Here is a 57671-nt window from a genome sequence, read left to right as displayed (position 1 = left end):
CGGCCACTTGCTTGCTGCTCAGGGCTGCCACCTGGCCGGAGGTCAGGGCCACCACGGCATCGGTGGAGAGCGCACCTACCTGGGCCGAGCTCAGCGCGGCGATCTGGTTGGTGTTGAGGGCCTGCACGTCGTCGCTGGTCATGGTCGAGACCTGGCCGGTCGTCAGCGCAGCGACCTGCTGGGTGCTCAGGGCCTTGATCTGGCCGCTGGTCAGCGCGTTCAGGTCGTCACTGGAGAGGTTGCTCACCTGGCCGGTGGTCAGGGCAGCGACCTGCTGGGTGCTCAGCGCGGCGATCTGGTTGGAGTCCAGGGCGTCCAGCTGGGCGGAGGTCAGGGACTGCAGCGCGTTGGTGGTGATCGCCTTCACGTCGGCGGATTCCAGCGCAGCGATCTGGTCGGTGCCCAGGCCGGCGACCTGCCTGGAGCTCAGAGCGGCCACTTGCGAGGAGCTCAGCGCCACGATCGAGTCGGTGCTCAGGGCGCCGATCTGGGCGGAGCTCAGGGCGGCCACCTGGTTGGTCGCCAGGGCGGCCACGTCGGCCGACTCCATGGTGTTGACCTGGCCGGTCGTCAGGGCGGCAACCTGCGCGGTGCCCAGGGCCTTGATCTGGCCGCTGGTCAGGGCGTTGAGGTCATCGCTCGTCAGGCTGGCGACCTGGCCGGTGCTCAGCGAAGAGACCTGCACGGTGCTCAGGGCCTGCACCTGGTCGGAGCCCAGGGCATTGAGCTGGTCGCTGGTGAGCGAACGCAGGGCGGCGGTGTTCAGGGCCTTCAGGTCACCGGTTTCGATGGCGGCGATCTGGTCGGTCGTCAGGCCGGCGACCTGCTTGCTGGTCAGCGAGCCGATCTGGCCGGAGCTCAGGGCCACGATCGAGTCGGTGCTCAGGGCGCCGACCTGGCCGGAGCCCAGGGCTTGCAGCTGGTTGGTGGTCAGGGCTGCCACGTCCTCGCTGGTCATGGTGGCGACCTGGCCGGTGGACAGGGCCGCCACTTGGGCGGTGCTCAGGGCCTTGATCTGGGCGCTGGTCAGGGCGTTCAGGTCATCGCTGGAGAGCGTGGAGACCTGGCCGGTGGTCAGGGAGGCGACCTGCGCCGTGCTCAGCGCGGCGATCTGGTCGGAACCCAGGGCATCCAGCTGGCTGCTGTCCAGGGCGCGCAGGGCGGTGGTGGACAGGGCCTTGATGTCGCCGGTTTCGATGGCGGCGATCTGGTCCGTGCTCAGGCCGGCGGCCTGCTTGCTGGTGAGGGCACCGACCTGGGTGGAGGTCAGCGCAGCGACGTTCTCGGTGGAGAGCGCACCGATCTGGGTCGAGCTGAAGGCAGCGACCTGGCCGGTGGTCAGGGCCTGCACATCGGCGCTTTCCATGCCTTGGATCTGGTCGGTCGTCAGCGCGGCGATCTGGGCGGTGCCCAGGGCGCGGATCTGGGCGCTGCCCAGGGCGTTCAGGTCTTCCGTGGCCAGAGCCACCACCTGGGCCGTGCTCAGGGCGGCGACCTGGGCGGTCGTCAGGGCGGCGACCTGGTCGGAGGTCAGGGCACCGATCTGGTCGGTGGTCAGGGCGCGCAGGGCTTGCGTGCTCAGGGCCTTCACGTCCACCGTTTCGATGGCGCCGACCTGGTCGGTCGTCAGGCCACCCACTTGCTTGGTGTTCAGCGGGGCGATCTGGGCGGAGCTCAGCGCGGCGATGTTTTCCGTGGCCAGGGCACCGACCTGGGCAGAGCTCAGGGCAGCGATCTGGTTGGTGCTCAGGGCCTGCACATCCTCGCTGGTCAGGGTGCTGACCTGGGCGGTGGTCAGCGCGGCGACCTGGGCGGTGGAGAGCGACTTGATCTGGCCGCTGGTGAGGGCGTTCAGGTCATCGCTGCTCAGGTTGGCCACCTGGCCGGTGCTCAGCGCGGCGACCTGGCCGGTCGTCAGCGCCGCCACCTGGGTGGAGTTCAGGGCGTCCAGCTGGCTGCTGTCCAGCGAGCGGATGACGCCGGTGGTCAGGGCCTTCAGGTCACCGGTTTCGATGGCGGCCACCTGGTCGGTGGTCAGGCCGGCAGCCTGCTTGCTGCTCAGCGCAGCCACCTGGCTGGAGCTCAGGGCGACGATGTTGTCCGTGGCCAGCGCGGCCACCTGGGCCGAGCTCAGGGCCTGCACCTGGGCGGTGGTCAGGGCCTGCACGTCCTCGCTGGTCATGTGCGAGATCTGGTCGGTGGTCAGGGCGGCAATCTGGGCGGTACCCAGGGCGCGGATCTGGCCGCTGCCCAGGGCATTCAGGTCGTCGCTGGACATGGCGGCCACCTGGCCGGTGGTCAGCGCGGCCACCTGGCCGGTGGTCAGGGCGGCGACCTGGTCAGAGCCCAGGGCGTCGAACTGGTCGGTGGTCAGCGAGCGGATGGCGCCGGTGGAGAGGGCGCGCAGGTCGCCGGTCTCGATGGCGGCCACCTGGTCGGTGGTCAGGCCGGCGATCTGCTTGGTGCTCAGCGCAGCCACCTGGCCGGAGCTGAGGGCGGCGATGTTTTCCGTGGAGAGCGCACCCATCTGGGCGGAGCTCAGCGCGGAGATCTGGCCGGTGGTCAGCGCCTGCACATCGGCGCTTTCCATGCCGTGGACCTGGTCAGTCGTCAGGGCGGCGACCTGGGCGGTACCCAGGGCACGGATCTGGGCGCTGCCCAGGGCGTTCAGGTCGTCCGTGGCCATGGCGGCCACCTGGCCGGTGGTCAGCGCAGCGACCTGGCCGGTCGTCAGAGCGCCCACCTGGTCGGAGGTCAGGGCGTCGAACTGGGCGGTGGTCAGCGAACGGATGGCGGCGGTAGAGAGCGCGCGCAGGTCACCCGACTCGATGGCGGCCATCTGGTCGGTGGTCAGGCCGGCGATCTGCTTGGTGCTCAGGCTCGCGACCTGGGCAGACGACAGGGCGACCACGTTTTCAGTGGTCAGCGCGCCCACCTGGGACGAGCTCAGGGCCTGCACCTGGGCGGTGTTCAGGGCCTGGACGTCGGCGCTCTCCATGCCGTGGACCTGGTCGGTCGTCAGGGCGGCGACCTGGGCGGTGCCCAGGGCGCGGATCTGGCCGGTACCCAGGGCGTTCAGGTCGTCGGTGGACATGGCGGCGACCTGGCCGGTCGTCAGCGCAGCGACTTGCTGGGTGGTCAGTGCGCCCACCTGGTCGGAATTCAGGGCGTCGAACTGGGCCGTGGTCAACGAACGCAGGGCGTTGGTCGACATGGCGCGCAGGTCACCGGATTCGATCGCGGCGACCTGGTCGGTGGAAAGGCCTTGCAGCTGCTTGCTGGTCAGCGAGGCCACCTGGCCCGAGGTCAGGGCGACGATGGCGTCGGTGGACAGGGCTGCGACCTGGGCCGAGCTCAGGGCATTGATCTGGCCCGTGGTCAGCGCCTGGACGTCGGCGCTTTCCATGCCGGCGACCTGGTCGGTCGACAGGGCGGCGATCTGGGCGGTGCCCAGGGCGCGGATCTGGGTGCTGTTCAGCGCATTGAGCTCGTCGGTGGAGAGCACCTGCACTTGTGCGGTGGTCAGCGAGCCGACCTGGGCCGAGGTCATGGCGGCGACCTGGTCGGAACCCAGGGCCTGGACCTGGTCGGTCGTCAGCGAATGCAGGGTGGCCGTGGAGATCGCCTTGATGTCGTCAGAGCTGATGGCGGCGATCTGGTCGGAACTCAGGCCCTTGACCTGGGTGGAGGTCAGGGCGCCGATCTGCGCGGAGCTCATCGCCTCGATGGAGTCCGAGGTCAGGGCGCTCAGTTGGCCGGAACTCAGGGCACGCACCTGCGCGGTGGACAGGGCCTGCACATCGACGCTGTCCAGACCGCTGATCTGGTCGGTGCTCAGTGCGGCGATCTGCTGCGTGGTGATGGCGCGGATCTGGTTGGTGTCCAGGGCGGCGATGTCGTCGCTGCTCAGCTGGCGGATCTGGCCGGTGGTCAGCGCGCCGATCTGTTGCGTGGTCAGCGCGGCGACCTGGCTGGAATTCAGGGCAGCCACCTGGTCGGTGCCCAGGGCATGGACGGCGGCGGTGCTCAGGGCCTTGACGGCGTCCGAGGTCAGCGCGGCGGTCTGGTCCGAGTTCAGGGCAGCGGCCTGGGTGCTGGAGATGGCGGCAGCCTGCTGCGTGCTCAGGGCGGCCACGCCTTCGGTCGAGATGGCCGAGACCTGCGAGGAGCTCAGGGCCTTGATCTGGTCTGTCTTCAGGGCCTGCAGGTCGTCGGAAGCGAGCGAGCTGATCAGGCTGGTGGTGATGGCGGCCACCTGCGACGAGCTCAACGAGCGGATCTGGTCGGAGCCCAGGGCGTTCAGGTCATCGGATTCGAGGCCACGCACCTGTTGGGTGGTCAGCGAGCCGACCTGCTTGGTGGTGAGTGCGCCGAACTGGTCCGAACCCAGCGAATTCAGCTGCTCGCTTGTGAAGGTGCGGACGGCGGCCGTGGTCAGCGCGCGCAGATCTTCGGATTCGATGGCGGCGATGTTCGAAGTCGTGAAAAACGACACAGACTTCGTGCCCAGCGAAGCGAACTGATCCGTGGTCAGGGCCTGGAATTGTTCGGTGGTGAACGCCGCCCAGTCTTCACTGGTTAGGCGTGCGAGCGTCGTGGACGTCAGCGCCTGGATCTGGTCGGTGGACAGGTTGGTAATCAGCGATGCCATCTTGGAAGCTCCGTGGACTATGGGCGGTGCGCCCATAGGCGCTCGTTGTCGAACTCAAACTGCAGGGGTAGGTCGAGCGACCGGCTCCCGTCATTCGGTTTTCGGACACGAATTGACAAACTTGAGCCAGCCCGGAAATGGTATGGCTCATGTCTTTACGTTGAAGCAAACAAAAGGGGGAAGAGTCGGCCTCACTTCACGCTTCCGGATGGCGCGTAAAGCCCCATGGATGCGGGGGTGCAGATGCTTGCCAAAGCAAGCATCCATCGGGGTTGCGAGGCGATGGGGCGGATGGGTCAGCGCCGGCGTCCGCGCGGCGTGACGAATGTCTCATGTCGTCGAGACATATTTAGATAGATAAACAAACCCTTGTTTTGTGTAGTCCCCGACATGCGGGGGTGGGCCGGTTTGGGTTTATCGGGTGTGGTGGCCGGTGGCTTTGAGGCCTTGATCGAAATGCAGCCGCATCAAGCGCGCGACAGTTTCTGGCTCGCGTTGCAACAAAGCGTGAAGAATGTCTCGGTGTTCCTGCAGCGAGTCCTGCAAACGGCCCTGCATGAACAGGGAATGGTGGCGGTTGAGCTTCATCACCCGGCGCAGATCCGTGATGAATTGCATACGCCAGCGGTTGCCGTCCAACTCGATGATGCGCAGATGGAAGCGTTCGTTGGCCGCGAAGAATTGTTCGCGCTCCGGCAGTGCGGCTTCCAGCGCGTCGTGAAGCGCCTGCAGTTCCGCCAGTTCGGCATCGCTGGCATAGCGGGCCACCTGGGCTGCGGCGTCGCTCTCCAGCAGCGAGAGCAGTTGGTAGGCCTCCCGCACGTCCCGTTCCGACATTTCGGTCACGTAGGCGCCGCGGCGCACCCGCATGGTGACCAGGCCTTCGCTGGCCAGCACCTTCAGCGCTTCCCGCAGGGGCGTACGGCTGATGCCCAGCTCCGCACACAGCTTGAGTTCGTCAATCCAGCTGCCGGGCTCCAGCTCGCGCGCGAAGATCTGCTGGCGCAGGCGTTCGGCCACCTCCTCATACAAGGCACGGGGTGCCAGCGGGGCTGACATCGGCGAGGGGATGGACGACATAGGGATGGCACTCACTTTCGCGTCAGAGTGTAGTCAAATACTGAATTCATAATTATGAATAAGCAGGGCGCTATGATCGTCTTCGCCTGCAGGAGATAAGTTTCATGTCCGATGAATCCCGCGAGTTCAAGAACGTCAGCCTGGATCAGTGGCGCAAGGCTGCCGCCAAGTCGGCGCCCGAAGGCAACGTGGACGCCTTGAACTGGCACACGCCGGAGGGGCTGATCGTCAAGCCGCTCTACACGGCGGAGGATCTGCAAGGGCTGCCGCACGCCAACACGCTGCCGGGCTTTGAGCCCTTCCTGCGTGGCCCTCAGGCCACCATGTATGCGGTGCGGCCGTGGACCATCCGCCAATACGCCGGTTTTTCCACCGCGGAAGAAAGCAATGCCTTCTACCGCAAGGCACTGGCGGCGGGCGGTCAGGGGGTGTCGGTGGCTTTCGACCTGGCCACGCACCGGGGATATGACTCCGACCACCCCCGCGTGACCGGGGACGTGGGCAAGGCCGGGGTGGCCATCGATTCCGTGGAGGACATGAAGATCCTCTTCGACGGCATCCCGCTGGACCGGGTCTCCGTTTCCATGACCATGAACGGCGCCGTGCTGCCGGTGCTGGCGGGTTATGTCGTGGCGGCGGAGGAGCAGGGCGTCTCGCAGGACCAGCTCAGCGGCACCATCCAGAACGACATCCTCAAGGAGTTCATGGTCCGCAACACCTATATCTACCCGCCGGAGCCGTCGATGCGCATCATCGGCGACATCATCGAGTACACGGCCCGCTCGATGCCGAAGTTCAACTCGATCTCCATCAGCGGCTATCACATGCAGGAGGCGGGAGCCAACCAGGCGCTGGAGCTGGCCTTCACGCTGGCGGATGGCAAGGAGTATGTGAAGACCGCCATTGCCAAGGGCATGGACGTGGATGACTTCGCCGGACGGCTCTCGTTCTTCTGGGCCGTGGGCATGAACTTCTATCTGGAGATCGCCAAGATGCGGGCGGCGCGCCTGCTCTGGTGCCGGATCATGAAGGGGTTTGATGCCAAGAACCCCAAGAGCCTGATGCTGCGCACGCACAGCCAGACTTCCGGCTGGAGCCTGACCGAGCAGGACCCCTACAACAACGTGGTGCGCACCACCATCGAGGCGATGGCGGCGGTGTTTGGGGGCACCCAGTCCCTGCACACCAACTCGCTGGACGAGGCGATCGCGCTGCCCACCGAGTTCAGTTCCCGTATTGCGCGCAACACGCAGCTCATCATTCAGGAAGAGACCCACATCACCAGCGTGATCGACCCCTGGGCCGGCAGCTACATGATGGAGTCGCTCACGCAGGACATGGCGGACAAGGCCTGGGCCCTGATCCAGGAGGTGGATGCCATGGGCGGCATGACCAAGGCGGTGGATTCCGGCTGGGCCAAGCTCAAGATCGAGGCCAGCGCGGCAGAGAAGCAGGCCCGCATTGACGCTGGCAAGGATGTGATCGTCGGGGTCAACAAATACCGGCTGGGCAAGGAAGACCCGGTGGAGATCCTGGAGGTGGACAACGTCAAGGTGCGGGACAGCCAGATCGCCCGGCTGCAGCAGATCCGCGCCACGCGGGACGCCACCGCCGTGACGGCCGCGCTTCAGGCGCTCACCGAGGCCGCGCACAGCGGCCAGGGCAACCTGCTGGCGCTGAGCATCCAGGCGGTGCGGCTGCGTGCCACGGTGGGAGAGATTTCGGATGCGCTGGAGTCGGTGTTTGGCCGCCACCGCGCCGATACGCAGAAGGTCAGCGGCGTCTATGCGGCGGCCTACGACTCCGCCGAGGGTTGGGAGCGCCTGCAGCAGGAGATCGCCACGTTTGCCGAGGTGCAGGGCCGCCGGCCGCGGGTGATGATCGCCAAGCTGGGCCAGGACGGGCACGACCGGGGCGCCAAGGTGGTGGCCACCGCCTATGCGGACCTGGGTTTTGACGTCGACATGGGCCCGCTGTTCCAGACACCCGAAGAATGCGCCCGCCAGGCCATCGAGAACGACGTGCACGCCGTGGGCGTCTCCACACTCGCGGCCGGGCACAAGACGCTGGTGCCGGCCATCATCCAGGCGCTGCGTGAGCAGGGCGCGGACGACATCATCGTGTTTGTCGGTGGGGTGATCCCGGCGCAGGACTACGACTTCCTCTACGAAGCCGGCGTGAAGGGCATCTACGGGCCGGGCACGCCCATCCCGGCGAGTGCCAAGGATGTGCTGGAGCAGATCCGCCAATCGGTGGCAACGGCTTGATGCCCGCCACACACCGTGACCTTCAACCCTGACGTTCCCGCCTGATGCACAAGGATGTTGAAGTCATGTCTGCGGCCGTGGCGGCCCTGGCCGATGCCCTGGCCGGCGAGCCCGGGCCGCGCCAGCGCCGCGCCATGGCCAAGGCCATCACGCTGATGGAATCCACGCGTGTGGACCATCGCGCGCAGGCGGACGCCTTGCTCACCGAGCTTTTGCCGCGCACCGGCCAGTCCTTCCGCCTGGGCATCTCCGGGGTGCCGGGGGTGGGCAAGAGCACCTTCATCGAGGCACTGGGGCTGGCCCTGATCCAGCAGGGGCACCGCGTGGCGGTGCTGGCGGTGGACCCGTCCAGCAGCATTTCCGGCGGTTCCATCCTGGGGGACAAGACCCGCATGGAGCGCCTCTCCATGGACGAGCGCGCCTACATCCGGCCCAGCCCCGCCAGTGGCACCCTCGGCGGCGTGGCGGAGAAGACGCGCGAAGCGATGCTGGTCTGCGAGGCGGCGGGCTTTGACGTGATCATTGTGGAGACGGTGGGTGTGGGCCAGAGCGAAACCGCCGTGGCTGGCATGACCGACATGTATTGCCTGCTGCAACTGCCCAACGCCGGCGACGACCTTCAGGCCATCAAGAAGGGCGTGATGGAGCTGGCGGACCTGGTGGTGATCAACAAGACCGACCTGGACGAGGCCGCGGCCACACGGGCGCAGGCGCACATCACATCGTCACTGCGGTTGTACGGGATGCACCGGCGCCCTGATCCGCCGGGCCACCATGGCCCCGGCCCGGGTGGCAACGAAGGCCAGGGAAACGCCTCCAACGCGCCGGCTCTTGCAGCTTTGCAAGGCGCAAACGCGCAGCGGTTCTGGCAACCCCGGGTCATGCGGCTGTCGGCGCTGAAAGCCCAGGGCATCGACGAATTCTGGTCCGCCGTGACCGAATTCAAGACCTTGCAGCAATCCAACGGCGGCCTGGATCACAAGCGCCGCCAGCAGTCCCTGGCCTGGATGTGGGAGCGCATCCAGGCGGGGCTCAAACAGCAGTTTTCTTCAGCGCCCGCCGTCCGGCAGGCGATGGACGACACCTTGACGCGCGTGCTGGAAGGCCGGCTTGCAGCTTCGACTGCGGCGCGCCAGCTGTTGGCACGATTCTCCGGAGACCCATCAGATGAATGACATTCGACAGTTGCTCGAGAACAAGCGCGAGCAGGCCCGCCAAGGCGGTGGCGAGCGCCGGATTGCGGCTCAGCACGCCAAGGGCAAGCTGACCGCGCGGGAGCGGCTGGACCTGCTCTTTGACGACGGCACGTTTGAAGAATGGGACATGTTCGTGGAGCACCGCTGCGTGGACTTCGGCATGGCCGACCAGCGCATTCCGGGCGATGGTGTGGTGACCGGCTACGGCATGATCAATGGGCGGCTGGCCTTTGCCTTCAGCCAGGACTTCACCGTCTTCGGTGGTGCGCTCTCCGAGGCCCATGCGGAGAAGATCTGCAAGGTAATGGACCAGGCGATGAAGGTGGGGGCACCCGTCATTGGCCTGAATGATTCCGGCGGCGCCCGCATCCAGGAAGGCGTGGCCTCCCTGGGCGGTTATGCCGACGTGTTCCAGCGCAACGTGATGGCCTCGGGCGTGATTCCGCAGATCAGCATGATCATGGGCCCGTGCGCGGGCGGCGCGGTGTATTCCCCGGCCATGACCGACTTCATCTTCATGGTGAAGGACTCCAGCTACATGTTTGTCACCGGCCCCGAGGTGGTGAAGACGGTGACCCACGAGGAAGTGACGGCCGAGGAACTCGGCGGCGCGGCGACCCATACCAGCCGCAGTGGCGTGGCGGACCTGGCGCTGGAGAATGACGTCGAAGCCATCCTGATGCTGCGGCGCTTCTTCAACTATCTGCCGCTGAACAACCGCGAGAAGGCGCCGTGCCGGCCCAGCGGGGACCCGGGCAGCCGGTTGGACCTGTCGCTGGACACGCTGGTGCCCGACAACCCCAACAAGCCCTACGACATGAAGGAGCTGATCCTGAAGGTGGTGGATGACGGCGATTTCTTCGAGCTGCAACCGGAGAACGCGAAGAACATCATCACCGGCTTCGGGCGCCTGGAGGGGCAGACCGTGGGCATCGTGGCCAACCAGCCGCTGGTGCTGGCGGGCTGCCTGGACATCCGCAGCAGCATCAAGGCCGCCCGTTTCGTGCGCTTCTGCGATGCCTTCAATATCCCGGTGATCACCTTCGTGGACGTGCCGGGCTTCATGCCGGGCACCAGCCAGGAGTACGGCGGCATCATCAAGCACGGGGCCAAGCTGCTCTATGCCTATGCGGAATGCACGGTACCCAAGGTGACGGTGATCACCCGCAAGGCCTACGGCGGCGCTTATGACGTGATGAGCTCCAAGCACCTGCGCGGTGATGTGAACTTTGCCTGGCCGAATGCGGAGATCGCGGTGATGGGGGCCAAGGGCGCGGTGGAGATCATCTTCCGCGAGGACAAGAACGACCCGGTCAAGCTGGCCGCGCGGGAAGCGGAATACAAGGCGCGGTTTGCCAACCCGTTCGTGGCGGGTGCGCGGGGCTTCATCGATGACGTGATCCAGCCGCATGAGACGCGCAAGCGCATCTGCCGCTCGCTCGTGATGTTGAAGGACAAGCAACTGGAGAATCCGTGGCGCAAGCACGGCAATATTCCTCTATGAGCCGCCATCTCTACCGTGAACAGGACCTGCGGGCACGCAGTGTCCTTGCATCAAGCAACGCCCGCGGATCCGGCTTTGCCGGGCCGCTGGGTGGCGCCCCTTGGGGGCAGGAGCGAAGCGACTGGGGGGCTCATGTTTAAAAAAATCCTGATTGCAAACCGGGGCGAGATTGCTTGCCGCGTGATCCAGACGGCACGGCGCATGGGCATTGCGACCGTGGCGGTGTACTCCGAAGCGGACAAGGAAGCCCGCCACGTGAGCCTGGCCGATGAGGCGGTGCTGCTGGGGCCAGCGCCCTCGCGGGCGTCCTACCTGGTGGCCGACAAGATCATTGCGGCGGCGAAGCAGACCGGCGCGGAAGCGATCCACCCGGGTTATGGCTTCCTGTCCGAGAACGAAGAGTTTTCGCGTCGCGTGGAAGAGGAAGGGCTGGTCTTCATCGGCCCCAAGCACTATTCCATTGCAGCCATGGGCGACAAGATCGCCTCCAAGAAGCTGGCCGGCGAGGCGCGGGTCAACACCATCCCAGGCCACAACGAGCCCATCGAATCTGCTGAGGAGGCGGTCAGCATCGCGCAGCGGGTGGGCTATCCGGTGATGATCAAGGCCAGTGCGGGTGGTGGCGGCAAGGGCTTGCGGGTGGCGTTCAACGACAAGGAATGCTTAGAGGGCTTCACGAGTTGCCGCAACGAGGCGCGCAACAGCTTCGGTGACGACCGTGTATTCATGGAGAAGTTTGTCGAGGAGCCGCGCCATATCGAGATCCAGGTGCTCGGCGACAGCCAGGGCCACGTGGTCTACCTCTGGGAGCGGGAGTGCTCCATCCAGCGCCGGCATCAGAAGGTGATCGAGGAGGCCCCATCTCCCTTCATCAGCGACGCCACGCGCCGCGCCATGGGTGAACAGGCGGTCGCGTTGGCGAAGGCGGTGAAGTACCAGAGCGCCGGCACGGTGGAGTTTGTGGTCGGCAAGGACCAGAGTTTCTACTTCCTGGAGATGAACACCCGGCTGCAGGTGGAGCACCCGGTGACCGAATGCATCACCGGCCTGGACCTGGTGGAGCAGATGATCCGCGTGGCGGCGGGGGAGCCGCTGTCCTTCCGGCAGGAGGAGATCCAGCGTGAAGGCTGGGCCATCGAGTGCCGCATCAACGCCGAGGACCCGTTTCGCAACTTCCTGCCTTCCACGGGCCGGCTGGTGAAGTATCAGCCGCCGGAGACCTCGATGGTGGCGGCGCAGCCGGAGCGCTTTGGCGTGCGGGTCGACACTGGTGTGTACGAGGGCGGCGAGATCCCGATGTTCTACGACTCGATGATCGCCAAGCTGATCGTGCACGGAAAGGACCGGGCCGAGGCCATCGCGAAGATGCGCGAGGCGCTGAACGGGTTTGTGATCCGGGGCATCTCCAGCAACATCCCGTTCCAGTCGGCGCTGCTGGCGCATCCGGACTTCCAGGCGGGGCAATTCAACACCGGCTTCATCGCGCAGCACTACGCGGGCGGCTTCCATGCGGAGGATGTCCCGCATGAGGATCCGGGCTTCCTGGTGGCCCTGGCGGGCTTCATCCGGCGAAAGGCGCGTGAACGGGAAGCCGGCATCAGCGGCCAGTTGCCGGGGCACGAGGTCAAGGTGGAGCACGACTACGTGGCGGTGGTGAATGAAGGGGAAGGGCGGTTCAGCCGCTACCCGCTCACCATCACCGAGTATGTGGGCAGCCTGGGGGAGGCGCTGGTGACCATCGGCGGGCTGGGCGGCGTGGGCGGAACACACGCGGTGAGTTCCTATCGCATCGTGAGCCAGTCCCGCCTGAACGACATCTGCATCAGCGGCACGGTGAATGGGCGAGCGTTTTCGGCCCAGGCCGATCGCGGCACACCGAGAGCGCCGCTGGCCTACCGCATCCAGCACAACGGGCGGGCCATCGAGGTGACGGTACTGTCGCCGCGCGCGGCGGAGTTGCAGCAGGTGATGCCCTACAAGGCGCCGCCCGACACCAGCAAGCAATTGCTTTCACCGATGCCAGGCTTGCTGGTGCATATCGCGGTGCAGCCCGGGCAGATGGTGCAGGCCGGTGAACGGCTGGCGGTAATCGAGGCCATGAAGATGGAGAACATCCTCACGGCCAGCCAGGACGTGACGGTGGCGGAGGTGCTGGCCGCGACGGGCGAAAGCCTGGCGGTCGATCAGCCCATCCTGCGGTTTGAGTGAGGAGCGGGCGATGAGCGTCAAACCCTATCGGATCCTGGGTATCCAGCAGATTGCCATCGGCGGGCCGGACAAGCAGGCCTTGCGCAGGCTGTGGGTGGATGTGCTGGGGCTGACGGTGACCGGGCAGTTCGTGTCCGAGCGCGAGAACGTGGACGAGGACATCTGCACCATCGGGGCTGGGCCGCACCGGGTGGAGGTGGACTTGATGCAGCCGCTGGACCCGGAGAAAAAACCGGCCGTGCATGCAACGCCACTGAATCACGTCGGACTGTGGGTGGACGACCTGGTGAAGGCGGTGGACTGGATGGCCGCCAACGGCGTCCGCTTCGCGCCGGGCGGGATACGCAAGGGTGCAGCCGGGTACGACATCTGCTTCATTCACCCGAAGAGCAATGACGAGTTTCCGATTGGGGGCGAAGGGGTGCTGATTGAGTTGGTGCAGGCGCCGGCGGATGTGATTGCGGCGTTGGGGTGAGAGGTTTTTAATGAATCCGTACCTGTTCCACGAGCGCCCAGCGGCCCTGCGCGCGCCGGTAGGTCTGGCGCTCCCGCACCTCGCGTTCAGGCTTTGCTGCGTCGCTGAACATTGCCACCAGGATCACGTTGGAAGCATCCGGGGATGACCAGCTTTCTGCCGCCATGAAAGGCATCGGGCGACGCTTGGCCAGAGGGTCGATCTTCGCCATGGCGGCTCCACGCATTTCCGGTGGAAGCAGCAAAGGCGCGCTCGATGCCCAGTTCAGTTTCTGCTCGGCTTCCTGACGGTCCAGTCGCGAATCGACCAGGACACGCATTGTCCGCAGGATGTCGGCCTGGGCTTCTTCAGCGCGCTGCCGCACCACGGGGTCTTTAATGGCACCAGTGTTCAGGCGCAGTTCCATTTTCGACACATAGCTCGCCGGGTAGTCCGATGAGTACATCAGGCATCCGGACGCACTGATCGCCACGCAGAGGGCTGCGAGCAAGCGCGCAACGCTGGTCAGGGACACGGGAAAGGTCTGGGAAGACACGAGCTGCTTCATTGATCTCCTCTCATGCGCCATTCACCCCAAGAGCAATGACGAGTTTTTAACGAAACCGGCTGAGCCGCAATCCCGCCGCCGCATCCCCGGTGGAATCGGCCTCCGGCTGCACCAGCGCCACGGCTTGGGCATGCAGGGCGGGCAGCAGGCGCAGGCACAACGCCAACTGTGCCTGGACCAGCCGGAGGGCCTCGGGGCCCGGTGCGGTCAAGGCGTCGACCAGGCCGTGCGTTAGCGGGAGATCTTCTGCGGCGCGGGGTGGTTGCACTTCCAAAGCACTCGCGATCCCATCCAGGGTGGTCAACAGTGTACTGACGGCCCGGGCAGCGGCGCCATCGTCCGGCAGGGTCAAACGCTGGTTGCGGTGGGCACCCAAGGCCGAAAGGTAGTTGAGCAAGGTGTGTGACAGCACCAGGAAGCGCATGCCCTGCGGCGCCAACCGGCGTGCATGTCCGGGCTCCAGCCGCATCGCCGCCATCGCTCGCGACAAGGCGGCATCCGCAATGTGCGCATTCCGCCGCGCAAGCCGGTAGGCCAGGTGATCCTGTTTGCCGGTCTGGTACTGCGCGACGATCTCCCTCAGATATTGCGCCTGGCTGCGCGCCGCCTGTGCAGCCAACCGGTGGAGCTGGTGTGACTGCCAGCTTGGCAATATCAGCCACACCGCCAGGCCGGCGATCACGCTCCCGGCCACCGTGTCCAGCAGGCGCGGCAGGATCAGGCCATACCCGTCCCCCGCCTGGTTGAAGGACAGCAGGACCAGCGAGGTGATGGCGGCCGTGGCCAGGGTGTAGCGGGTATGGCGGGTGGCGAAGAACAGCACCCCGGCCGCGACCGTGAAGCCGGCTTGCAACAGCAGATCCGGAAACAGCCGCAGCAGCGCCCATCCCACCACCAGCCCCAGCACGGTGCCAGCCACGCGCTGCGCCAGTCGCGTCAGCGTCGCGCCATATTGCGGTTGGCAGACAAAAACGATGGTCAGCAGGATCCAGAAGCCGTGGCTGTCGCCAGTGCTCAGCATCACCCCATAACCGACCGTCAACGCCACGGCCAGGCGCAGTGCGTGGCGCAGCAGCGGTGCGCGCCAGTTCAGTTGTGCACGCAGGCGTTGCCAGGCTTCGGCCAGGCTGCGCGGGTCACGGTCCAGCAAGCTCGTGTCCGCCCGCGGCTCGGGGGGCTGCAGGGCGGAGGACAAGGCGTGGTCGAGGGCGCCCAGATTGGCCGCCAGACCATGCAGCGCGGCCAACGCGCGTTCCCGACCGTCGCCGCGCGGGCCAGCGGTGTGTTCGATGTGACGCAAGGCCTCCTGCAAGTCCTCGATCGCGTGGGCGGTGGTGCCGTGGCGTTCCCAAGGCGGCTGGCGCCGGATGCGGCGGGCCAGGCTGCGGCAGTCGCGGCCCAGCAGGGCCAGCAGGCGCTGGCAGCGGTACAGCACATCACTGTGGAAGAAATGCTGTGCGAGCACGTCATAGTGCTCGTGGGAGGAACTGGTGCGCTCGTGAACATCCTGGGCGACCAGGTAGGCCTGCAGGGCTTCACGCAACCAGGCCGGTGGCGGCCCCAGCCCGCTGCGGCTGAACAGGGCCTCCTTGCAACGGCTCAACGCCTCCACGACGCGACCATTCTGCAATGCCAGGGCCACGCGACGGCCTTCAAGATCGGCGCCGCGCACCGGTTCCAGCAGGCCGGATTTGAGCCGCAGGTACTCCCCCATACTTTCGTAGAGGCTGGCCAGGTGCTGACGCACAGGCGGCGTGGGGAGCACCGCAGCCCAGATCACCGAGATCAATCCGTACCAGGCGGCGCCCAGCAGCAGCATCGAAACAGCCTCGATGGCGTGCGGCTGCGAGGACAGGGATGCATAAACCGCGAGCACCAGGGTGGCGAACGCCATGGCACGGTAGCGCTCGCCCAGGGCACCCAGCAGGGTCAGGCCGATGGCGGCCACCGCCAGCAGCACCCCCAGCAGCAGCGGATGGCCCAGGCTCGCCTGCACCGCAAGCGCCATCATGGCGAAGCACAACAGGGTGATCACCTGCACGCGCAGGCGGCCCCGCCAGCTGTCGTCGGTTTCGGCCAGGGCACTGGCAATGACGCCCAGCAGCAACGGCAGCACGGCCGACATCTGCCCGGCCCACCAGCAGCCGGCCATCACGCAGGCCAGCGCCAGCAGCGCCCGCAAGCTGCCCGACACCGCTTCGCGCTGCCACAGCTGGTAGCTGAACTGCCACCATCCCCGCACTTCACCCGTACTCAACACCGTCCAACCTCCTTGGCCAACCGGCACACAGGAAGCAAGTATCAAGCCATTTGTGCCGCCCCTTCCAGGAAGGTTGGGGCGGCGGTGCGGGGTTTTCGCGCTTGTGGCTCAGGCCGCCGGCAGCAATTGGGCAAAGCGCAGCAGGTCCTCGATGTGCACTTGCGTTGGGTCTTTCAATGGGATCGCCGGAATCCAGGCGGGTGAGGCCAGCACGTTGCCTGGCGCCAGGCGGACCAACTGATGCAGGACATCCGCCACGATGGCGCTGCCCACGGGGCCGAGGTGGCCCTTGTCCGCCGGCACCAGCGAGGCCTCGGCGAGCACGTAGTACCAAAGCGGCGTCTGCCAGTCGAAGCCCCCTGCGATCAGGGCGGCGCCTTGGGCGGGGCTGCCGTCGTGGGCAATATCGCGCAGTTTTTGCGGAGTCAAGGGGTCGAATATCGGCCCGAGCTTCGCCTGCACGGCCTGCGCCACGGCCTGGCCGGTCGGCAGGCCAAGCAGCAGGCCGCGAACCAGGTTGCGCAAGGCCAGGTTGTTGACGTCGGCCCCACCGATCACGCCCTGGTGCTGCGGCAGCTTCGAGAGCTGGTCTGCCAGCAGCGTGTCCATCTGCTTGGTGACGTTGTCGGCCGGCGTGCCGTCGGCATGATCGACCCACCGTGACCAGTCGATGATCCAGTTCTGCGGCAGGGTGGCCACGCCCCGGTTCTGGCCCGAAAACGCGGTGAAGGTGAACAGCTGCTCCAGCGTGCCGATGGGCTTGCCGTCTCGCCCCGAGAACTCCGAGTTGTAGTCGTAGGCGTTGCGCACCATCGAGTGGCCGAACCGGAAGGCCGCGCCTGCGAATTCGAGCGGCATGTAGGGGTCGGCCGGGTCGGGTTGGTAGAACAGGCCCTGGGGTTGGGCCAGAACCTGTTTGACGATGGCCGGGTCGCAGACGGTGGGTAGAAAGTCGTCCAGCACGATGCGTTGGTACAAACGCTTCAGCTCAAGGTCGGCATCTTCTGGCGCGAGGCCAAGCTTTCGCACCAGCAACCGATGCGAGCGCAGAAACGCCACATGCAGTTGGGCGACCACCAGGTTCTCGTCGTTGCGTGGGTCGCCGATCCGTGCCCGCCGGTCGGTCTCTTCGTTCTGGGAGGGGGGTAGCCGAGGCAGGTCGTGCAGCTCGACCAGATCGGGGTCTTCGTTGAACGGGAGGGTCGGGCGGGGTGGGCCAGCGGTCACGGTGCCGACTCTCAGGCTGCCATCGGCTTCGCGAGGCGTGCCGTCGAGCACGCTGTCCAGGTTCAACATCGGGCTGCGCCGGTCAACCAGCTTGGTGTGCTCGGCCGCGTCCAGCGGTGCCACATGGCGGTGCGCGCTGGCCGCATGGAACGCGGCTTCCATGTTCGACGCCAGGATCTTGTCGGCAGTCTCGGTCTTGGTGATGTCGTGGTCGATGAACTGGCCGAGGTAGGTGTAGATGGCGGCGATTCGGGTATTGCGTTCTCCACGGGCCTGCGCTGCGGACTCGGTCATCGACAGGCCCAGGGTTGCGAGCTGACCCGCGAGTGCGTTGGTATCGGCCAGGCCGGGCAGGCCAGCAAACATACGGCCGAATCTGAACATCTGTTCCCCGGCCGGGGGGGGCGGTTTGGCAAGCTCCCTGCGAGCGTAGGGGCAGCCCCCGACGGCGGCATAGGCGAGGCGGGTGGCGAGCGGCAACGCGTCAACGTCGCCATGGGTGCTGGCTTTCATGCGGATCTCCTGGGAAAGGGGATCGCATTCTTCGTACGGAGTACAAGCGACCGCATCCCGAGGGTTATGGAGGCCGCGAAAGTTTCTAGGGGGGTGGGGGTGCCCCCTGCGCCGTCAGTTCTTCAACGCTGCTGACAGTTCCGCCAACCGCGCGAACTCAGCCCGGTGACCATACCGGTCTTCACCGCGCGCGTCACGCGCCAGCGGCACAAACTGAGCTGGCCCGTAGTCGCCGATCAGCGTCGTGCCGCGCAGCCACTGCCCCCAGGCCGCCACCGCCACCGCAAAACGAGTGTCGGCATCCTGGCTCGCCACGGCTGGCAGCGAGGCAGGCCGTGCCACCGGCAGCTCCGTCAACTCGCTGGTGGCCTGGCCCGGATACTTGTAGCGCAGCTTCACCCACGCCAGTTCGTTAGTCTTGGTCGCATCCGCCGCAGGCTTCTCCGTCGGCTTTGAATCCGTGCCGTACCGCAACGGATCCACGCTGCCCTTGGCCCCCTTGGGCACGAACTCATACAACGCCGTGACCTGATGGCCGGCGCCGATGTCGCCCGCATCCACCTTGTCGTTGTTGAAGTCTTCACGCTTGAGGGCGTGCAGTTCATACCCAATCAGCCGGTATTCCTCCACCGTCGCCGGGTTGAACTCAACCTGCAGTTTCAGGTCCTGCGCGATGGTTGCCAGGGTGGAGGTCATTTCATTGACCAGTACCTTGTGCGCTTCCTGCAGCGAATCCAGATAGTGATAGCTGCCGTTGCCCACATCGGCCAGGCGCTTCATCAGGGCCTCGTTGTAGTTGGAATCACCCACGCCCAAGGTGGTCAGGCTCACGCCCGACTTGCGCTGTTCTTCAACCAGGGCCTTCAGGATCAACGGATCCGTCACTCCGATGTTGAGGTCGCCATCGGTGGCCAGCAGCACCCGGTTGATGCCCTCCGGGATCAGCGATTCACGCGCCTGGGCATAAGCCAGCCGGATGCCGCCTTCGCCGTAAGTGCCACCGCCCGCGCGCAGGTTGTCGATGGCCAGGTTGATGCGCTCCTTCTGTTCCCCCGAGGTGGGCGGCAGCACCACGCGTGAACCACTCGCATAGGTGACCAAGCCCACCTTGTCCTGCGGGCGCAACTGGGCGGTGAGCAGTTTCAGCGCCGATTGCACCAGGGGCAACCGATCCTGCGGCCCCATGGAACCGGACACGTCCACCAGGAAGACCAGATTGGCCGGCGGCAGGCTGGCCTTGGCGGCGTCCTTGCCCTTGATGGTGATGCGGATCAGCCCTCGGTCCGGGTTCCACGGCGCAGCCAGCACCTGGGCGCGGACCTTGAACGGGTCGCGAGCATCCGGCGCCGGACCAGTGGCGTCAAAGCCGAAGTAGTTCACCAGTTCCTCCACCCGGACAGCGTCCTTGGGTGGCAACTGACCACGGTTGATGAAGCGGCGGACGTTGGCATAGCTGCCGGTGTCCACGCTGGCGCTGAAGGTCGAGACCGGCTGCTCGGCCACGCGCTGCCAGGGGTTGTCCTTGTAGGATTCGTATTGCGCCGTGGTGGCCGGGGTGGGCTGCGGCGTCATCTCCGGCGTCATGTGCGGCGGCAGAATCCGTCTGGCAGCACTGCCTTGGACGCTGACCAATGGTCGGGCATCCGCCGGTGCCTGCCGCATTTCGGCGACGGGCGGCGGCGCGTTGACGGGGGAGGGTTGGGGTGATGGGGTGTCCCGCGCCTGGATCGGCGGCGTGACGCTGAGCGCGTTGCCGGTACAGCCGTTCAGAAGGGCGGCTCCCGCAGCCATCAGGGCCAGCAACAGCGGCCGTGCTGCTGCGCGGCGTGGCGCGGCTGCCCACCGCAGGGCGTTGCGCCCAACAAATGTCCTCATGCTCGATCACTCCCTTGAACTCGGCCCGTGGCCGGATGGTGTCCTCAAGCGCCTTTCGCCGCAGGCGTTCCCGCAACGAGAGGCGAGCATCACCGCAGTGGTGGTTGACCGTGGCTGGCCCCGCGCCCTGCTGAACTTGCACAGGAAACGGGGCGCCAGATCGTGGTGAGCGGTGCGCATGTTGCACAACGCATCACGGCGGACGGGGTTGACCGGGGGCCGGTTCGTGTCTTCCCGCTCTGGCTGAGGGTTCCAGGTGATGTAAACTCGCTCGCTTCACCGAATTTCCGACGCTGCTCGAAGCTCGTTTGGATGAGGCCGGGCCAGACACCTTGTGTTGACGCCCGGGGCTCATCACAGCTGGCGAGTTGTGACTTCGGGTGGGTGTCAGTTCATTTCATTACCGGAGCCAACATGGGCAACAAGATCATCACCGAGGCCGATCGTCGCGCCACTCCCCGTCCCGTTTCGCCCAAGGGCGTGACCGTCACCTCCGTGCGTGGCCAAAAGTCCAGCCTGGAGCGTGGTTCGCATACCCGCAGCAAGAAGAACCCGGGCAAGCGCCCCCATTCGGGTTGATTTGACGGGTTCCGGGAAGGCCGTCTTCATGACGTGAGCCGCCCGGCAAGACCGCACAGCAGGCCCATGCCATCCGGCAGGGCCTGTTTTCTTTTAGGCTTCCGACACGGCGGCCAGTGCCGCTCCCCACCATCCCTTTTGCTCGATCAATCGCCATGATCCGCATCAACGAACTCCGCCTGCCTCTCAACCACCCGGAAGAGGCGCTGCGCCCCGCCATCGTGTCCCGACTCGGGATCAAGGATGCGCAGCTCACCGGTTTCACCGTCTTCAAACGCAGCTACGACGCGCGCAAGAAGAGCGCCATGGTGCTGATCTACAGCGTCGACTGCGAGCTGGAAAATGAAGCGGCGGTGCTGAAGCGGCTGGAGGGAGATGGGCACATCAAGCCGTCTCCGGACACCTCTTATCAGTTCGTGGGCCATGCGCCAGCGGATTTTTATGCTTCGGAACGTCCTCGGCCGGTGGTGGTGGGTTTTGGGCCTTGTGGCATTTTTGCGGCGCTGATCCTGGCACAAATGGGCCTGCGTCCCATCGTGCTGGAGCGCGGCAAGGAAGTGCGTGAGCGCACCAAGGACACCTGGGGCCTGTGGCGGCAGAGCGAGCTCAACCCGGAATCCAACGTGCAGTTTGGCGAGGGTGGGGCGGGCACGTTCTCGGACGGCAAGCTCTACAGCCAGATTTCCGACCCTCGTTTCCTGACCCGCAAGGTGCTCACGGAGTTCGTCAAGGCGGGCGCGCCGGAGGAGATCCTGTATGTGAGCAAGCCTCACATCGGTACCTTCCGGCTGGTGAGCATGGTCATCAAGATCCGCGCGGAAATCGAGCGGCTGGGTGGCGAGATCCGCTTCCAGCAGAAGGTGGCGGACGTGCTGATCGAGCCGGGCGCCGATGGCGAGCGCCGGGTGCGTGGCGTGACGCTGGAATCCGGCGAGGAACTGCGTGCGGACCATGTGGTGGTGGCTCTGGGCCACAGCGCGCGGGACACCTTCGCCATGCTGCATGAGCGTGGTGTCTATATGGAGGCCAAGCCGTTCTCCATCGGCTACCGCATCGAGCACCCCCAGTCGATCATCGACAAGGCGCGCTTTGGTCCCAACGCGGGCCATCCGATCCTCGGGGCGGCGGACTACAAGCTGGTGCATCACGCCGGCAATGGCCGCTCGGTCTACAGCTTCTGCATGTGCCCGGGTGGCACGGTGGTGGCGGCGACCTCGGAGCCGAACCGGGTGGTGACCAACGGCATGAGCCAGTATTCCCGCGAAGAGCGAAACGCCAACGCGGGCATCGTGGTGGGTATCTCGCCGGAAGACTATCGCCAGGACGGCAAGAAGGACGGCAGCCCGGTGAACCCGCTGGATGGCATGGCGTTCCAGCGGATCTGGGAATCGCGGGCGTTTGAACTGGGTGAGGGTGACTACCGGGCACCTGCTGCGCTGGTGGGGGACTTCATCAAGCGTCAGCGCAGCACGATTCTGGGCGCGGTGGAGCCCAGCTACAAGCCGGGCGTGACGATGACGGATCTGCAGCAGAAGGGGCGGGGCAGCTTGCCTGACTATGCGCTGGATGCCATCCGCGAGGCGTTGCCGGCGTTTGAACGCCAGATCCGTGGGTTCTCGATGAAGGACGCCGTCCTGACCGGCGTTGAAACCCGCACCTCCTCGCCACTGCGGATGACGCGTGGCAAGGACTATCAGAGCCTGAATGTCCGCGGGCTGTATCCGGCCGGGGAGGGCGCAGGCTACGCGGGCGGGATCATGTCGGCGGGGGTGGATGGGATTGAGGTGGCGGAGGCGTTGGGGAAGGCGCTGCTCGAAGCCAACTGAGCGATGACTCCCCCAACGGGGGGGCTGCATCACTCAGGCTAACCCCTGTTATCTTTCCTCCCGGAATTGTTAACAATTCATTGCCCGAATCTGAAAACAAGACATTTCGGGCTCAGGGGGAAATCCATGACTGATTTCGGGGCCGTGCGCACTGCACGGCAATCGCTGACGCCTTCTGCGCGTCCTTCGGTTTGGCACACGACGGCATTTTCATGCCGACGCCGCTGCTGAATCGCTACCACCCATCCTTTGCATTTCCACCGCTAAACGCGCTCCTCTGAGCGCGCTGCGGCTGGGTGCGAGCCAGTTTTCCCAATTCGCGCACGACTGCCTGCACGGGTGGTCGGCTGCGCGTGAGCGTCCCTAGAACGTATGACCATGCACACGCACAAGGCTTCGTCTTCAGCTCCTTCTATTGCACCGGACCTTCGCGGAGGCAGCGGCTGGAGTCGCTTCACGGATTGGCGGAAGCTGCCACTACGTTGGTGGATGCTGTTCTGCATGCTTCTGTCTCCGCTCGCGGCAAATGCAGGGTGCATGGTGGACGGCGGGGAACTGTTCTGCGGACCGCCGAGCATTTCAATTCGAAGTCCAGCCAGCGGTCAGAGCATCACCACGGCGACGCCAGTGACGGTCATCGCTGACGCGATCGATTACTGGCCTCCGGGCTCCCCGCAGCACACCTCGTTGATCTATGAGATTCGCCTCTACATCAATGGGACCTACAAGAGCGTCCAGCGGTATAGCCCCAATGCCGAGCAGGCGACGGCCCAGTTTGCTCTGGGCACGTTAGCGATCGGGACCTATGTACTGAAGACTGTGGTGATGGATCAGCAGGGGCGGGAAGGCTCCGCTCAGGTCACCATCACGGTGACCGGGGTGCCGCTGCCTGTCACCCAGACCAGCATCGTTGCAACACCAAACCCTGTGCAAGTGGGGTTGCCTACCATCTTGACCGCCACCGTGACCGGAGGGAGTGCCACCGGACTCATGACGTTCCGCCAGGACGGGAAGGAAGGACACGACGTCGCGCTGGTTGGCAACCAGGCGTCCTTTTCGATGACCTTCGCCGATAGGAGCGTGTATACGATTTATGCCGCGTATAGCGGTGACTCTGCCCACCAGGGCTCCGGCTCCTCTGTACTGGTCACCGTGCAGCAGCGTCAGACCGCCGTGACCCTGACCAGCGACCGAGCAGTCTCGCAAGTCAATGACCTGGTCACTTTCACAGCAACCGTCAGCGGACTCAGTCCCAGTGGAACTGTGAGGTTTAAGTCGGGATCCACTGATCTCCAGACTGTCACTTTGTCCAATGGTGTAGCGACGCTCGCAACGAGATTTGCTTCAGCCGGAAGCAGGACGATCACTGCCGAATATGGGGGCGATACCAACAATGCCACCGCATCCACCGGCGTGAACCTACGGGTCAACGCGCCGCCTGCGGTCACGCTGACCTCTCCGGCGAATGGAACCATCCTCAACTTGGGCAGCACGATCTCATTTGTTGCTTCGCCTACGGACGACGTTGGCATCGCGCGTGTGGAATATTGGGCCAATGGCGCCTTGGTCGGTTCGACCACCCAGGCCCCCCATCGATTCGACTGGGCAGGGCAGCCGGGCGGTTCTTACGCCCTGTTTGTCAAGGCGATCGATACCGACGGCGTTGCCGTTCAGTCGAGCACGAATCCCGTGCTGCTGAACGCTCCTCCGGTCGTTTCGATGGGTTCGCTGCCTTCATTCTTGGCACCTTCGGTGTCAACCTCTCTGACCTTGACGGCGTCCGCGACTGATTCCGACGGAACCATCACCAAGGTGGAGTACTTCGCGAATGGCGCGTTGATCGGCAGCAGTACTTCAGCTGTTCTCGATTACCGGGTGCTCTGGAGTGGCATTACCGCCTACGGCACCTATAACGTGTTCGCGCGAGCGACGGACAACACCGGTCAAACGACTGACAGTGCGGTTCGAACCATGGTGGTTGGAGACAACACCGCGCCGGTGGTCTCCATGTCCTATCCGTCTTCCGCCTTGACGGTGAACTATCCGGCCAACCTGACGTTGAGAGCCGCAGCGTCGGACGGGACGGGCGGTGTTTCGTGGGTGACGTTCTATGCCTGCGAACCGGCCTCCGATGGTTCCTGCACCTACTACACCATCGGCGGAGGGACGCTCAGCGGCGGGGAGTACATCAAGGAGTGGAACCGCGAGAGTCCCGGCACCTACCGGATCAAAGCTATTGCGACGGACACTTTCAACGTCACGACGGAGTCCAGCCCTGTCACCGTCACCATTGTGGATACCTTGACGGGTGCGCCTCCCGCCGTCCCGTCGTCCGACACGGTGGGAACGTTGCCCGGTGATGTATCGGTCGATGCTTCCGGTGGTGCGGGATACAGCATCTCGGTGGAGGTGCCGCCGGGTACCGCTGGCATGGTGCCGGCGGTGGGGCTGAGTTATTCCAGCCGAGCGGGCACCAGTGTCCTCGCGTATGGGTGGTCGATCACCGGCTTCTCGTCAATCACGCGATGTGGCTTGTCCCACGCTGTTGACAAACCTTCTGCGGCCTATGCAGCAGGCCTGGGAACAGCTTCCAAACTGCGAGTAAATCTGGATCAACGTGACCAGTTTTGCCTGGACGGGAAGCGCCTGATTCTGGTCAGTGGCACTCACGGCGCCAACGCGACCTATCGGACCGAGATCGACGCTGGTGTACGTGTGCAGTCCTTCGGCAGCAATCCGGCCAAGGGGCCTGATCGTTGGGAGGCCTGGTATCGCAACGGCCGCATCAGTGAATTTGGCAACACCGCGGATTCGAAGTTGGAGGCAGTCAGCAAGGCGAACGCTCCTTGGGTGATGTGGAACATCAACCGCGTGCGAGATCGTCGGTCCAACTATTTCACGGTCGAATACCAGCAAGAGGCCTCGCGTGGGGAGCTCTACCCGGTGAGGATGCGCTACACCGGCAATGCATCCTCGACGGGCGGCTTCGCGCCGTACCACGTCGTGAAGTTTGTCTATGACGCGGCAGATCGCCTGGACCCGCTTGAGGGGTATGTGGTCGGTGTGCCCGTGGCCTCCCGGAAACGCCTGAACAAGATTCAGGTGGTGATGGACACCGCTGCGGATGGCAGTGGTGGCTTGGACGTACGCGAATACCGTCTGGGGTACAGGCTCAATCCCGTCAATGGGCGGAGCCTGGTCGAGACGATTCAAGATTGCGCGCGTTTGGCCAAGGACGCGAACAGCCTTTATCAGTGCATGCCAGCGACGACGTTCCAGTACAGCGAACGGACGGAGGCGGATAACTCGTTCAACGGGCCAGGCAGCGGCGTTTGGGGTGGGCCGGATCTTGGCCTGACCAGCGAGGAGCGAACTCAGACGGGTAAGCTGCAGGAGGCTATTGCCAAGGTCCAGCAGAACGCAGTTTTTGCTGATTTCAACGGCGATGGCATGACGGACGTCGCGGCCGCTGTGACAGAGGGCGCGTGGACCGTCTGTCTTTCAACAGGCTCCTCGTTCTCCTGCAGTTCGACATGGAACGGGCTGGGGACATCGCGTACCGCGCTGACGGGTGATTTCAATGGAGACGGGGCAGCGGATCTGCTCATTCCGCCTGCTCCGACCACGGCGGAGACCGGCGTCTGGAACATCTGCACCTCTCTGAAAGACCGTTTCAGTTGCGTCAACTGGACAGGGCCGACGGGTACCGGCCAGATCTCAGACCTCGACGCTGATGGCAAGGATGATGTCCTGATCACGCAGCTTTCCGGCAGCAAGATCTTCTGGTGCCGCTCTGAAGGGGCGGGCTTCTCTTGTTCTCAACTTCCCACTCCGACTGGAGAAGACTGGGATGCGTTGGGATCGGGGATGTTCTGCGAGTCGGGCGAGGGGGCCGACCCGAACGATTGCAAGCTGACGCGCGATGGCGATTTCGACGGCTCTGGGCGTATCGGTAAATTCATTACGCAGGGGAACCTCGCTGTTGATGGCTGGGTTCACAAATACTGTCAGATCACTCCATCAGGAATCTCGTGCAAGGGTGTGCAGACCGCCATTTCTGAGCCCGTTCTGAAGACCGCCATTCGTGGCCCTATGACCGGCCAGCTCAATAACGATGGGGTAGACGGCTACGCCGATGTGGTGCTCATCCATATGGGCAAGAAATATGGTGCCGAGCAGTGTGCGATTGTGGAAAACAACGCGGGTTTTTGCGTTAACAACCGTGGGCCGGTTCAGGCGGAGGTTTGTCGATCCATCGGGGATGGTTTGGACTGCAGAGCCATGCCGACACCGGCGCGGGGAAGCGACTATGCGTTCAGCGCACTGTCGGACGTCGATGGCGACGGTTTCCCTGATGGCATCAGTGGTGGCCGGGTCTGCCAGCTCGGTAGCGCGGGAGCACGATGTGATGACTACGCGCTTAATAAGCCGGCGGGTAGCACGATCGACACCAAGTATGCTGATTTCAATGGTGACGGCCACATGGACTTGGCCATGCATTCCCGCACTACAGACCAGTGGACTGTGCAGCTTGGTAATCCGGTAACGCCGGATCTGTTGATCAAGGTCACCAATGGCCTAGGTAATGTGACTCGCATCGACTATGACAGCATGCGAAATCCAGCCGTTTATGTGCCGGACACCGGCGCGGTCTATCCGGTACGTGATGTCCTTGGCGGCGCGATGGTCGTCAAAAAGATCTATCGCGATGATGGCCTGGGAACGGGAGGCACACAGAACGCAAATTATCGGTATGGCGGCTCCAGGTGGGATGCATCTCGAGGATCTCTCGGCTTTCGTTGGCTGGAGGCTCACGACGAGGTGAAGAACGTCGTAACGCGGACTGAACTATCTCAGACCTTCCCGTGTATCGGCCAGAAGGTCGTGGAATCCCAGGTGCATATTCCCACGCAGGTTGAGTTGCAGCGTTCCACCACAAATTGGACAGATTTGATCACGGCAAATGCGTCCGGCGACAACCCTGCAGTGCATTCGCCCTATGTCAGCGGAAAGGTTGACACCGTCCGAGAGCTCAATTCGGGCCGTGTTGTCCTGAGCACCCAATTAAGCGGTGTTTTGGTCGATTCGTTTGGTACGGAGTGGTCTCACACGAAGACGGTTTCATCGGCTCGCGGCGAAACCTTCAGTGAGGTTTCCATCTCCGAGATTGAGAACGATGAGACTAACTGGCTGATCGGTCAGCACAGGTCCGTGGTGATCAGACGGTCGGCGCCTGGCTTCTCTGATGTGAGTCGCAGAAAAGATTACACCTACAACAGCTACGGAGAGCAGGAAACAGAGACAACAGAGGCAACGGATACGTCCGGTGCACTCAAATCTGTATTGACAAAGATTCGTGCTAATTCGGTGGCGGGTGTGGTTGCTGGCACGAATATTCAATGGCAAGAGCTGGCTTCCGGTGTTTCCGACTGGAGCGAGGATGCTACGACTCGAACACGTCAGTTAGAGCGGATCGAATACGATGATCGTTACCGGTTTGTGGTCAGAACTATTAATTCTGCTGGTCACGCAACTAATCAAGAGACGGATGACCGGAGCGGTTTGCCAACGTTGGTGAGAGACCCAAACAACGTCGGGGTATCGCATATTTATGATGGCTTTGGCCGGCTCCTCAAAGAAACTCGTGCTGACGGAACTTTCTCGACTACACAACTTGCTGCATGTGCCACCTCCTGTGGCGCGGCAAAAATGGTATCTACCGCGCAACAGTTCACCGTAAATGGAAGCCTTTTGGCGCCCTCGGTCTCGATTTATTGGGATGCCTTAGGTCGGTCGATTCAGTGGACTAGTCCGGGCTTTGATGGCCGGATTCGTATTGGAGAGCGGGAATATGATGGTAAAGGTAATGTGCGTCGAAAGGCTCGCACCCGCTTTAGTGGAGAAGCAGCAGTTTGGACAAATTTTGATTATGACGATCTAGGCCGCCTGACTACAACCACGGGGCCAACCGGTGTTTCTACCGTGGAGTATTCCGGCGCCCGCACGGTCACGACCAATGAATTAGGCCAGAAGAGAACAGAGGAGTCGAATGGCCTGGGCAAGCTCGCACTTAGCCAAGATGCGTATGGCAAGCAGACGACCTATGCTTATGAACCGTTTGGCGCTCTTGCCAGAGTAACCGACCCTTCTAGTAACGTTATCGCGGTGACTTTTGACACCTTGGGTCGAAAAGTGCAGTTGTCTGACCCTGATCTAGGAACCTGGTCATACCAGATAAATGCTTTGGGAGAATTGCGGCGGCAGACGGATGCGAAGGGACAAATTCAGCGATTGCGCTATGACGGGCTTGGGCGAGTGGTACAGCGCCTGAGCGGTGATCAAGACGCAAGATGGGTTTTTGATACTGCTGTAAATGGCATAGGGAAGCTTGCTGAAGCCTACACCCTCTCAGAAGCGACGAAGGACTACCAACGACTGCAAGAGTACGACAGCATCGGCCGATCATTGCGGACGACCGAACGCCTGGATATCGACTATGTAGTAGAAACTACCTATCAGGCAGGAACGGGGCGTATAGATACTCAGCAGTATCGACGGCAGCCGAAGGGAGGTGCCGCGGGGAGTGGGTCCGGAATCGCTGTGAGTTACGGGTACAACTCACAGGGCTATCTTTCGACGCTGTCGACTGGTGGGGTCGTGGTCTGGAAGGCCGAATCCATGGATGCTTTGGATCGGTTGCTGCTTCAGACCCATGGCAATGGAGTAAAGACGAAATGGGTGTATCGGGGTTCTGACGCCCGGCTGCAGTACGTCCTGGCGGGTCGCCCCGATTCTGAAGGTAATCCTGACACTTCAGTTCAGAACGACACTTACCTTTTTGATGCCGTTGGCAACCTGACGTATCGGGCACAGTGGAATGACGCAGGCGGATTGCTGCAAGAGTCGTTTGGCTATGACGACTTGAATCGCATCAAATCAAGTCAAGTGCTGGGGCAAGCAGTCCGGGAATTTTCCTATGACGACATTGGGAATATCCGTACAAAGGGTGGCGTCGGGATATTTAACTATCCAGCGAGCGGATTGAACAGCGTGCGCCCCCACGCCTTGACAACCGTCACGGGCACCGTTGCGGGGCAAGTCAACCCCACTTTTGTCTACGACGCTAATGGGAACTTGGAGCAGGGACTTGGTCGCGAGGTGACGTGGAGCTCAAACAGCTTGCCCATACTCGTAAAGAAGTCTCCGGGAACAGGGCCGGGTACCGCGACCACGAGTGCGGCTACTGACCAGTTCATCTATGGTCCGGAATTGCAGCGTGTGAAGCAAACTGCAACGATTTCGAGTGGCACCAATGCTGGCATTACCACCATTTGGTACGGCGGAGGCGTCGAGAAGGAAACTCGCTCGTCTGAGAACCTCACCCTAGTTAGGACATATCTTGCCCAAGGCGTCATCCTGACGGAGCGGTATCTGGGAACCGTCGCCGACGTAACGGTGCCGTCGGGCCTGAGTCGACAAATCCGGTATTTCCAGAAGGATCGACTTGGATCGACCGTCGCGATTACCAATGAGGTTGGTGACGTCGTCGAGCGGCAGTTCTATGACGTGTGGGGTCAAAGGCGGAATGGGGATGGTAGCGACAACTTGGCTGCGGGCTCGAAAGACTATCGTTTCGGCTATACCGGCCACGAGCATTTGGATGTCGTAGGTTTAATCCATATGAATGGTCGGGTCTATGATCCGCTCCTATCTCGTTTCATGAGCGCTGATCCCACCGTCCCGGATCCAAGTAATGGGCAAAACCTTAATAGATTTAGCTATGTATTGAATAATCCTACTAGCTATACGGACCCAAGCGGATTTGCTCAAGTTGCAGAAGCCGAGACTTCGACCTCCTCTACAAAAAAACGTATTCCGGGTCAGATAACTGGAATTGCTTTTGACAATCGCGCGGAGAAAAGTACAAATTCCAGTGAACCACCGGATGGTGAGTGCGATGCGGACTGTGTCAGGAAGAAAAAAGGAAGTGTTGAAGTTGGGCCAGTTTCTGCATATAGCGTCGGCGCAAAAGATACTGCCGTTAAAGAATCCGTGTCGAAAATGTCGAAGGCTGAGAGGATTCTTAATACGACTGGTGAAGATCCGTCCACATGTTCTGAGGTGAGAATATCTTGCCAAGAACAAAGAGAGCTTTATCTCTATAGAGTAATAGAAAAAGCGCAGGAGCAGGGGCTGGAGAATTTTGACAAGGATATCGCCGCAAATATGCTTGGAGGATGGGCGCTCCGAATTGCGAAAGTGGCGGTGGGTTCAATGTTTGGAACGGTTGGTTTTGAAGCCGAAGGGGGGCTTTTATCTAAAGCTCTGCAAACTTGCTGCTGCTTCTCCGGGAATACGCTAATTCTGTCGGCTGCAGGGCCTATGCCGATTCGAGATGTGGTGGAGGGGACTTTGGTTCAGTCGCTGAACGAGACCTCCGGTGCATTTGAGCTTAAACCTGTGGTTGCGGTATTGCTCAATCCCGGTCGCCCATTGTATCGGTTGACCTTGCGGGCCCCCAATGGTCAGCAGACTGATATGGAGGTCACGGATAACCATCCTTTTTGGGTGGAGGGTCAGGGATGGGTTGAGTCACTAAAGCTTGTGGCAGGCATGCGAATCGGAACTTTCGCCCGCATTCCGGTCACGGTTTTAGAAATTGCGTCGCTAGATAGAACTGAGCTGACATACAACCTGTCGGTTGCAGATAATCATACCTATTTTGCGGGAGATACGTTTGCACTTGTTCACAATGAATGTGTCTGCGGAGTCGCCTCAAATTTTATAACTCATGAGGCCTACAAGAATGAGCTGCGTGCCGCCATGAGCAAGCCAGTGGTTTCCGATCCAGTGCTGAAGAAACTCATTAATCCGCTTTATCGAGAAAATGCTAAAGTGGGGAGTGGTAGCACCGCAGCGGCTGTTCGGCACGAGCTTGCGACAGGTGAGCGTGTTGGTGGGTCATTCCACTCTCAAAAAGCCACAGAGGCTATTCGTTCACTGGGATATTGGCTTAAGAATAATCCCGCTGCCCACCCTAGTGATAGAGCTGCGGCGGAGCACTTGATTATAGATATGCAAAATGCCTTGAAAGGTCAATGATGAATAATTGCGATGATTTTGTTAATCTGTTGATTATGACTTCTGATGATATGCGGACTACATATCAGGAAGTTGTTGAATATTGGCGGCCGGAGAGCCCGCCCTTAACAACGCTCTTTGCGGCTTTTGGGGATAAAATGGCGGAATGTTTTTCCAGCAATCGGCGGGAATTTAATTCTCGGGTGTTTTTGTTAATAGAGCAAGGCATGGAAAGCGGTGATGATATGTTGGTGACTGCTGTCGCGACAGGGCTGATCGAAGCGCTCGCGGCGCGAGCCGTTCAGGCGGATGGATACTGGGCGGAAATTTCCTTGTTACTAGGTCCAAAGTCTCGGAGTCATGCAGAAGCCTGGCTGGGTACATAATAACCGCGGCAGTGTGTTACTTGTTTTGGGAAGGGTTTGATATATCCGCTTCGCCGTTAATCGTTGGGAAGAGCCAAAATTCAAGCTGTAGGGGCGTTTGGTCGAGTGAGCGGCAAACTCTACAAGAGCATTATTCTAGCAGTGAGGAGTTTTGTGTGTGTTGACATCATCCATGCCCATAAGGAAATTTCGGTGAGTTACTTTGTGGGCGTCTATTGGGGGCAAAGAGAGGAAACGAGGCAGGCAAGTGCGAGACGTTTGTCGATTTTTATGGGCGAGATTGCAAACGTCGCCCCATAGCTGTCTCGATGGCTTAAAAGGTGCGTTCAAAAAGAGCGCCGCTAGTCGAATTACCATGCAGTTCAGATGGGCTGGAAAGCTTCAGAAATCAAATCGGCGCGATGTTGGCGGCGACGACATTGCTGAGCTTGGTTTTGATTTCACTGCTTGGAACGGGCGGGTTGGCGAAACCGCGGAATCTGTGTCGATCACCTGTGGCGCATACAGTCCTGTCATCCGAAATTGTGCGGTATTGTCCTTCGATGTGGCGGCGAAGAAGCCTACGGTTGAACTGCTTGAACGGATCATGAAAGCAGCGGTCATGGCGTTCGATCCAGATGATGCTGTGGTAAGTTCGACTGATATTCTGGCCGCACATCCCGGTGTGATGGCTTGGCAAGCCCCTGCAATTCCCTGCTACACGAGAAAGTGCTGAATTGGCTCGATGTTCGTGTAAGGCTGGGGAGTTCGCTTGGCCATATCAATCGGGCGGTGTCGCCGATATTTACGATATCGTCACTTTTCTGACGTATTGATATGCCAGCTATCCTTTGCCATTGTGGAGAGAAGCTCGGCTATGGCGATATTCCAAACCCTATTGAGTGGTTGACGATCTCCGATCGGGAATATGATGCCTATTCCGGTCAGATTGACTCGGAGCAGCTGTATCGCAGCATGAGGAGCATCTTGAGGTGCCCACGGTGTGGAAGGCTCTGGGCATTCTGGGATGGCTTTGATAATCCGCCGGTAAGCTATGTCTTGGAGTAGGTGGCGAAGGCCCAGCGAAAGCTGACTTAATCGGACAAGCCAGAACGCCTGGAGCCTACCCCTTTAGTGCCCCGATTCGTTTGGGGGCGGTACGTCGGCTTTCCAGCGAGGCTGTGTGAGAACTCCTCGGCGGTCTCATCGGTCATCAGTTGTTAGGTTGCGCGGCGAATTCGGCGGTGCGATCAGGCTCGAGGGCACTCCGGCATTCTGGGGGTGCGAACGAGCGGGTTGGAGGTCCATGCGCGGCCCGCCACAGCGATAGAAGAGGGGCTCAGGCCCCCAGCAGCCTCATCGCCCGCTTGGTCTTTTCGAACCCGAGGATGCTCAGCACCCGTTTGAAGTTGTAGGCCAGCACGCTCAAGCTCATCTCGGTGGCTACGTTCTGGATGCCACGCATCAGGAAGTGCGTCCAGCCCATCCAATGCTTGAGGGTTCCGAAGACGTGTTCGATGGTGCGCTTGCGCACCGTCATTGCATTCGGCATGCGGTCCAGTCGCTGCTGTACCCGCTCTGCGACCTCTTCGTGCTCCCATCGCCTGATGCGCCGGTACTCGCTGGTCGTGCATTGAGCTTTCATCGGGCATGCCGGGCAAGCGCTGGACCAATAGATGCGGATCGGCAGTCCATCCTCTTCTCGGCTGAAGCGGTGTATGGCGCGCTGCCCTGCGGGACATTGGTATTGGTCTTCCCGCGCGATGTAGATGAAGTCTGTCTTGTCGAATCGACCCTCTGCCCGCGCGTTGGACGTCATGGGCTTGGGGACCACCGCTGCAACGCCAGCCTCTTCACACGCTTTGAGCACCGAGCTGCTGTAGTAGCCGCGATCAGCAATGGCCGTCAGGCGGCGCTTGCCCATGGCTTCTTGCGCGGCTACGGCGATTGCGCAGAGCTGGGCCCGGTCGCTGCCGGTATTCGTCACTTCGTGAGCAACGATCAGGTGGTTCTTGGTGTCGACGGCCGTCTGCACGTTATAGCCCACCATGGCCGTGCCTTTGGCGCTGTAGGTGGTCATGGCGCGTGCATCGGGGTCAGTCTTTGAGAGCTGGTGATCAGGCGTGGCCTGCAGCTGTTCCTTCACGGCTTGCAGCTCCTGCACGCGCTGGCGCATCTTCTGGATCTTTCCCTGTAGGCGTGCTGTCTTGGCCTGCATCTCCACGGGCTGCGTCCTGTCGGCCGTATCGAGTGCATCGAGGTAGCGCTGGATGCTCTCCTCCAACTCACGCTCACGACGCTCGATCTTGCCCGGCGTGTAGTTGCGCTCCCGGTTGTTGACCGCCTTGAACTTGCTACCGTCCACGGCAACGACCGCTTCGGTGAACAGTTTCAGCTCTCGGCACAGCATCACGAAGCGACGGCAGACGTTGCGAATGCCCTTGCCGTTGTCGCGGCGGAAGTCCGCGATCGTCTTGAAGTCAGGCGACAGCCTGCCCGTCAGCCACATCAACTCGACATTGCGCTGGCATTCGCGCTCCAGGCGTCGGCTGGACTGGATGCGGTTGAGGTAGCCGTAGAGGTACAGCTTCAAGAGCACCGACGGGTGATACGAGGGCCGGCCCGTTGCTGCTGGGTTCGCCCCATCGAAGCCCAGAACCACAAGGTCCAGTTCGTCGATGAAGGCGTACACGACCCTGACCGTGCTATCTGCGGTAATGAAGTCGTCCAGGCACTCAGGCAGCAGCGTGACCTGGTGCCGATCTTCTCCCTCGATGAATCGCTTCATGTCCCAGCCCGAGAGTGGTGTCACCACAATCTAGGCAGTGGCGCGCGCGTTCCAAGGAGGGTTTTCACACAGCCTCCAGCCAGACCGCCCAACAGCGTTAAGCCTCCGCCGTCGTCGGATCAATCACCCGCCGCACCCGCGCAATGTTGTCCGCCGGAAATCCGCCTAACCGCGCATGCTCCCGAATCAGCGCCTCGTTGGGCGCGATGTACACACAGTAGAGCTTGTCGTCCGTCACATAGCTGTGTTGCCACTGGATCGACGGCCCCAGGTCCCGCAGCACGCCGCAGGATTTCTGCGAGACGGCTTGCAGGTCCGCAGCGGAGAGGGCGCCGGCGCCCGGAATATGGCGTTCGATAACGTATTTCGGCATGATCAGATCCTCTTGATGGAAGGTGCACCGTGGTGCTTGAAGGGGCCACGCCCCAATGGCGGGCCTGGCGTCATGCTCCCCGTCCACCCCGGGTGCCGTCCTTTCATCGACATGAAATCCGTCTGAAATCAGCCTGAAACCCGCCGGGAACCCGCACTCTGCCGGCCACGGCGGGGCACCATCCGTCCATGTCCGACGCCGCCGCTCCGCCCAGCCCCATCTCGCCGGCCGCACAGCAGGCTTCAGCGTCATCCTTGGCGCCAGCCGCCCCCACGCTTCAGTACCGCTTTGGCGACTTCAAGCTTCTGCCTGCTGAACGGCTGCTCGTCCGCCGCGGCGCAGCCGTCGCGCTGACGGCCCGCGCCTTCCGCCTCCTGGTGGAACTGGTGTCCCATGGTGGCCGCCTGCTTTCCAAAGACGAACTGATGCAGCGCGTCTGGCCCGGCGTGGTGGTGGAAGACAACAACCTCGCGGTCCAGATCGCCACCTTGCGTAAGGTGCTGGGCGCGCAGGCCATCGTCACCATCGCTGGATGCGGCTACCGCTTTGCGCTGGAGGTTGCGGAAATCACCGCCGACCCTGTGCCCGCTGGCAACCGGCCTGGCAACCTTCCGCAGCGCCTGCCGCCGTTGGTGGGGCGCACCGAAGAACTGGCCGCCGTGCTCCGCTTGCTGGCTGACGCGCCGCTCCTGACGCTGTGCGGCGAAGCCGGTGTGGGCAAGACCCGCCTGGCCCAGGCCGCCGCGCTGGCCGCGCGCGATACCTATAGCGATGGCGCCTGGTGGATCGACTTGGCTGCCTTGCCCGCAAGCGCCGAACTCGCAGCCAACACCGGCATGCCGGACAGCGCCGGGGAATTTGTGGGCGCCACCGTGACCGACGCCGTCGGGCGGGCGCTTGGCCTGAGCTTGCCTGACACGGGGGACCGGCTCGCGGCATTGGCCAGCCGACTGGCGGTGGCCTCGCTGCTGCTGGTGTTGGACAACGCGGAGCATTTGAGCGACGAGGCCGGCCGCGTGGCAGAAACACTGGTGCGCGCCACCCCAGGCGTGGCGGTCTTGGTCACCAGCCAGCAGCCGCTACGGGTGGAGGGCGAACGGGTGATGCGGCTCACGGCGCTCCCCGTGGCGGAAGCCGTGACCTTGCTGGCCGCCCGGGCGAATGTGGACACAAGCGAAGGCGGGGATCCGGCGGCCGTCTGGCGTGGCCAAGAAGCCGAGGCAGCTGCCCGCATCTGCCACCGGCTCGACTGCAATCCCTTGGCCATCCAACTGGCCGCCGCGCGGCTGCATGCGTTGGGGCTGGAGGGGTTGGAGGCCAGGCTGCCGCAGCGGCTGTCCCTGCTGGCGCCTGGGGAGCCGGCCCGGGCAACGCGCCGCAACGCGTTGGTGTCGGCACTGGCGTGGTCCTGCGAGTTGCTGTCAGACCGGGAGCGCCTTGTGCTGCGCCGGCTCAGTGTGTTCCCGGCGAGTTTCTCGATGGAGTCCGCCGCGCTCACGCTGGCCGACGACCTGCTGCCGGCTGCGCGGGTCATCGAGACGGTGCTGGCGTTGGTGGACCGTTCGTTGATCCATGTGGATACCGCCACGCCCCGCCGCCTGCGGCTGCTGGAGACGATGCGGCTCTATGCCCATGAGCAGTTGGAGGAGGCCGGCGAATCGCATGCCATGCGGGGGCGCTGGTGTGCAGGGATGCGGTGGCTCTTTGATGAGGCCTACGAGGAATACTGGCGTCTGCCCCAGGCCGCCTGGCGGGCACGTTATGAACCGGAGCTTCCCACGCTCTGGGCCTTGATGGCCGAGGCACTGACGCATTGCCCGGATCAGGCGGTGGCGCTGTTTGCATCATCATGGCCTGTATGGGTGGTCGGCCCGACCCAGGCGCAGGCGCGGGCCTTCGCGCAGCGCTTGGTGCCGCTGGCGGAGGAGCAGCCTGAGGCGGTCGTGCGGGCGCGATTCTGGGAAGCGATGGCCCGTGGACATGCGGTAGATCATCCGGCCATGGCCCGCGATGCCGCCCAGCGGGCGGCGACCCTCTATCGGGCGCTGGGAGACCCCCGCGGCGAATACCTGGCGCAGGTGGAGCTGGCGTTCAACTGGCGCGTGGACGGCGCCGCGGCTCGGGATGCGATGGACGCGGCCAAGGCGTTGGAAGATCTGCGCTGGCCAGCCACGGTGCTGGAGCGAGGGTGGTCCACGGAGGCCACCTTGCTCACCAGCGCCGGTGACCACGATGGCGCGCGGCGCGCCTTCGAAGCGGTGGTGGAGGTCTGCCAGCGTGATGGCCATGAAGGCGGGCTGGTGCGCGCTCTGGCCAACCTGGCCGACCTGACGCGCGCAGCAGGCCATATTGATGACGCGGTGGTCCAGGGGCAAGCGCTGCGCCAGCGGATGGCGGCAGCGCCTCCCTCCGCCCTGTACGCCAATGTGCTGAGCAATCTCATCGGCGCGCTGCTGGAGCAGGGGGACGGCATTGAGGCGCGGGCAGTGGCGGATGAATGCGCGCGGCGTCTTGGGCCGTTGCTGTATGACTCCTGCCTGTGGTCGGCGCTGGATACCCTCGGCCGGTTGCACCTCGTCGAGGGACATCCCGAGACAGCCGCGCGGTTGGCCGGCGCTTCAGACCGGGCGCTGCGTGTTCATGGTCAGCATGCGCGCCAGCCCAACGAGGCGCGTGACCGCGCCGTGCTGGAGGCAGGCCTGGCATCGGCGCTGGATGCGCAACGCGTCGCGGCCCTGCGGGCAGAAGGTGAGCGGATGGATGAGGGGAGGGCGCTGGGTTTGGCGCTCCAGCCCCTCACGCCACCCGATCAGGCCACCATCAGTTCACCGGTTGCCACAGCACATTCAGCACGCCGGCCGCACTAGGCGTCCAGCCAGCGCCCCGCCAGGCGGTATGCGCTTGCAGGCAGCGATAACGCTGCCCCTGGAAGCTCACGATCTGGCCCACCGTGTATCCGTCGCCTTCCACCCAAGCCTTGGTGGAGCTCCCGCTATCGCTGCCGGCGGCTGGCGGAGTGGTGGAGGGTGGTGTTGTGGTGGCCGGCAGCACGATGTCCAGGACATGCGTCACGCCGAGCGCGGCTGGGCGGGCATACACGTCCATCACCGTCAGGCCGCTGGGCACCGTCACCTGGCCGCCTTGCAAAGCGCCGACCTGCACATAGGCGGAGCGCTGGTTGACCAGGGTGGCGATCTGGGTGAGCCAACTGGCTGGTGGTGTGGCCGATGTCAGGGTCAGGGTGATGGTCTCGAGATCCGCCCCTTGGCGGTCAAAGACACGCAGCTTGACCAGGCTCCGGGCCGGCAGCGTTTGCGCGGCGGAGACCTGGCCGATTTGCGTCAGTGCAGACGGGAGCGAGGGCGGCGTGGCGCCGCCGCCGAAGTCCACGTCGGAGCAGCCATAAAAGGCCTCGCCGCTGTCGGAGCGTTGCCAGATGGAATACAGCACGTGTTTGCCGGTGCGCTTGGGCAAGGTGAGCCGCATGGTGTAGCGGTTGCCTTCCGTCACCATCTGGTTGGGGCCCAGTTCGGCGACCTGATCCAGGTCGGACCATCGCAGGGGGCTGGCCGTGGGGTTGAAGCCGTCCCGGGTCAGGTAGAACTTCCAGTTCAGGGTGCGATGGGGGGCCGAGGCGTGATAACGGAACTCATATTGGCCGTCCGTGCCCGGGGACCAGGGCGTGGCCACCCAGTCCGCACGAGCCAGATCGAAGCCCTTGAATTTTTCCTGGCCGCCGGCGCAGAGCTGAAGGTTGGGGACCACAGCCTGGTGGTTTCCGTGTGCCTGCCCCTGGTTCACCCCGTTCCAGTCATAGAGGGCCTGGGCGCCACCAGCCGCCACGGCAGCCTGGCAGGCGGGGAGTGTGGGATTCTTGTAGCAGTTGTAGACCCGGGCGATGGGGAATTCGGGGGCGCCATGCGCGTGGGCGGCGGGCGCTTGCAGGATGGACAGACCCAGCAGGGCGGTAACGCCGCCCAGGCGAAGAGGGAAGTTCATGGCTCAGAAGTAGGAGTTGAGCCAGAGATTGTTGGAACAATCCTTTGTCTGGGCACTAGTTCATCTTGAGGTAAGTTGAGTTTGGTATGGCTTGATTAAGTGTTTAATCGCACAGCCGCATTGGCGCGGCCTTCTTTCATGACGTACTTGAAGTGCATTCCGATCGGATCGTCGTTTAACCGGATCTCCAATACTCCCAGGCAAGTGGAAGTTGGAATGTTTGGAGCCTATTGAATAATTCTCATGAAACGCAAAAGAATCCTTCCTGGCGACGTCTTTTCGATTGCCTTTCCTGGTGGCAGGTACGGCTATGGAATTCGAGGTGGTGGCGCCGAAGGCCCACTGCTGAAGCTTTGGTGGGCTCTAATGACACGAATACTTAACCTTGTGAAGTGAGTTGAAATTGAAATATCGCCAATCCTTTCTATATGAGAACCAATCGGTCACTTCTGCAATGCGGCTGGTGATTGAACCTTGGGGGGAGCTCTATGTCATTAAGCCGGGGGACAGTGTTGAGGTGGTGGCATGGGCGAACGAGCCCGACTTGACCTTTGAAATCCATCAAGACGTAAGCAAACTGAAAATATTCTGGTCAGGCGAGACCGTCGAGATCTTTCGCGACGGGCAGTTGGTTGAACAGAGCCCTCAATAGCGGAAGTGGGGCGAAGTCCGCTGGGCGCCTGTAGATGTTTGCCGACGGTAATTTTTTAGGCTTCGCGACGCGCGAAGGGAATATCATGTACGTCGGTAGTCCTGGCCCTTGAGGCGAAGGCTACAGTTCAAACCTAGCCAGAAGCCAACCATGCGCCTCGATCTCACCACCCTCAACCTCGTCTTGGCCATCGAACAGACCCGGTCCATCACCCGGGGTGCCGAGCGCGAGCATCTGGCGCTGGCGGCTGCCAGCAAACGAATTTCGGACCTCGAGACCCGTCTCGGCGTCCAGCTCTTCGAGCGTCGCGCCCGCGGCGTGGAGCCCACCGAGGCCTGCCGCGCCCTGGTGCGCCACATCCGCTCGCTGCATGCCTCCCTGCACGCGCTCGAAAGCGAGGTGGTTGAATTTGCCCGAGGCATCAAGGGGCACCTTCGCATCGCCGCCAACGCTGGCGCCATCGCCGAAGCCCTGCCGCCCGACCTCGCGGCCTTCTCGCAAGCCCACCCCCAGATCCGCATCAGCCTGGAAGACCAGACCAGCACCGAGGTGCAGGCCGCCGTGGCCGAAGGCCGTGCCGATGTGGGTGTGTTCACCACCCCGTTGCTCGACAACCGCCTGCAGACCTGGTCCTACCGCCAGGGCCGCCTGTCCGTGCTGGTGCCCAAAGGCCATGTGCTGGCCGACCGCAGCTCGGTGACGTTCGACGACCTGCTGGACCACGACCTCGTGGGTCTGCACAGCGGGGCCGCCGCGCAGGAGTTGATGCTGCAGGAAGCCATGGCCCGCGGCCGCACGCTCAAGGCCCGCCTGCAGGTGCGCGGCTTTGATGCCATTGCCCAGCTGGTGGAAGCCGGCATGGGCGTGGCCGTGCTGCCGGACGCGCCGGCCCGCCGTTTTGCGCAAGTGTTTGAAGTGAAGCGCCTGGACCTGGATGAAGCCTGGGCCCGGCGCGACTATGTTCTGGGTGTGGCGCGCCAGGAGCGCCTGCCCACGGTGGTGCAGCGCTTTGTTGACGCGCTGTGCCCGCCTCCCGCCAAGTGATTCGCCCAGCGATCCGCCAAGTGACCCCGAAGTGATGGAGAGTCCCATGACCACCCCCCACGCCACCCCACGCACCCTCTACGACAAGCTCTGGGACGAGCACGTGGTGCACACGGAAGAAGACGGCACTGCCGTGCTCTACATCGACCGCCACCTGGTGCACGAAGTGACCAGCCCCCAGGCGTTCGAAGGCCTGGATATCGCCGGCCGCAAGGTCTGGCGCCTCTCCGCCAACCTGGCGGTGAGCGACCACAATGTACCCACCACCGACCGCAGCGAAGGCATTGCCGACCCCATCTCGCGCCTGCAGGTCGACACGCTGGACGCCAACTGCGACCGCTTCGGCATCACGCAGTTCAAGATGAGCGACCGCCGCCAGGGCATCGTGCACGTGATCGGCCCGGAGCAGGGCGCCACGCTGCCCGGCATGACTGTCGTCTGCGGTGACAGCCACACCTCCACCCATGGCGCTTTCGGCGCCTTGGCCCATGGCATCGGCACCTCCGAAGTCGAGCATGTGCTGGCCACCCAGACCCTGCTGGCCAAGAAGGCCAAGAACATGCTGATCAAGGTGGACGGTCAGGTGGCGCCGGGTGTGGGCGCCAAGGACATCGTGCTGGCCATCATCGGCCGCATCGGCACTGCTGGTGGCACGGGCTACACCATCGAATTCGCCGGCACCGCCATCCGCGCACTCAGCATGGAAGGCCGCATGACCGTCTGCAACATGGCCATTGAGGCGGGTGCTCGCGCCGGCCTGATCGCCGTGGACGACACCACCGTGCAATATGTGAAGGGCCGCCCGTTCTCGCCCAACGGCGTCGAATGGGAGCAGGCCGTCCAGTACTGGCGCACGCTGCACTCGGATGCTGGCGCGAAGTTCGACAAGGTCGTCGAGCTGGATGCCGCGCAGATCCGCCCGCAGGTCACCTGGGGCACGTCGCCGGAGATGGTCCTCTCCATCGACGACCGTGTGCCGGACCCCGACAAGGAAAAGGACGCCGTCAAGCGCGGCGCCATCGAGCGCGCGCTGCAGTACATGGCGCTGGAGCCCAACAAGGCGATCAACGACATCCGCATCGACAAGGTCTTCATCGGCTCCTGCACCAACAGCCGCATTGAAGACATGCGCGAGGCCGCTGCCGTGGTGAAGCGCCTTGGTGGGCGTATTGCCGCCAACGTCAAGCTGGCCCTGGTGGTGCCGGGCTCCGGCCTGGTGAAGGCGCAGGCCGAGGCCGAAGGCCTGGACCAGATCTTCAAGTCCGCCGGTTTCGAGTGGCGCGAGCCGGGCTGCTCCATGTGCCTGGCCATGAACGCCGACCGGCTGGAGCCGGGCGAACGTTGTGCCTCCACCAGCAACCGCAACTTCGAAGGCCGGCAGGGCGCGGGAGGCCGCACCCACCTCGTCAGCCCGGCCATGGCCGCCGCTGCCGCCATGGAAGGTCATTTCGTCGACGTGCGTCGTCTGGCTTGATGGCCCACCCCCTACGCGCTCCGCGTGCCCCCTCAAGAGGGTGGCACCCGTCGCCCGGCAAAGCCGGTTCGGCGGTGCCCGCAGGGGAATGCAATAACCAGCCCAGCTTCGGCTAACAGAGAGAGGCATCTCCATGGACAAGTTCACCATTCACAAGGGCCTGGTCGCCCCGATGGACCGTGAGAACGTCGATACCGACGCGATCATCCCCAAGCAGTTCCTGAAGTCGATCAAGCGCACCGGCTTCGGCCCCAACCTGTTCGACGAGTGGCGCTATCTGGACCATGGCGAACCCGGCCAGGACCCGTCCAGCCGCAAGCTCAATCCGGACTTCGTGCTGAACCAGCCGCGCTACCAGGGCGCCTCGGTGCTGATCGCCCGGGCCAACTTCGGCTGCGGCTCCAGCCGCGAGCATGCGCCCTGGGCGCTGCAGCAATATGGCTTCCGCGCGCTGATCGCGCCGAGCTTCGCCGACATCTTCTTCAACAACACCTTCAAGAACGGCGTGCTGCCCATCGTGCTGCCGGAGAGCCAGGTGGCCCGACTGTTCGACGAGGTGCTGGCCTTCCCGGGCTACCAGTTGACGGTGGATCTGGCGCGCCAGGTGGTGGTGAAGCCGGATGGCGACGAACTGCCCTTTGATGTGCAGCCGTTCCGCAAGTACTGTCTGCTCAATGGCTTCGACGACATCGGCCTGACGCTGCGTCATGCGGACAAGATCAAGGCGTTCGAAGCCGAACGTATCGCCACCAAGCCGTGGCTGAATAATCGGGTCTGATATCGGTCTGATCCACCCAGGCGCGGGCTGCCGGCCGGCGCCTTTGACGTTTTCAACGCCTCCAGCCTGGTGCCGGTGGGGCAAGATCGCCAAGAAGGTCATTTATGAAAATTGCAGTTCTGCCGGGCGACGGCATTGGCACCGAGATCATTGCGGAGGCCGTCAAGGTCTTGAAGGTCCTGGACCTGCCGCTGGAGATGGAAACCGCGCCCGTGGGCGGTGCCGCCTACGAGGCCGCCGGCCATCCGCTGCCGGAAGCCACACTGACGCTGGCCCAGCAGGCGGACGCCGTGCTGTTCGGGGCCGTTGGCGACTGGAAGTACGACAAGCTGGAGCGCGCACTGCGCCCCGAGCAGGCCATCCTGGGCCTGCGCAAGGCATTGGGCCTGTTCGCCAACTTCCGCCCCGCCATCTGCTACGAGCAGCTCACGCATGCCTCCAGCCTCAAGCCCGAACTGGTGGCCGGCCTGGACATCCTGATCATCCGTGAACTGACCGGCGACATCTATTTCGGCCAGCCGCGCGGCCGCCGCACCGCCGTGGATGGTCATTTCCCCGGCAGCGAAGAAGCCTTCGACACCATGCGTTATTCGCGCCCGGAGATCGAGCGCATTGCCCACGTGGCCTTCCAGGCCGCCCGCCTGCGCAACCGCAAGGTCACCAGTGTGGACAAGGCCAATGTGCTGGAAACCTTCCAGTTCTGGAAGGATGTGGTCACCGAGGTGCATGCCCAGTACCCGGACGTGGAGCTGGACCACATGTATGTGGACAACGCCGCCATGCAGTTGGTCAAGGCGCCCAAGAAGTTCGACGTGGTGGTGACCGGCAACATGTTCGGCGACATCCTCTCGGACGAAGCCGCCATGCTGACCGGGTCCATCGGCATGCTGCCCTCGGCCTCGTTGGACAAGAACAACAAGGGTCTGTATGAACCCAGCCATGGCAGCGCCCCTGACATCGCGGGGAAGGGAATTGCCAATCCTCTGGCTACAATCCTCTCCGCTGCCATGATGCTCAAGTTCTCCCTCCACCAGCCCGAAGCCGCCGCTCGTATCGAGCACGCGGTTCAAGCGGTGCTGGCCCAGGGTCTGCGTACTGCGGACATCTGGAGCGAGGGCACCCAGAAGGTGAGCACGCGCGAGATGGGTGATGCGGTTGTTGCTGCAGTGAAAGCCGGTGCCAGCACCGGTGCGGCCACCATTACCACCACCAAAACCATCAAGAGCTAGTTCGCTCCGGTTCGTCTCGCCCCTGCACAAACCCGGCGAAGCGAGCCGGGCAGGACCTCCCAGGGTTTGTGTGCAGTCGGTGACCTCAAGCGAAAAAGGAACGCAAGATGACGACATTGGTAGGACTGGTGGGCTGGCGCGGCATGGTCGGCTCGGTGCTGATGGACCGCATGGCCCAGGAGCGCGATTTCGACCTGATCGAACCGCTGTTCTTCAGCACCTCGAACGCCGGCGGCAAGGCCCCCGCGTTCGCGAAGAACGAAACCCAGCTGCAAAGCGCCTTTGATATCGACCAGCTCAAGCGCTGCGAGATCATCATCACCTGCCAGGGCGGTGACTACACCACCGAGGTCTACCCCAAGCTGCGCGCCGCGGGCTGGACGGGCCACTGGATCGACGCCGCTTCCTCGCTGCGCATGGCGGGCAACGCCGTGATCGTGCTGGACCCGGTCAACATGCCAGTCATCAAGGATTCGCTTGCCAAGGGCGGCCGTGACTGGATCGGCGGCAACTGCACGGTCAGCTGCATGCTGATGGGCGTGGGCGCCCTGTACAAGGCGGGCCTGGTGGAGTGGATGTCCACCCAGACCTACCAGGCCGCATCCGGCGGCGGCGCGCAACACATGCGCGAACTGCTGACCCAATACGGCACGCTGAACGCTGAAGTGCGCGCCTTGCTGGACGACCCCAAGAGCGCCATCCTGGAAATCGACCGCAAGATCATCCAGAAGCAGCGCAGCCTCTCCGCTGACGAAATCGCCAACTTCGGTGTGCCGCTGGGCGGCTCGCTGATCCCCTGGATCGACAAGGACCTGGGCGACGGTCAGTCCAAGGAAGAGTGGAAGGGCATGGCTGAAACCAACAAGATCCTGGGGCAGGGCGAGGGCTTCGGCACCGCCGCCGTGCCGGTGGATGGTTTCTGCGTACGCGTGGGGGCCATGCGCTGCCACAGCCAGGCGCTGACCTTCAAGCTCAAGAAGGATGTGCCGCTGGCCGATATCGAAGCCATGATCGCCGCAGACAACGAATGGGTGAAGGTGGTGCCGAACACCCGTGAGGCCACCATTCGTGACCTGACGCCCGTGGCGGTGACCGGCACGATGACCATCCCGGTGGGGCGCCTGCGCAAGCTGGCGATGGGCCCCGAGTATCTCGGCGCCTTCACCGTGGGTGATCAGCTGCTGTGGGGCGCGGCCGAGCCGCTGCGCCGCATGCTGCGCATCTTGCTGGATCGCTGAACCTCAGGCCGGCGGCCGGGTAACACCGGTGGCTGGTTGTGACGTCGCCGGGCTACTTGTGCCCGTCTTGCGCCCGTTTTGTGCCATTTTTGGGGTGCAACGCGGGCGCGGTTCGTTGGTGCTGAGGTCGCCCAAAGTCGCCGGTAGGGCTTTTCGCGTTGCCGGCGCGCGACAAGCTGGTAACCGGCTGTGAACCATGGCCAGTTCATGGATGCTATTCAGGGTCTTTCTCAGCAACGGACCGTATATGCTTGCCAGCGTTGTGATTTTCTACCGCAGGAACGGAGCGGGCACTGCCAAACGCTCGCGTCACACAACAACAATACGTCATGACAGGCGGTCCAGTTTTAGGGCCGCTTTGTTGCTTTGGGGGACGCCTTGAAAAAACATTCGAGCGCTTATGCGCGATTTGCTCTGAGCCAGGTGGCTGCGGCCACCGCTCTGGCTTTGGCAGCAGGTTCGGCCTGGGGTTTGGGACTGGGCAAGTTGACGGTGCAATCGGCGCTGGGTGAAACCCTGCGTGCCGAGATCGACGTTACGAGCCTGAGCGCTGAGGAAGCAGCTTCGCTGAAGCTGAAGGTGGCGCCGCCCGAAACCTACCGCAGCACCGGCCTGGACTACAACGCCGTGCTGACCGGCACGCAGGTGACACTGGCGCGTCGTGCAGACGGCCGGCCTTACCTGCGCGTCTCCAGCGACCGTGCGGTGCAGGAGCCGTTCGTGGACGTGATCCTCGAACTGAACTGGACCAACGGCCGTCTGACCCGCGAATTCACGCTGCTGTTCGACCCGCCGTCGAACAATGTGGCCCGCAACAACGACACCACCACGTCGCCGGTGATCTCCGCGCCTGCCAGTACGGCACAGGGCACGGCTTCGACCAGCGCACCGGCCGTGTCGGGGTCGAACGGCCGCGCTGCTTCGGCGTCGCCAATGCCGCCGGCGCCTGCCGTGACGGCTCGCCCGAAGGCCAATGCACCGGCCCCGGCGGCGCAAGCCCCCGCGCCGGCCACTGGCGCCAGCGACTACACCGTCAAGCAGGGCGACACGCTGTCGCGCATTGCGTCCAAGACCCAGCCCTCGGGCGTGTCGCTGGATCAGATGCTGGTGGGCCTGTACCGCAACAACCCCGACGCGTTCATCAACAACAACATGAACCGGCTGAAGTCCGGTGCCGTGTTGCAGGTGCCCGGCAGCGACACGCTGAGCAGCATCACGCCGCAGGAAGCCCGTCAGGTCATCCAGGCGCAGAGCAGCGACTTCGGTGGCTACCGCGCCCGACTGGCTGAAGCCGCGCCGACCCTGAAGCAGACCGACAGCGAACGCCAGGCCAAGGGCCAGGTGCAAGCCGCTGTGGAAGAACGCAAGACCACCGCCGCCCCGACGCCGGACAAGCTGACCCTGAGCAAGGGTGCGGCCGCTGAAAAGGGTGAGGTCAAGGCGTCCAAGGACACCGAGAAGAAGGATTCGGCCGCTCGCGTGGCTGAGCTGACTCGCAACGTTGAAGAGCTGAAGAAGCTCAGCGCCGCGGCCAAGCCGGCTTCCGCCACCGCGCCGGCGGCATCGCCTGCACCGGCCCCCACGCCCGCGCCGGCGCCTGCCCCTGTGGCGGCATCGACACCGACGGTCACGGTGGCTGCCACCACCCCGGCACCCGCTTCGGCGCCCACAACGAGTGATGAATCGGCCGAGCCCGCTTCGGCACCGGTGGCGGCTTCGGCCCCCGTCGTGGCCAAGCCGATCCCGCAGCCCGAACCGCAAGAGCCGAGCCTGCTGGACACGCTGGGTGACTACCTGCCCGCCATTGGCGCCGGCTTGCTGGTCATCATCGGCGGCCTGGGTTACCGCAGCTGGAAGGCCAAGAAGGACGCGGCCAACCGTGGCGAGACCGCCTTTGCCGAAAGCCGCCTGGCGCCTGATTCTTTTTTCGGGCATAGCGGCGGCCAGCGCGTCGATACCCGTGATGGTGCGACGACCGGCCAGTCGTCCATGAGCTATTCGCTCAGCCAGCTGGACGCCATTGGTGACGTGGACCCAGTGGCGGAAGCTGACGTCTACCTCGCCTATGGCCGTGACCTCCAGGCTGAGGAAATCCTGAAGGAAGCGCTGCGGGCCAACCCCGAACGCCTGGCCATCCGCCTGAAGCTGCTCGAGGTCTACGGCAAGCGTCGTGACATCAAGGGCTTCGAGCAACTGGCCACCCAGCTGTATGCCGAGACCCGTGGTCAAGGTGAAGACTGGTCCAAGGTGCAGGAGCTGGGCCGTCAGGTGGACCCGGAAAATCCGCTGTACCAGCCGGGCGGCGCACCCGTCCTGCTGGGTGGTGACGATGAGGACCGTCCCGAGCCGATGAACGCGAGCACGCTGCCCGCCGCCGGCCTGGTGCCGCCGCCCGCCGCTTCGCGTGCTGCGGCTGCCGCAGCAGCGGCCGCCGTGGCCACGCCGGCACGCGACGCTGGCCCCTCCAGCCTGATGGACCTGGACCTGGATCTGGACTTGGGTTCCCCGCCCGCACCGGCCCCGGCCATGGCTGCGACCCAGGCGCTGCCCAGCGCCGTGAGCCAGCCGGCCATGGGCATGGATCTGGACCTGACCACGCCGCCGGCGGCCAAGTCGGCAGCGGCCGCCCGTGACGAACTCGAGTTCGACCTGGGTGATCTGGACAGCACGCCCGCTCCGGCGCCGAAGCGCACGGCGGCTCAAGCACCGGAGTCCCTGGACTTCGACCTGGGCGGCATCGACCTGGACCTGCCTTCGACCCCCAGCCACGCCCCGGGCCACGACCTGGACGTGAACTCGCTGGAGTTGCCGGACCTGGACGTGCCCGCACCGGCACAGGCCAAGGACACCATGAGCCTGGATGACCTGGGCGTGGACCTGGACAGCGTGGATCCCAACGACGACGAAGCGCTGCAGCGTCAACTCGAACTGGCTGAGGAATTCCGCCAGATCGGTGACACCGAGGGCGCCCGTGACGTGCTGCAGGAACTGGTGGGCAAGGCCTCCGGCCCGCTGCGCGACCGTGCCCAGGCGCTGTTGAACCAGCTGCGTTGAGGTCGTTGCTGCGCTGGACGCAGCTACACTGATCGAAGGGCGCTCGGCCAAGCCGGGTGCCCTTTTGTTTTTGGTGGGTTGGAGGGCAGGGCATGCGCGTGGCGCTGGGGGTGAGTTATCGCGGTGGGGCGTACAAGGGTTGGCAGAGCCAGCCTGGCGGCGGCACCGTGCAGGACGCGCTGGAGGCAGCGCTGAGCCAGTTTGCCGCGCAACCCATCCGCACCATCTGTGCCGGCCGCACCGACACAGGCGTGCATGGCTTGAACCAGGTGGTGCACTTCGATTCGCCGGTGGACCGGGATCCCTTCTCCTGGGTGCGCGGCACCAACCGCTATCTGCCATCCGACATTGCCGTCCAGTGGAGCGCCTTCCCGGGGGATGACTTCCATGCCCGTTTCCTGGCGCGTGGGCGGCGGTATTGCTACCTGCTGCTGGAATCAAATGTGCGCCCCGCCATCGAGCACGGCGCTGTCGGCTGGATTTTTCGCCCGCTGGATGGCGACGCGATGCGGGATGCGGCGGCCCGCCTGATCGGCGAACACGACTTCAGTTCCTTCCGCTCGGCGGAGTGCCAGGCAGCTTCGCCGGTGAAGCTGCTCAAGCGGATCGAGATCCATCGCCGGGGTGCGTACTGGCGCTTCGAGTTTGATGCTTCGGCCTTCCTGCATCACATGGTGCGCAACCTCATGGGTTGCCTGATCGCCGTGGGCAGCGGCAACCGACCGGCCGCCTGGATGGACGAGGTGCTGTCGGCGCGCTCGCGTGATGCGGCGGCACCGACCTTTGCGCCGGATGGCCTCTACTTCGTCGGGCCGTATTACGACGCGGAACTGAATCTGCCAGAACGTACGGCGGCGATGGACTGGCTCCCCTGACGACAGCCGCTGGATTCGGCCCCCGCCCGCAACGCCTTTGAGGGCCCCACCGGTCGCGGGGTGACATCCCTCCAAGGGCGGCGCTGCTCGGTGGGCTGTCTCGACGGGCCGGGCTCAGCGCACAATGGCCCCCATGAGCCGTACCCGAATCAAGATCTGCGGGCTGACCCGCGAAGCCGATGTGGACATCGCCGTGCAAGCTGGCGCGGATGCCATCGGCCTGGTGTTCTATGACAAGAGCCCGCGTGCCGTCACCGTGGCCCGCGCGGCCGAACTGGCGGGCCGGCTGCCGCCGTTCGTGACGCCGGTCGGCTTGTTCGTGAACGCGGACGCCAGCCTGATCGACGCTGCCTTGCAGGCACTGCCCACGCTCACCCTGCAATTCCATGGCGACGAAACCCCCGAGGCCTGCGAACGCTGGCAGCGCCCCTATTTGCGCGCGGCCCGCATGGCGCCCGGCTTTGATTTGTTAGACTTCGCCCATCGTTTCTCCAGCGCCCAGGCTGTCCTGCTCGATGCATTCGTCGAGGGGTATGGTGGGGGTGGAAAGGTGTTTGATTGGTCACTGCTGCCTCCAAGCGTTCCCTCTCCGGTCGTTTTGTCTGGTGGGTTGAGTGCAGCCAACGTGATCGATGGCGTGCTGAAGGTACGGCCCTGGGCCGTTGATGTCAGTTCCGGTGTCGAGGCCGCCAAGGGCCTCAAGGACGCCGAGAAGATCCGCCATTTCTGCAGCGCCGTGCGCGAGGCTGACCAGCAGATTGCTGCCCAGGCCCGCTCGTGAGCGTTGCCCGCACCTGAGGACGCACCATGTCTTCCCGACTTTCTGATTCCCTACGCCCCGATTCCCGACTCCCCGATTCCCGAGTCGCCGCCGACCGCTCCGGCGATATTCCTGCCTCGCTGACCACGCCGCTCGAGGGTTACGCGCAGCCTGACGCCGCAGGCCGTTTTGGCCCGGTACCCAACCCCGCGGCCAGCGGCTACTACGGTGGCCGCTTCGTGGCCGAGACGCTGATCCACGCGCTGGATGAGCTCAATGCCGCGTATGCCCGTTACAGCCAGGACCCGGAATTCATCCGCGAGTTCCAGTACGAATTGGCCCACTTCGTGGGGCGCCCCAGCCCCATCTATCACGCCAAGCGTCTGAGCACCGAGCTCGGTGGTGCGCAGATCTTCCTGAAGCGCGAAGACCTCAACCACACAGGCGCCCACAAGGTGAACAACACCATCGGGCAAGCCCTGCTGGCCCGTCGCATGGGCAAGAAGCGAGTGATTGCAGAAACCGGCGCCGGCCAGCATGGCGTGGCCACGGCCACCATCTGCGCCCGCTACGGCATGGAATGCGTGGTCTACATGGGTGCAGAAGACGTCAAGCGCCAGTCGCCCAACGTCTATCGCATGAACCTGCTGGGCGCCACCGTGGTGCCGGTGGAATCCGGTTCCCGCACCCTGAAGGACGCGCTCAATGAAGCGATGCGGGACTGGGTCACCAACATTGAAAGCACGTTCTACATCATCGGCACCGTGGCCGGCCCGCATCCCTATCCGATGATGGTGCGAGACTTCCAGCGCATCATCGGCGACGAGTGCCTGGTGCAGATGCCGGAGATGACGGGCCGCCAGCCGGATGCGGTCATCGCCTGCGTGGGGGGCGGCAGCAATGCCATCGGTATCTTCTATCCCTACATCCCGCACGCCGGTGTCCGGCTGATCGGGGTGGAGGCGGCGGGGCAGGGCGTGGATACGCCCCGGCATGCCGCCACGCTGACGGCCGGCTCGCCGGGCGTGCTGCACGGCAACCGCACCTATCTGCTGCAGGACGACAACGGCCAGATCATCGAGACCCATTCGATCTCGGCCGGCCTGGACTATCCGGGCGTCGGGCCTGAGCACGCCTACCTGAAGGACATCGGCCGGGCGGAATATGTCGGCGCCACGGATGCGGAGGCCCTGACCGCCTTCCATCGCCTGTGTCGTACCGAGGGCATCATTCCTGCGCTGGAGTCCAGCCATGCGCTGGCCCATGCCATCAAGATCGCCCCCACCATGCGGCCGGACCAGCACCTGTTGGTGAACCTGTCAGGCCGGGGGGACAAGGACATTGGCACGGTGGCCGATCTGTCCGGCGCCACGTATTTCGACCGCCCCTCCATGGCCGGGCATGCTGTCAAGGGAGGTGCCGAGCTGTCTGCCGCCGGCGCCAGCGCGACGAGCGCCACCAGCACGACGGGCAACACGAAGGGTGGTGCCCAATGAGCCGCATCCAAGCCACCTTCGAGCGCCTGCAAGCCGGCGGCCGCAAGGCGCTGATCCCTTATGTCACCGCTGGCGACCCCTATGCCGACGTGACCGTGGAGCTGATGCTGGCGATGGCCCGGGCCGGCGCCGACATCATCGAGCTGGGGGTGCCGTTCTCCGACCCCATGGCTGATGGCCCGGTGATCCAGCGGGCCAGCGAACGGGCGCTGGCCAAGGGTATCTCCCTGCGCCAGGTGCTGGGCATGGTGAGGGACTTCCGTGCCCAGGATGCCGACACGCCGGTGGTGCTCATGGGATATGCGAACCCGGTCGAGCGTTTTGGTGCCCAGGCCTTTGTCACGGAGGCCCGGGCGGCGGGTGTGGACGGGGTGCTGGTGGTGGATTACCCGCCGGAGGAGAGTGATGCCTTCGCCGGGATGCTCAAGGCCAACGGGCTGGACCCCATCTTCCTGCTGGCGCCCACGTCGACCGACGAGCGGGTGCAGCGCATTGGCGAGCTGGCCAGCGGTTACGTGTATTACGTGTCGCTCAAGGGCGTCACCGGGGCCGGCCACCTGGACACCAGCGCGGTGGCGGACGCCATGCCGCGCCTGCGCGCCCATGTGAAGATCCCGCTGGGGGTGGGTTTCGGCATCCGGGACGGTAAAACGGCGGCGGCCGTGGCGCGCGTATCGGACGCTGTGGTCATCGGTTCGGCACTCGTCCAACTCATCGAGGCCCAGACACGCGATAATGTCGCCAACCAGGCTGCGGCCTTCATCCGAGAAATCCGCCAAGCGTTGGACAGCTGATCCCTGATCAGTTGCCTGGCGCCCACCAAGGAGCCCGCCATGAGTTGGCTTGAGAAACTACTTCCGCCCAAGATCCAGCAGACCGACCCCGACCAGCGCCGCACGGTGCCGGAAGGCCTGTGGATCAAGTGCCCGTCCTGCGAAACCGTCCTGTACAAGACGGACCTGGAGCAGAACGTCAATGTCTGCCCCAAGTGCTCCCACCACCACCGTATCGGTGCGCGGGCCCGCCTGGACGCCTTCCTGGACGGCGAAGGCCGTTATGAAGTCGGCCAGGAAGTGCTGCCGGTGGACGCCCTGAAGTTCAAGGACAGCAAGAAGTATCCTGACCGGCTCAAGGAAGCGCTGGAATCGACCGGCGAGACGGACGCGCTGGTGGTCATGGGCGGTGCCGTGATGAGCGTGCCGGTCGTGGCGGCCTGCTTCGAGTTCGACTTCATGGGCGGCTCGATGGGTTCCGTGGTGGGTGAACGTTTCGCGCGTGGCGTGGAAACAGCCCTGGAACAGAAGACCCCGTTCATCTGTTTCACCGCCACCGGTGGCGCGCGTATGCAGGAAGGCCTGCTCTCGCTGATGCAGATGGCCAAGTCCAACGCGGCGTTGACCCGCCTGGCCAAGGCCCGGCTGCCCTACATCAGCGTATTGACCGACCCGACCATGGGTGGCGTGTCTGCGAGCTTCGCCTTCGTGGGAGACATCGTGATCGCCGAGCCCAAGGCGCTGATCGGCTTTGCCGGCCCGCGCGTGATTGAGAACACGGTGCGTGAAAAGCTCCCCGCCGGCTTCCAGCGGGCTGAATTCCTGCTGGAAAAGGGCGCCGTGGACATGATCGTCGACCGTCGCAAGCTGCGCGAAACCATCGCCCGCAGCCTGGCAATGCTGCAACGCCAAAGCGCCGACGCAGTAGCTTGAATGGGGCCCCCGGTTTTGGGCGCCTAGCGCGCCCAAAACCGCCCCCCGAGGGGGCTGCGGGCCGGCTTGGGGCGGCCCGGCGCCAGCCCTCTTCGCGGTTCAGAGCCCCGGTTGAACGGCACCGTTGGCGCGTTCTTCCCGCTTTGGTTTGATGTGGAGCACCCGGTTTTGGGCGCCTAGCGCGCCCAAAACCGCCCCCCGAGGGGGCTGCGGGGCGGCTTGGGGCGGCCCGGCGCCGGCCCTCTTCGTAGTCCAGAGCCCCGGTTGAACGGCGCCCTTGGCGCGTTCCGCCCGCATTGGGCAGTGAGGGGGGCGGTGAACTGGGCTCTGTTTGAATGGCTGGGCTGGCGTTTTTGCAGCGCTGGGGGCTCGGTTCTTTTGGTTTGTGGCCAGGCCGGTGACGGGCTGGCCGTGTTTGTTTTTGGGCGTTGAATCTCATGACAATGACCGGCTTTTCAGCGGATCCGCAGCAGGCGCTGGAGCAGTGGCTCGCACACTGCGAACGGCTGCACCCCAAAGAGATCGATATGACACTGGCTCGCGTAGCCCAGTTGCGTGACCGACTGGGTCTGCGCTTCGGGGACGCCCCAGTGGTGATGGTGGCCGGCACCAACGGCAAGGGCTCGACCTGCGCCATGCTGGAAAGCATCGCGCTGCAGGCCGGCTACCGTGTGGGGCTCTACATCAAGCCGCACCTGGTGCACTTCCAGGAACGCTGCCGGGTGGACGGCCGCCCGGTGGAAGCCGCCTCGCTTTTGCCGCATTTCGAGGCCGTGGAGGCCGCGCGCGGTGAACTGGCGCTGACCTATTTCGAGTTCACGACCCTCGCCATCCTGCATCGCCTGGCCGCCGAACCCCTGGACCTGGTGATCCTGGAAGTGGGCCTGGGCGGCCGCCTGGATGCGGTGAATGCCATCGACGCGGACTGCAGCGTCATCACCAGCATCGACCTGGACCACACGGAATACCTCGGCCCGGACCGCGAGTCGGTCGGCCGGGAGAAGGCCCACATCATGCGGCCCGGCAAGCCGGTGGTGGTCTCCGACCCGATGCCGCCGGCCAGCATCGCCGACTACGCGCAAAGCGTGGGGGCCGATCTGCGCCAGCTCGGCCGCGATTTCAACTACGGCGGCGACCGCCAGCAGTGGCAGTGGGCCGGACGCAACCGCCGCTACAGCGGGCTCTCCTATCCCGCGCTGCGTGGCGTGAACCAGTTGCTGAACGCTTCCGGCGTGCTGGCGGTGTTCGAAGCGCTGTATGAACGCTTGCCCGTGAGTGCCCAGGCCGTACGTGCCGGCCTGGCGCTGGTGGAGCTGCCCGGTCGCTTCCAGGTCGTGCCCGGCTCACCGATGCTGGTGCTGGATGTGGCCCACAACCCCCACGCAGTGTCGGCCTTGGCCCAGAACCTGGACCAAATGGGGTTCTACCCGCGTACCCGCGCCGTCTTCGGTGCCATGGCGGACAAGGACCTGGCCAACATCCTTTCCCGCATCGCCCCGCTGATCGACCATTGGCATTTCTGCGATCTGCCCTTGCCCCGTGCGGCGACCGCCCAGGCGTTGGCGCAGCGTTTTGAAGAGGCCAGGGCCCAGGGCCTGCTGAAAGCGCCGGCGGACGTGGGTGTCAGCCTGCACGCAGATCCCGCCGCTGCATTGGCCGCGGCAGCGGCCGGCGCGGACCCCGCTGATAGAATTTTGGTGTTCGGTTCCTTCTATACCGTCGGGGGCGTTCTCAAGCATGGCTTGCCCCGCTTGGGGGCCGGTGTCCAGCCGGAAGACCAGCATGACGGTGCATGACAGTTGAAGATGGCGGCCTTGACCCGATCTACGGTGGGGCCGTTTTGGGCTGTTCACAACTAACCGCCAGCATCTGGCATTGAAGCTACATGGGTCTGTTGTCTTTCCTGAAGCGCGGTGACGTTGACGACGGCAGCAAGCCGGCCAAACCAGCCAAGAACACCCGTGCCTCGGTCGATGCGGTCGATGATGTGCAGCAATTGCGGCTGCGCGCCCGCCGTCGCCTGATCGGTGCTGCCGTGCTGGTGGGGGCGGCGGTGATCGTGTTCCCGCTGCTGTTTGAAACCCAGCCTCGCCCCATCCCGGTCGATCTGCCCATCGACATCCCGAAGAAGGATGGCGTGGCGCCCCTGAACGTGCCGGCCACCGGCGCCAAGGTGGCCAAGGCGGATGAGCCGGCAGATGCGGGCCGCGGCATCATCAACGAGACTGCGGAGCAGGTGGCCGGCGACCGCCCGGTGCCGCCGCCGGAAGCTCAACGAGAAGCGCCGCGCGAGATGCCTGCCGACCCGGCCGCCCGTGCGGACGTCAAGCCCGAGGCCAAGGCCCGCATGGCGGAGCCCGCGCACACCGAGACGCGCCCCAAGCCGATAGAAGCCAAACCGGCTGAACCCAAGCTCGCCCGCGTTGAACCCAAACCCGAGCCCAAGCCGGAACCCAAAGCGGAGGCCAAGCCTGAGCGCCGTGCCACCGGCAATGAATCCGCCCGTGTGCAGGCCATGCTGGATGGCCACGCGGCCGAGCGCAAGGCGGCCGAGGCGGCGGCGGCCACTGCGGCGGCCAGCGGCGGCCGGTTCGTTGTGCAGGTGGGCGCCTATGCGGACGCCAAGGCGGCCCAGGACGCCCGCGCCAAGGTCGAGCGCATGGGTCTGAAGACCTACACCCAGGCGGTCGAGACGGCGGACGGCAAGCGCATCCGCGTGCGCGTCGGCCCGTTTGGCAGCCGCGACGAGGCCGACAAGGTCGCGGCCAAGGTTCGTGGCGGTGGTCTCAGTTCTGCGGTCCTCACGCTCTGACGCACCATGAGCTGGGTTGACCTTGCACTCCTGACCATGTTGGGCATCTCCGTGTTGCTGGGGGTGTGGCGCGGGCTGGTGTTCGAGGTCATGACCATCGTCGGCTGGGTGGTGGCCTGGCTGGCCGCCCCTTTCGTGGCGCCGTGGATCGAGCACCTGCTGCCGCAGGACAAGTGGAGTCCCACCATGCTGCATGCGCTGGGCCTGGTGCTGGCGTTCCTGCTGGTGCTGCTGGTGTGGGGGCTGGGCGCCAAGCTGGTGCGCGCCATCATCCAGGCCACGCCGCTGAGCATCGTGGACCGCTTGGGGGGCGCTGCCTTCGGCGTGGTGCGCGGCCTGCTGCTGGCCTTGCTGGTGGCGGTCATCGTCGGCATGACGCCGGCGGCGCGTTCGCCCTCCTGGACAGATTCCCGCCTGGCGCCCTGGTTGCAGGGCACACTCGTGCAGGTCAAGCCGCTGCTGCCGCAGGCCCTGCACGACTACATTCCCATTCCGGCCTGACCACCCCTCGTGGGCAGGCCCTCATCGTTTCCAGTGATTTGAAGGATCAGCATGTGTGGCATCGTCGGTGTGATTTCCAAGGCGCCGGTCAACCAGCTCATTTATGACGCGCTGCTGCTGTTGCAGCACCGTGGCCAGGATGCGGCTGGCATCGTCACCATGCAAGGCCAGAAGTGCTTCATGCACAAGGCGCGCGGCATGGTGCGGGACGTGTTCCGCACCCGCAACATGCGTGGCCTGCCGGGCAACGTGGGCCTGGGGCAGGTCCGCTACCCGACCGCCGGCAACGCCTACAGCGAGGAAGAGGCGCAGCCCTTCTATGTCAATGCGCCCTACGGCATCGTGCTGGTGCACAACGGCAACCTGACCAACGCCCATGCGTTGAAGGACCAGCTGTTCGAGGTGGACCGCCGCCATATCAACACCGAGAGCGACACCGAGGTGTTGATCAACGTGCTGGCGCATGAGCTCGAGCTGGCTGGCCGTGAGCTGCCGCTGACGCCGGCCTCCGTGTTCAAGGCCGTGAGCGAGGTGCACAAGCGCATCAAGGGCTCGTATGCCGTGATCGCCCTGATCGCCGGTCATGGCCTGCTGGCCTTCCGCGACCCCTACGGCATCCGCCCCCTGTGCTTCGGCGAGTCTGCAGCCGGTGAAGTGATGGTGGCCAGCGAGAGCGTCGCCCTGGAAGGTACGGGCCACCAGCTCACGCGTGATGTCGCCCCCGGCGAAGCGCTGTTCATTGACACGCAAGGCGTGATCCACACCCAGCAGTGTGCCGAGAATCCGACGCTCAACCCTTGCATGTTCGAGTTCGTCTATCTGGCACGCCCGGATTCGGTCATGGACGGCATCTCCGTGTACCAGTCCCGCCTGAACATGGGTGAGACCCTGGCCCAGCGCCTGATCTCCACCATTCCGCCCAGCGAGATCGACGTCGTGATCCCCATCCCGGAATCCAGCCGTCCGTCTGCCATGCAACTGGCGCATCGCATCGGCAAACCCTATCGCGAAGGTTTTGTGAAGAACCGGTATGTGGGCCGGACCTTCATCATGCCGGGCCAATCCACCCGCAAGAAGTCGGTGCGCCAGAAGCTCAATGCCATCGGCCTGGAGTTCAAGGATCGCAACGTGCTGCTGGTGGATGACTCCATCGTTCGTGGCACCACGTCCAAGGAAATCGTGCAGATGGCCCGTGAGGCGGGTGCGCGCAAGGTCTACCTGGCCTCGGCGGCGCCGCC

36 protein-coding genes (2 of these 36 running past the window's edge) are annotated in these 57671 nt (G+C 64.0%); 27 read left to right on the top strand and 9 right to left on the bottom strand.

The annotated features are described in order from the left end of the window. Positions 1-4651, bottom strand: partial view of a hypothetical protein gene (locus BMY53_RS12220; RefSeq protein WP_092946747.1) — the start only. 4793 nt of this gene lie to the left of the window's left edge; only the first 4651 of its 9444 coding nucleotides appear in the window; the start codon lies at positions 4649-4651; its stop codon lies off the left edge, out of view. A gap of 414 nt (positions 4652-5065) precedes the next feature. Beyond that, positions 5066-5710: a GntR family transcriptional regulator gene (locus BMY53_RS12215; protein WP_092946905.1), complete on the bottom strand. Its 645-nt coding sequence runs from the start codon at positions 5708-5710 to the stop codon at positions 5066-5068. Between the two features lie 125 nt (positions 5711-5835). Between BMY53_RS12215 and scpA the strand changes: the two genes are divergently transcribed. The 5 genes from scpA to BMY53_RS12190 all read left to right on the top strand — a co-directional run bounded on the left by scpA (position 5836) and on the right by BMY53_RS12190 (position 13381). After that, positions 5836-7998: a methylmalonyl-CoA mutase gene (scpA, locus tag BMY53_RS12210; RefSeq protein ID WP_092946746.1), complete on the top strand. Its 2163-nt coding sequence runs from the start codon at positions 5836-5838 to the stop codon at positions 7996-7998. A 65-nt stretch (positions 7999-8063) separates the two neighbouring features. Continuing rightward, positions 8064-9173 (top strand): methylmalonyl Co-A mutase-associated GTPase MeaB, encoded by a 1110-nt coding sequence (meaB, locus tag BMY53_RS12205; RefSeq protein WP_255370162.1) that lies wholly within the window; start codon positions 8064-8066, stop codon positions 9171-9173. Next, the gene (locus BMY53_RS12200; protein ID WP_092946744.1) at positions 9166-10698 is read left to right on the top strand and encodes an acyl-CoA carboxylase subunit beta; all 1533 of its coding nucleotides are present in this window, start codon (positions 9166-9168) and stop codon (positions 10696-10698) included. The genes meaB and BMY53_RS12200 overlap by 8 nt, the downstream gene beginning before the upstream one ends. Positions 10699-10830: 132 nt before the next feature. Continuing rightward, positions 10831-12906: an acetyl-CoA carboxylase biotin carboxylase subunit gene (locus BMY53_RS12195; RefSeq protein ID WP_092946743.1), complete on the top strand. Its 2076-nt coding sequence runs from the start codon at positions 10831-10833 to the stop codon at positions 12904-12906. A 10-nt stretch (positions 12907-12916) separates the two neighbouring features. Next, positions 12917-13381, top strand: a complete 465-nt coding sequence (locus BMY53_RS12190) for a VOC family protein (RefSeq protein WP_092946742.1) — start codon at positions 12917-12919, stop codon at positions 13379-13381. Positions 13382-13388: 7 nt separating this feature from the next. Here BMY53_RS12190 and BMY53_RS12185 read toward each other — a convergent pair whose 3' ends face one another. From BMY53_RS12185 to BMY53_RS12170, 4 genes are all read right to left on the bottom strand, one after another. Beyond that, positions 13389-13928 carry a hypothetical protein gene (locus BMY53_RS12185; protein WP_092946741.1) on the bottom strand — a complete coding sequence of 180 codons (540 nt, stop codon included), beginning with the start codon at positions 13926-13928 and terminating at the stop codon, positions 13389-13391. Positions 13929-13974: 46 nt separating this feature from the next. Then, on the bottom strand, positions 13975-16188 hold the full coding sequence (gene yccS, locus BMY53_RS12180) for a YccS family putative transporter (protein WP_177200845.1): 2214 nt from the start codon (positions 16186-16188) through the stop codon (positions 13975-13977). 108 nt (positions 16189-16296) lie between these two features. Continuing rightward, entirely contained in the window at positions 16297-17928 is a 1632-nt protein-coding gene (locus BMY53_RS12175) for a peroxidase family protein (RefSeq protein ID WP_092946739.1), read from the bottom strand. 114 nt (positions 17929-18042) lie between these two features. Further along, a complete protein-coding gene (locus BMY53_RS12170; RefSeq protein ID WP_255370161.1) occupies positions 18043-19803 on the bottom strand; it encodes a vWA domain-containing protein in 1761 nt (586 codons plus the stop codon). 414 nt (positions 19804-20217) lie between these two features. Between BMY53_RS12170 and BMY53_RS25910 the strand changes: the two genes are divergently transcribed. The 5 genes from BMY53_RS25910 to BMY53_RS25430 all read left to right on the top strand — a co-directional run bounded on the left by BMY53_RS25910 (position 20218) and on the right by BMY53_RS25430 (position 32390). Continuing rightward, the gene (locus tag BMY53_RS25910) at positions 20218-20382 is read left to right on the top strand and encodes a hypothetical protein (protein WP_177200844.1); all 165 of its coding nucleotides are present in this window, start codon (positions 20218-20220) and stop codon (positions 20380-20382) included. A gap of 155 nt (positions 20383-20537) precedes the next feature. Continuing rightward, positions 20538-22208 (top strand): NAD(P)/FAD-dependent oxidoreductase, encoded by a 1671-nt coding sequence (locus tag BMY53_RS12165; RefSeq protein WP_092946738.1) that lies wholly within the window; start codon positions 20538-20540, stop codon positions 22206-22208. Positions 22209-22586: 378 nt separating this feature from the next. After that, on the top strand, positions 22587-31310 hold the full coding sequence (locus BMY53_RS12160) for an Ig-like domain-containing protein (RefSeq protein WP_177200843.1): 8724 nt from the start codon (positions 22587-22589) through the stop codon (positions 31308-31310). Then, positions 31307-31675 carry a DUF7674 family protein gene (locus tag BMY53_RS25435; protein ID WP_143074043.1) on the top strand — a complete coding sequence of 123 codons (369 nt, stop codon included), beginning with the start codon at positions 31307-31309 and terminating at the stop codon, positions 31673-31675. The genes BMY53_RS12160 and BMY53_RS25435 overlap by 4 nt, the downstream gene beginning before the upstream one ends. A gap of 355 nt (positions 31676-32030) precedes the next feature. Further along, complete coding sequence (locus tag BMY53_RS25430) at positions 32031-32390, top strand: Imm52 family immunity protein (RefSeq protein ID WP_143074042.1); 360 nt, start codon at positions 32031-32033, stop codon at positions 32388-32390. Between the two features lie 603 nt (positions 32391-32993). Here BMY53_RS25430 and BMY53_RS12155 read toward each other — a convergent pair. Then, the gene (locus BMY53_RS12155) at positions 32994-34442 is read right to left on the bottom strand and encodes an IS1182 family transposase (RefSeq protein ID WP_092946736.1); all 1449 of its coding nucleotides are present in this window, start codon (positions 34440-34442) and stop codon (positions 32994-32996) included. Between the two features lie 97 nt (positions 34443-34539). Then, a complete protein-coding gene (locus tag BMY53_RS12150; RefSeq protein ID WP_092946903.1) occupies positions 34540-34815 on the bottom strand; it encodes a DUF4242 domain-containing protein in 276 nt (91 codons plus the stop codon). 188 nt (positions 34816-35003) lie between these two features. Between BMY53_RS12150 and BMY53_RS12145 the strand changes: the two genes are divergently transcribed. Continuing rightward, the gene (locus BMY53_RS12145) at positions 35004-37682 is read left to right on the top strand and encodes an ATP-binding protein (protein ID WP_092946735.1); all 2679 of its coding nucleotides are present in this window, start codon (positions 35004-35006) and stop codon (positions 37680-37682) included. Here BMY53_RS12145 and BMY53_RS12140 read toward each other — a convergent pair. Beyond that, positions 37636-38814: a lytic polysaccharide monooxygenase gene (locus BMY53_RS12140; RefSeq protein WP_092946734.1), complete on the bottom strand. Its 1179-nt coding sequence runs from the start codon at positions 38812-38814 to the stop codon at positions 37636-37638. The two genes, BMY53_RS12145 and BMY53_RS12140, sit on opposite strands and share 47 nt — an antisense overlap. A 403-nt stretch (positions 38815-39217) precedes the next feature. Here BMY53_RS12140 and BMY53_RS12135 point away from each other — a divergent pair, with 403 nt between their 5' ends. The 16 genes from BMY53_RS12135 to purF all read left to right on the top strand — a co-directional run. Continuing rightward, positions 39218-39466, top strand: coding sequence for a hypothetical protein (locus BMY53_RS12135; protein ID WP_143074041.1), 249 nt, complete (start codon positions 39218-39220; stop codon positions 39464-39466). Between the two features lie 150 nt (positions 39467-39616). Further along, on the top strand, positions 39617-40510 hold the full coding sequence (locus BMY53_RS12130) for a LysR family transcriptional regulator (RefSeq protein ID WP_092946732.1): 894 nt from the start codon (positions 39617-39619) through the stop codon (positions 40508-40510). A gap of 46 nt (positions 40511-40556) precedes the next feature. Further along, positions 40557-41984, top strand: coding sequence for a 3-isopropylmalate dehydratase large subunit (gene leuC, locus BMY53_RS12125; protein ID WP_092946731.1), 1428 nt, complete (start codon positions 40557-40559; stop codon positions 41982-41984). Between the two features lie 133 nt (positions 41985-42117). After that, a complete protein-coding gene (gene leuD / locus BMY53_RS12120) occupies positions 42118-42762 on the top strand; it encodes a 3-isopropylmalate dehydratase small subunit (protein ID WP_092946730.1) in 645 nt (214 codons plus the stop codon). 104 nt (positions 42763-42866) lie between these two features. Further along, positions 42867-43991: a 3-isopropylmalate dehydrogenase gene (gene leuB, locus BMY53_RS12115; protein WP_092946729.1), complete on the top strand. Its 1125-nt coding sequence runs from the start codon at positions 42867-42869 to the stop codon at positions 43989-43991. A 107-nt stretch (positions 43992-44098) separates the two neighbouring features. Continuing rightward, positions 44099-45229 (top strand): aspartate-semialdehyde dehydrogenase, encoded by a 1131-nt coding sequence (gene asd, locus BMY53_RS12110; protein ID WP_092946728.1) that lies wholly within the window; start codon positions 44099-44101, stop codon positions 45227-45229. 378 nt (positions 45230-45607) lie between these two features. Next, entirely contained in the window at positions 45608-48283 is a 2676-nt protein-coding gene (locus tag BMY53_RS12105) for a motility hub landmark protein FimV (protein ID WP_255370160.1), read from the top strand. Between the two features lie 92 nt (positions 48284-48375). Then, the gene (gene truA, locus BMY53_RS12100; protein WP_092946727.1) at positions 48376-49158 is read left to right on the top strand and encodes a tRNA pseudouridine(38-40) synthase TruA; all 783 of its coding nucleotides are present in this window, start codon (positions 48376-48378) and stop codon (positions 49156-49158) included. 133 nt (positions 49159-49291) lie between these two features. Beyond that, positions 49292-49939: a phosphoribosylanthranilate isomerase gene (locus tag BMY53_RS12095; RefSeq protein ID WP_404947873.1), complete on the top strand. Its 648-nt coding sequence runs from the start codon at positions 49292-49294 to the stop codon at positions 49937-49939. A gap of 26 nt (positions 49940-49965) precedes the next feature. Then, a complete protein-coding gene (gene trpB / locus BMY53_RS12090; protein ID WP_092946725.1) occupies positions 49966-51414 on the top strand; it encodes a tryptophan synthase subunit beta in 1449 nt (482 codons plus the stop codon). Next, positions 51411-52208: a tryptophan synthase subunit alpha gene (gene trpA / locus BMY53_RS12085; protein ID WP_092946724.1), complete on the top strand. Its 798-nt coding sequence runs from the start codon at positions 51411-51413 to the stop codon at positions 52206-52208. The genes trpB and trpA overlap by 4 nt, the downstream gene beginning before the upstream one ends. A 39-nt stretch (positions 52209-52247) precedes the next feature. Continuing rightward, positions 52248-53120 carry an acetyl-CoA carboxylase, carboxyltransferase subunit beta gene (gene accD / locus BMY53_RS12080; protein WP_092946723.1) on the top strand — a complete coding sequence of 291 codons (873 nt, stop codon included), beginning with the start codon at positions 52248-52250 and terminating at the stop codon, positions 53118-53120. A 443-nt stretch (positions 53121-53563) separates the two neighbouring features. Beyond that, a complete protein-coding gene (folC, locus tag BMY53_RS12075; RefSeq protein WP_092946722.1) occupies positions 53564-54916 on the top strand; it encodes a bifunctional tetrahydrofolate synthase/dihydrofolate synthase in 1353 nt (450 codons plus the stop codon). An 89-nt stretch (positions 54917-55005) separates the two neighbouring features. Further along, positions 55006-55932 (top strand): SPOR domain-containing protein, encoded by a 927-nt coding sequence (locus BMY53_RS12070; protein WP_092946721.1) that lies wholly within the window; start codon positions 55006-55008, stop codon positions 55930-55932. A 6-nt stretch (positions 55933-55938) separates the two neighbouring features. Further along, positions 55939-56433 carry a CvpA family protein gene (locus tag BMY53_RS12065; protein WP_092946720.1) on the top strand — a complete coding sequence of 165 codons (495 nt, stop codon included), beginning with the start codon at positions 55939-55941 and terminating at the stop codon, positions 56431-56433. A gap of 51 nt (positions 56434-56484) precedes the next feature. Beyond that, a protein-coding gene (purF, locus tag BMY53_RS12060) for an amidophosphoribosyltransferase (RefSeq protein WP_092946719.1) crosses the window boundary here: on the top strand, positions 56485-57671 show its 5' portion. 325 nt of this gene lie beyond the right edge of the window; only the first 1187 of its 1512 coding nucleotides appear in the window; its start codon is at positions 56485-56487; its stop codon lies off the right edge, out of view.

The organism is Roseateles sp. YR242 (genome assembly GCF_900109745.1).
In the GTDB taxonomy this organism is placed as follows: Bacteria; Pseudomonadota; Gammaproteobacteria; order Burkholderiales; family Burkholderiaceae_C; genus Roseateles.
This window is presented reverse-complemented; position numbering and strand designations above follow the sequence as displayed.

Bases quoted from the DNA above. Each gene is read 5' to 3' on its own strand.
- BMY53_RS12065 (WP_092946720.1), top strand. From the start codon at position 55,939: ATGAGCTGGGTTGACCTTGCACTCCTGACCATGTTGGGCATCTCCGTG.
- BMY53_RS12070 (WP_092946721.1), top strand. From the start codon at position 55,006: ATGGGTCTGTTGTCTTTCCTGAAGCGCGGTGACGTTGACGACGGCAGC.
- folC (WP_092946722.1), top strand. From the start codon at position 53,564: ATGACCGGCTTTTCAGCGGATCCGCAGCAGGCGCTGGAGCAGTGGCTC.
- BMY53_RS12215 (WP_092946905.1), bottom strand. From the start codon at position 5,710: ATGTCAGCCCCGCTGGCACCCCGTGCCTTGTATGAGGAGGTGGCCGAA.
- truA (WP_092946727.1), top strand. From the start codon at position 48,376: ATGCGCGTGGCGCTGGGGGTGAGTTATCGCGGTGGGGCGTACAAGGGT.
- asd (WP_092946728.1), top strand. From the start codon at position 44,099: ATGACGACATTGGTAGGACTGGTGGGCTGGCGCGGCATGGTCGGCTCG.
- BMY53_RS25910 (WP_177200844.1), top strand. From the start codon at position 20,218: ATGGGCAACAAGATCATCACCGAGGCCGATCGTCGCGCCACTCCCCGT.
- BMY53_RS12145 (WP_092946735.1), top strand. From the start codon at position 35,004: ATGTCCGACGCCGCCGCTCCGCCCAGCCCCATCTCGCCGGCCGCACAG.
- accD (WP_092946723.1), top strand. From the start codon at position 52,248: ATGAGTTGGCTTGAGAAACTACTTCCGCCCAAGATCCAGCAGACCGAC.
- BMY53_RS12190 (WP_092946742.1), top strand. From the start codon at position 12,917: ATGAGCGTCAAACCCTATCGGATCCTGGGTATCCAGCAGATTGCCATC.
- leuC (WP_092946731.1), top strand. From the start codon at position 40,557: ATGACCACCCCCCACGCCACCCCACGCACCCTCTACGACAAGCTCTGG.
- meaB (WP_255370162.1), top strand. From the start codon at position 8,064: ATGTCTGCGGCCGTGGCGGCCCTGGCCGATGCCCTGGCCGGCGAGCCC.
- BMY53_RS12175 (WP_092946739.1), bottom strand. From the start codon at position 17,928: ATGAAAGCCAGCACCCATGGCGACGTTGACGCGTTGCCGCTCGCCACC.
- BMY53_RS25430 (WP_143074042.1), top strand. From the start codon at position 32,031: ATGCAGTTCAGATGGGCTGGAAAGCTTCAGAAATCAAATCGGCGCGAT.
- BMY53_RS12140 (WP_092946734.1), bottom strand. From the start codon at position 38,814: ATGAACTTCCCTCTTCGCCTGGGCGGCGTTACCGCCCTGCTGGGTCTG.
- BMY53_RS12200 (WP_092946744.1), top strand. From the start codon at position 9,166: ATGAATGACATTCGACAGTTGCTCGAGAACAAGCGCGAGCAGGCCCGC.
- leuB (WP_092946729.1), top strand. From the start codon at position 42,867: ATGAAAATTGCAGTTCTGCCGGGCGACGGCATTGGCACCGAGATCATT.
- scpA (WP_092946746.1), top strand. From the start codon at position 5,836: ATGTCCGATGAATCCCGCGAGTTCAAGAACGTCAGCCTGGATCAGTGG.
- BMY53_RS12165 (WP_092946738.1), top strand. From the start codon at position 20,538: ATGATCCGCATCAACGAACTCCGCCTGCCTCTCAACCACCCGGAAGAG.
- BMY53_RS12195 (WP_092946743.1), top strand. From the start codon at position 10,831: ATGTTTAAAAAAATCCTGATTGCAAACCGGGGCGAGATTGCTTGCCGC.
- BMY53_RS12185 (WP_092946741.1), bottom strand. From the start codon at position 13,928: ATGAAGCAGCTCGTGTCTTCCCAGACCTTTCCCGTGTCCCTGACCAGC.
- BMY53_RS25435 (WP_143074043.1), top strand. From the start codon at position 31,307: ATGATGAATAATTGCGATGATTTTGTTAATCTGTTGATTATGACTTCT.
- BMY53_RS12130 (WP_092946732.1), top strand. From the start codon at position 39,617: ATGCGCCTCGATCTCACCACCCTCAACCTCGTCTTGGCCATCGAACAG.
- leuD (WP_092946730.1), top strand. From the start codon at position 42,118: ATGGACAAGTTCACCATTCACAAGGGCCTGGTCGCCCCGATGGACCGT.
- BMY53_RS12160 (WP_177200843.1), top strand. From the start codon at position 22,587: ATGCACACGCACAAGGCTTCGTCTTCAGCTCCTTCTATTGCACCGGAC.
- BMY53_RS12150 (WP_092946903.1), bottom strand. From the start codon at position 34,815: ATGCCGAAATACGTTATCGAACGCCATATTCCGGGCGCCGGCGCCCTC.
- BMY53_RS12170 (WP_255370161.1), bottom strand. From the start codon at position 19,803: ATGAGGACATTTGTTGGGCGCAACGCCCTGCGGTGGGCAGCCGCGCCA.
- trpB (WP_092946725.1), top strand. From the start codon at position 49,966: ATGTCTTCCCGACTTTCTGATTCCCTACGCCCCGATTCCCGACTCCCC.
- trpA (WP_092946724.1), top strand. From the start codon at position 51,411: ATGAGCCGCATCCAAGCCACCTTCGAGCGCCTGCAAGCCGGCGGCCGC.
- BMY53_RS12155 (WP_092946736.1), bottom strand. From the start codon at position 34,442: ATGAAGCGATTCATCGAGGGAGAAGATCGGCACCAGGTCACGCTGCTG.
- BMY53_RS12095 (WP_404947873.1), top strand. From the start codon at position 49,292: ATGAGCCGTACCCGAATCAAGATCTGCGGGCTGACCCGCGAAGCCGAT.